The sequence below is a fragment of the Pseudomonas sp. S2_A10 genome (assembly GCF_054668465.1).
In genome coordinates, this window is record NZ_CP162773.1 from 1,836,665 (window position 1) to 1,894,335 (window position 57,671).

Here is a 57,671-nt window from a genome sequence, read left to right on the forward strand (position 1 = left end):
CCGGTAGACAGTTGGGACCTGATCTTCAAGGAAGAGAACATCAGCAAGCTCAAGCAGTGCGGCGTCGCCCTGCTCGACTCACCGTCGGAGATTCTGCCGCTGGCTCTGCAACACCTGGGCCTGGACCCCAACAGCAAGAAGCCGGCGGATTACGCCAAGGCCGAAGCGCTGCTGATGAAGATTCGTCCTTACGTGACCTACTTCCATTCGTCCAAGTACATGGCCGACATCGCCAACGGCGACATCTGCGTGGCCGTCGGTTATTCCGGCAGCTTCTCGCAAGCGGCCAACCGCGCCAAGGAAGCGAAAAACGGCGTGGTGGTGGAAATGCGCTTGCCCAAAGAAGGCGCGCCGATCTGGTTCGACATGCTCGCCATTCCCAAGGGCGCGAAGAACACCGAGGACGCCTACACCTTCATCAACTATCTGCTGCAACCGGCGGTGATTGCCCCGGTCAGCGATTTTGTCGGCTATCCGAACCCGAACAAGGACGCCACCGGCCTGGTCGATCCAGCCATTCGCAACAACCCGAACCTGTACCCGACCGACGCGGCAATGAGCACGCTCTACACCTTGCAGCCGCTGCCTCGGGATGCCGAACGCGCACGCACGCGAGCGTGGACGAAAATCAAGTCCGGGACCTGAAACCGGCTCGTTTGCTCAAGACCCGCCTCGGCGGGTCTTTTTTTTGCCTGGCAGCTTTATCTACCGCACGGGTCGCTGTTGCGCCTTTTAACTTGCCCTGCTCCGCCGCCCTTGCGGCGTCCCGACAGAGCAGGAAACCACCATGACCGCCATTCCCAAAGCCAGCGCCGTCGATATCGTGACTCAGCTGGTTACTGGCCCCTCACTGCAGGAAGTCGCTTCAAAAACGCTGCGCGATGCCCTCAAGACGCTGTATCCGAATCTCGACATAGACCCGCGTCTGGCGATGGTCGTGCAACCCACCTGGGCTATTGTGGATGGTCGAGTCGTACCCGACGGGTATCAGGCTGGATCGCTGACCAACGCCCTGGTGCGGCTCGGCCTGTCCGGCACCACGGTGACGTACCTTGATGGCGAGCATTATCTGACCCTGCAACCCGGCATGCCCGCACCCGCGCATCTGCCGGTAAAGATCGATGCCATCGGCCTGTTGCTCAACGAACTGGCGCCACTGCTGTTCATCGCCTACAAGGAGCAGCACGTCGAATACTGGGACGAGTTCACCTACCCCGGGCAACCGCGCTGGCAGCAATTGTCCGAGGCACTGCGCAACCTGTGGAACGTCGATGCCAGCGTCGGCTGGGACGCTGACGAGATCGCCATGGCCCGGGCGATTTTCAAACAGCCCGACCCGCAACAACGCCTGGCCCCCGCCCCGTACTCGGCAAAGGCATATCTGATTGACCTCGATCGCGGTAGCTCCGACAAGTCATCGCACTTGACCCTGGTCGATGCCGCAGTAGTGATCGGCACAATCGCAGACCGCAAGTTGATTCTCACCCACGCGGTCACCCAGGGCTTTCAGCGTTTCGATTCACTGGAGGAGCTCGGCGAGGCTCTGCTGCGGATATATGGCGCAAGCGCCTCGGGCGAAGATCTCAAGTGGCGGCTGGTCGAACCCCAGGGCAATTTCTTCGACCAGCAGGCGTGCACGCTGATTTCCATGGAAGCGGATGCCTTGGGCGAAATCAGTTTTTTTCAGGATTCCCCTGGTAAACGCGTCTATCCGCATACCGGCACGGCCGGCAAACCGGCTCAACCGACACCGCGCCTCGAAGCGCACTTCGAGCGTTTGCAGCCGATGCTTCCGGACTGGCTGAACGACGCACTGCCCATGGATCAGACGCGTTACAGCCGGCACCTGCTGGATCTGACAACGCTGCAGCACGAAAACAACGGCAAATCCTTTCAAAGCGAAATCACCAGCCTGCAGGCGTTCACTCGTGCAGCGCTGATCAAACAGATTCTCAAGGAGCAGCCCGGCGCCAAAGACGTGAACATCGACAACATCGAAATCACCATCACCAGTCTCGTGGTCTGGGGCACGTTTGTATTGCCGGGAAATACTCAGGCTCAGACATGGACGCTGACCGAGCTTGCCCTGCAAAACCTCGCAGGCCTGCCCTTGGGCAACAAGACTGTACGGTACAAGGATGGCAGCCCGGTACCCGAGTGGATGAGCGCGACTTTTCTGGAAAAACTGGTCAGCACGGTCGACATCGGCAAGACCTACCCGGCGCATCTCAAGGCCATGCTGCTAGACGACCCCGTGCAAGCGCCGCTGTTGCAAGGGCTCTACACCAGTCAGCTGCGCATTGAGCTGCCATTGCTGGCGTTACAGCACAAGATCCGGGGTAAAGCGGGCCTCGATGAATCGGGTTATCGATACGTGGTCGCCGCATTCGCAACGACTGGCGCGGAACGCTACGTCGATGGCGAGGAAATCGTCATTCGCCCTTTGGCCTTCGTCGCTCATCGCAGCCGCTCCACCGCAGACACTGTCGACAACATGTATGTCATAGGCCCGCGCGATGCCGACAAAGGGCCGTGCGTGCTGTATCGACCGCTGTTCGACAAGACTCTGCTGCAATATCCGGGGCCCGCGAATCTGCTTTTTGCGATCCAGCATTCGCGACATTTGCGTGACTCGGTACTGGCCTGGTTGCCGGACGATGTGCGCTTCAATTACAGCCAGTTCGTCTTTACCGCCAGGCTGCCGTCGGTGTGGACGATCCCGCAACTGATGATCAATCCGACCACTGCGCTGGACATGTCAGGCGCGGTCGCGCTGGGCACTCAGGTGATCGCCAGCGATGTCCTCGCAACCCTGCACGAACGCAACGTCAAGGCGCTTGTCACTCAAGCCGACCGGCAGTCGGTCTCCGATGCAGAAGCACGCTGGGCCTCGCTGAAACAGGGCGGCTGGGTGATGCTCAATGCCGCGCTGCCGTTCCTGGGCCGCAGCGTAGGCACAGCGGCGTGGATCTGGCAGATCATGGATGATCTGCAGGAAATCACCGACGGCGCCAACGAGCAATCGGGGAAGATCGCCTGGACGGCCATCGCCGATATTCTCCTGGCGCTGGGCATGGTGCTCGCCCACCGTGCGGCGGTGGGCGATGCGCCATCGACACCCGTGGCCACGGAGCTCGAAGAGGACCCAGCGACGACCAGACCTGCCGCCAGAATCGTCAAAGCGCTGCGCCAGCCCGATATCACCGGCCCGCAGTTAACCCAATTCCATGGCACATCGATCGACAGCATCACGGCGCTGAAACGATCCCCGACGGCACTCGCCACGCTATTGGACGGGTTCGAGGTCGGCAAGCCCAAAGCCCTTGGCGCAGCCACCCGGGAAGGCGCGTACCGAGACCTCTACGCCCAGGCAGACAAATGGTACGCCCGGGTCGGTGAGCGCTGGTTCGAAGTCGCGCGCAACGTGCATGGCGATGTGCACATCGTCGATACGCGTCAGCCCACCCGACCAGCCGGGCCCAGGCTTGCCTATACCGCCAATGGCCAATGGGTGATAGATCTGCGTTTGCGCCTGCGCGGAGGCGGGCTGGAGGACGGTCGCAAGGTGGCGCAAGGCAAAAAAAACCAAGAGGTGGCCGTATTGTCCGAGCAGATCACCGCGTTCGATTTGACGATGGAGAGCAAAGGCAGCCTTCTCGATACCGAACGCAACAGCCTGCGCGATGCCCCTGCGCAGGCACGCGAACAAGCGCTTGCGCAGTACCTCGCCACGCTCGATTCACAGCACAACGAATATGCCGCGAACATTCAGCTGATCAAGACACTCAACTGCAAGCAATCGATTCCTAACTACCGCACGGTCATGCCGGAGCGGTTGGACATGCAGTTGTTTCTGGGGCAGGAGTGGCTCAGTAATAACGCTTCGGATTACCAGCAACGCGTACTGAGGGTGCAGGCGATACTGGACGACGAACTGCGCGGCGAATCGCAGGCGGTCACCTCTGCGTTCGAACAGTTGAACGATGCCACTCAAACCATTATCGAGAAAATGGAGTCGGCTGAAGCCTGCCTGGATGAACTGACCAGGCTGGGACCTGATGGCCTGGAGATAAAGCAGAAATACAACATCAGCCTGGCGCCCTACCCGCTGGATGATCTGAAGACTCTGCAGATCAGTCTCGGCCAGTACACCTGCATCAAGCCCGGCGATTCCACCGCTCATGTCGAGGCGCAACAAGCGCTGGCCAGTCTGTTCGAAGATGCTGCGCTGAACGTTCAGAGTTCCCGGGACCTGAGCGCCGATGAAAGCCTCAGTGATCTGCGCATACGCATCGACGCCCTGAGTCAGGTGAGCGAACAGTTCGCTTCCGTGGACAAGCGTTTCGATGACCTGGCGAGTGAATATTCCGAACACATACACACGGAACGACTCAGGCAATTGCAGGCGCGCGTGGCCGCATTCAAGGATAGCGCCGACAACCGACTCGCCGACCTGTTGCGCTACCGGCACTTACTGGTGCCGCAAGCCGGTCCGTCGAGACCCGCAACGTCAGCTTCGAATCGGCAGATCATCAAGACACGCAACAAGGGCACCCTGGTCGGCCAGCGGAAAAAAAGCCTCGACGGCAAGAACACCGATCTGGTCGAAGTCGGTACGGCGCTGACCAGAGTGATCGCGACATTCAAGGAGGAATCGCCAGGTATCTGGGTCGAGCAGAGTGCACGGCCTGCACCGTTGCCTAAAGCCAGGCCCAACCTCAACAAGAGCATCAGCGAAGGGCAGGCATTGATCGACGGGCTGGCGGCGTTTCATCGGCGCATCGAGGCGCGTCTCAAACGCGGCTCGCGCATCCCCGTGGAGGTCGAAGAGGAATACCACAACCACGCCACCCTATTGCGCAAAGCCTGTGCGGCGATCGATGAAGCGTTAACGGCGAGTAACCTCACCGCTGCTCTGCATGAACCGTCCGAAGAGCTCAACCACAAGCTCGACGCTGCGGCTACGACACTGGAGCAAAAAGGCACCAGCACGCGAATCCGCCTGGTCAAGCAACAACTGCCAACAGCTGCCGGGGTCGAGTGGCTCAAGGACAAGGGCGAAGTGAGCATCTCGAAAACCCTGACCCGACGGCGTCTGAGGCGCCATCAGAACGATTTTCTCGACGAGTATCAGATTCGTGATGCGCATACCGACAAGGTCCTCTGCTATGCGCATTTCCATTACAGCAGCGTCGACGCACCCGTTGGTGCATTTGTGCGTGGACATATGAAAACGCTCGCTCAGCACCGCATGGGGGGCGTCGCCGAAATAACGGGTGTGGATAATCAGAGGCTGATAGAAATCCATCGCAGCGAAATTTCCACTCGCAGCGCCGAAACGCTGTTCTTCAATCTCTCCAAGCCTGCCGCAGACGCGACAGCGCCGCTTTGATCGCAGGCTCTGGTACGGCGGCAAAACCCAGCACCAGGCCGGCGCGCTGATCCATGGGCGTAGTCGAGTCGGGTAACCAGTAGCTGCTCAGGCCGTTGATTTCGACATCGACATCAGCGGCCTGAGCGATCAATTGCTGCTCGCGCTCGATGCTGTCCACGGCGACAGTCAGGTGCAGCCCGGCCGACACGGCGGGCAACTGACCGACACCGGCGATCATCGGCCAGCCTTCGAGCAGGCAGTTGCGCCGGCTCAGCGCAGCCCGGCGCATGCGACGGATATGTCGCTGGAAATGCCCGGCAGCCATGAATTCGGCCATCACCGCTTGGGTGCTGACCTCCGAATGCCGCACATCGACGGCGCGGCGTTGCGCAAACGCGTCGACCAGCGCTGGCGGCAGCACCAGATAACCAAGGCGCAACGCCGGAAAAGCGACCTTGCCGAAGGTGCCGACGTAGAGCACACGCCCCTGACGATCAAGTGCCGCCAACGGCGCCAGCGGTGCGCCGGTGTAGCGGTACTCGCCGTCGTAATCATCCTCGACGATCCAGCCGCCGACACGCTCGGCCCAGGCGAGCAATTCCAGACGCCGGGCCAGACTCATCACCACTCCGGTCGGGTACTGATGAGACGGCGTGACATAAGCCACCCGACAATCGCTGAGCTGAGCCATGGCGCTGCAATCAATGCCGTCGCTGTCTACCGCCACCCCATGCAATTTCGCCCCCGCCACAGCGAAGGCATGCCCGGCCGCGCGGTAGCCCGGATTCTCGATCGCCACACCGTCCCCCGGCTCGACCAGCAACTGTGCACAAAGGCTGATGCCCTGCTGCGCGCCACTGGTGATCACAATTTGCTCAGCCGTGCACTGCATGCCGCGCGAGCTGCGCAAATACGCAGCAATCATGCCGCGCAGCCGCGCGTCACCGGCAGGGTCGCCGTAACACAGCTGCTGTAAATCCGGTTTACGCCAGAAAGCCGCGTTGAGCTTGGCCCAGACCTCGAACGGAAACAGATCGAATGCAGGCACACCCACCCGAAAAGCACGCGGCGGACCGCTCGGTGGTCGTGGCAAATGATGCTTTTCAATGCGGGAAAATCCGTCGCTGTGGATAACTTTGCTGGATGAATTCACAGGTAAATCCAGCCAATTTGTGGATAAGGCTGTGGGTAAGCCTGTTGACAAGCCTGTGGATGAATTTGTGGATAGTTTTTTCTCAGGCGTGGATGCCTGAGCCAATTGCGCCACGTAAGTACCGTCGCCCACGCGCCCTTCGATAAAGCCCTCGGCATACAACTGATCGTAAGCGCGCACCACGCTGTTACGGGAAATGCCCAGCGCCGAGGCCAGGTCACGGCTGGCCGGCAATCGCGTGCCACTGGCCAGACGTCCATCAAGCACCCGCAGGCGCAAAGACTGATAGAGCTGGCGACTCAGGCCCTGACGGCGATCGAGTTCGATTCCGGCCGGATTGAAAGGCATCGACAAGGGTGGCAGATCAGGCATGGCGAATGGACCTATGAAATGGCTCGGCAATGGCTCTTACAACGGACCAATAGCCTGCCTAGGATGCAGGCATTCGCCAAGGAAAATCTGTCCATGTACACGCCACGCGCCTTTGCCATCGAAGACTTGTCCCAACTGCACGAACTGATCCTCGCCACGCGCCTGGCCATTCTGGTCAGCCACGGCGAAAGCGGCCTGCAAGCCAGCCACGTGCCGGTGCTGCTGCATCGCGAACAGGGCGAATACGGCACGCTCTACGGCCATCTGGCCAAGGCCAATCCGCAGTGGAAGGACCTGCGGGACGGCGCCGAGGCGATGCTGATCTTTGCCGGACCAGACGCCTACGTCAGCCCAGGCTTCTATCCGAGCAAGGCCGAGCACGGCAAGGTCGTGCCGACCTGGAACTACATCGCCGTGCACGCCTACGGTCAGGCCGAGACCTTCAGCGATGGCGGCCGCTTGCTCGACATCGTCAGCACCCTGACTGACCGTCACGAAGCGGGCCGCGCGCAGCCGTGGTCGGTCGACGATGCGCCGGCCGACTACATCGACGGCATGCTCAAGGCCATCGTCGGGTTTGCCATTCCCATCGACCGCCTCGAAGGCAAACGCAAGCTCAGCCAGAACCGCAGCGCTGAAGACATTGCCGGCGTGCGCGAAGGCCTCGCCGCCAGCCCCGACGCCAACGATCAAACCCTCGCCCGCTTGATGCGCTAAGGAAATCACCATGACTGAGATCGACATTCGCCAGGTCAGCGCCGACGACCACGATGCCTGGCTGCCGTTGTGGCAAGCCTATTTGCGCTTCTACAACACCGAACTGCCGGACGCCGTCACCCAGAGCACCTGGCAGCGCTTTCTCGACCCGAATGAACCGACCCACGCCGCCCTCGCGTGGGCCGATGGCAAAGCATTGGGCATGGTGCATTACATCTATCATCGCTCGAACTGGAGCATCGAAAATTCCTGCTATTTGCAGGATCTGCTGGTGGTGCCGGAAGCCCGTGGCACGGGAGTCGGTCGGCTGTTGATCGAGCATGTCTACGCTACCGCCAAGGCCGATGGTTGCTGCAAAGTCCACTGGCTGACCCATGAAACCAACGCCACGGCGATCCAGCTCTACGAGCGCATTGCCGAACGTCCGGGATTCATCCAGTTTCGTAAAGCCCTTTAAGGAGACGCGCACATGACTGCTTCACTCGCTGACTGGAAAGGCGTCCCCGCCCCCTCCGCCACCCTGCTCGAGGGCCGTTTCATTCGTCTGGAAAAACTCGACCCGGCGCGTCATGGCGATGAGCTTTACGCCGCCCTCGAAGGGCCGGGTGCCGATCCGAAGCTTTGGGATTACTTGCCTTACGGTCCGTTTCCCGAGCGCAGCGCGTTCAACGACTGGCTGAACAATCATGCAGCCAACAGCGACCCGTATTTCTTCAGCATCATCGACCGTGCGACTGGTCAGGTCCAAGGCATCCTCAGCCTGATGTCGATCGTCCCGGCGCAGGGCCGCATCGAAATCGGCCACGTCACTTTCGGTGCGCCAATGCAACGCTCGCCGAAAAGCACCGAGGCGGTGTACCTGCTGGCAAAATATTCGTTCGAGCTGGGTTACCGGCGCCTGGAATGGAAGTGTAACAACGGCAACGCCCGCTCCAAATACGCGGCCGAGCGTCTGGGCTTCAGTTTCGAAGGGGTGTTTCGCCAGCACATGGTGGTCAAGGGGCAGAACCGCGACACCGCGTGGTATTCGATTCTGGATGCGGAATGGCCGGCGATTGGTGCAGGGTTCGAGCGCTGGCTGAGCGATGAAAACCAGACGCCTGCTGGCCAACTCAAAGGTCTGGCCGAATGCCGTAGCTGAACTTCACGGATACCCCTGTGGGAGCGAGCCTGCTCGCGAAGGCGGTGTGTCAGTCACCGCAGATGTTGACTGACTGACCGCTTTCGCGAGCAGGCTCGCTCCCACAATGGGCGGGGTCTTTCTTAACAACGCAGTTCTTGCGCCAGCACCGCAATGTGCTCTGGCCCGATCCCGCAGCAGCCACCCAGATGACTGGCGCCGCGCTGTTGCCAGTCCAGCGCCCAGTGCAGATACCCCGGCGGATCAAGATCGTCACGCAACGGGTCGAGCCCGTCGTTGGCCGTGGCTTCTTTCGGTTGCGGAGGAAACGCGTTGGCATACGCGCCGATATTGATCCTGACGCCGAGACGCTCAAAGGTTGCGCGCGCCGCGTCGATTGCTGCGCCAATCACTTCAGGCTGACTGCAGTTGAACAGCAGGGTTTCGACGCCGAGTTCAGCCGCCACCGCAGCCGCTTCGGCCACTGGCTCGCCAGAGCGCAGGCGCGGCACTTCATCGGTGTCTTCATCCTTGAGCGTGAATGACAGCCAGAACGGTTTACCGTCCTTCGGCAGCCCGGCGTGGATAGCGCGGGCCTCGACGATCGAGCTTTGCGTTTCTGCCAGCCACAGGTCCACATGTGGCGCCAGACCGTTAACCAAAGGCGTCAACAGTTCGGTCACGCGACCAGCCTCGAACAGATCCGGACGGTACGAACCAAACAGCGGCGGCAATGAACCGGCAACCCGCACTGCTTTGCCCGACGCCTGCACGGCACGCCGTGCCAACTCACCCGCCAATGCCGCGAGCGCTTGGCCTTCAGCCGCAAAGCGCGCCTCGCCAATGTGAAACGGCACCACCGCGTAACTGTTGCTGGTGATCACGTCGGCGCCGCTGTTGATGTAAGCGGCATGCACCGCCTCGACCGCCTGCGGCGCTTCGCTCAGCGCCAGTGCCGACCACTCGGGCTGGCGAAATGGCGCCCCGGCGCGTTGCAGTTCACGGCCCATGCCGCCATCGAGAATGACCGTACTTGCTGCGCCCATATGCTTTTCACTCATATGCTTATGAAAATAACTCACTATCAGAGTCGTTCTTATAACTATTTAATACGCACCACTCGGTTAATAACAACCTCTTTTTTCAACAGGAAGCGACTGTGAAATTCCAACCGCTATTGGCCCTGGGCCTGACCATTCTGGCCTCCACCCAAGCCTTCGGCGGCGCGACGCTGGACCGTGTCGAACAGAAAAAAGAGCTGGTCGGCGTGCTCATGGAAAGCTATCCGCCCTTCTCGTTTCTCAATGAGCAGAATCAACTCGACGGTTTCGATGTCGACGTTGCCAACGCGGTGGCGGACAAGCTTGGCGTAAAACTGCGTCTGGAAACGCCGTCCTGGGACGTGATCGCCGCCGGCCGCTGGAGCGGGCGCTACGACATCTGCATCTGCTCGATGACCCCGAGCAAGGCCCGCGCAGAAGTGTTCGACTTCCCGGTCGAGTACTACGCCTCGCCAGCGGTAATCGTGGTCAATGCCAAGGACGATCGCATCCACAGCGCCAAGGATCTGAGCGGCAAAAAAGTCGGCCTGACCAGCGCCTCCAGCTACGAAAGTTATCTGAACAAAAATCTGGTGATCGAAGGCGCCGAGGATACGCAGTTGCAGTATCCGTTCGAGGATGTGCAGATCGCTCCTTATGACACCGACAACGTCGCCTTCCAGGATCTGGGCCTGGGCGCCGGCGTGCGCCTGGATGCAATCCTTACCAATCTGGTCACCGCACAGCCGCGTCTGAATCAGGACCAGCGCTTCAAATTGGCCGGCGAACCGCTGTACTCGGAACCGAACTCGGTGGCCATCGAAAAGGGTGACCCGCAGTGGGACGCCAAGGTGCGCGAGGTGTTTGCCCAGCTGAAACAGGACGGCACCCTGAGCAAGCTGTCGCAGAAATGGATCGGCGCCGATATCAGCCAATGACTTCTTTTCCGACCCCGCCACAGCCACCGCAACCGGTGGCTGAAACACGCCTGCAAAAGCTCTTTGGTTTCCGCACGCGCCTGTACCTGACGTGGGCGGCGCTGTTCTGCCTGTTCGCCGGATTCTTCCTCAGCTTCGACCTGAAGTTCGCGATCATCCTCGACAAACTGCCCAACCTCGTTGGCCTGAAGCTGGCGCCAAACGGCTTCCTGCAAGGCGCAGCGCTGACCCTGTTTCTGTGCGCCTGCTCGATCATCGCCTCGTCGCTGCTCGGTTTCATCACCGCGCTGGCGCGCCTGTCGAGCAGCGCCGTGGCGTTTGGCATCGCCAGTTTCTACACCTCGTTCTTTCGCGGCACGCCATTGCTGATCCAGATCCTGCTGATCTACCTCGGCCTGCCGCAACTGGGCATCGTCCCCGGCGCCATCGTCGCCGGCATCATTGCCCTGTCGCTGAACTATGGCGCCTACCTGAGCGAAATCTTCCGCGCCGGCATCCTCGGCGTCGATCACGGCCAACGCGAAGCATCCCTGGCGCTGGGCCTGCGCGAAAGCGTGATCTTCTGGCGCATCACCCTGCCCCAGGCCATGCGCACGATTATCCCGCCGACTACCAACCAGTTCATCTCGATGCTCAAGGACTCGTCGCTGATCTCGGTGATGGGCGTCTGGGAAGTGATGTTTCTCGCTCAGTCCTACGGGCGCTCAAGCTATCGCTACATCGAAATGCTCACCACGGCGGCGATCATCTACTGGCTGATGTCGATCGGGCTGGAGCTGATTCAGGCACGGATGGAGCGGCATTACGGCAAGGCTTATGTGCGCCGTAGTTGAGGTGCATTCAAATGGTGTCCCGGCGAATCCGCACTACGCCCATTTTCATGCCGAAGGGGCGGAACACCGCGTTCAGCGACTTCAGGGTCTGATTGCCTTCGCCATGTTCGATATGCACCAGCGTGCGCACTGAAATCTTGCACATCTTCGCGAACTGGGTCTGATGCAGACCGGTGACTTCGACCCGTAAACGGCGCACGGCGTCACCGATTTCCAGAGTGCCTTCGGCCAGTGATTGCTGAATGCTTTCGATGAGCGCCGTGCGCTCGAGGACGGTCAGACTCATTGCAGGTCCCACTCTTTCAAACGTTGCTCGAGGTTTTTCAGATGAACGCTCGGGTGATTCATGGTTCTGGCGGGCAAACCGCTGGCCGCAAGAATATCCGGCAGTGCGGCCAGACGGCGGGCATCCGCGCGCAGGCCTTCGAACAGCGCCGAGGCATCCAGCCCCGTCAAAGATTCGTGCGGATCTGCGCTATCTGCCAATACGCGGCAGACACCTCGCCAATCGACATCTCCCGCCCGCTCCAACTCTTTTGGCCACTTGGTCGTACGAGTCACGCCTTCGTCATCCATGACCATCGGGGCGAGGTCATAGATCGGCGCGAGTTGGAAAGCATTCTCTTGCCGGATGATCGCCGTGTTACGACCGTGGTTATCGGAGTTTCCGAGGATTTTATTGATCAGGTCGCGACGCAGATAATCGGCAACGAGGCCGGGAATCTGGCTGGCCTGACCCGCTTTGCGCCAGAGCCCGGCGAGCATGCGGATCACTTCCAGATGATTCATGGCGCTGCCTGGCGTCGTCACTTCAGCCAGCGAATAAATCGATTCGACGGCGAAACGCGACACCGCCCCATCTTTCACTTGTCGATCAAAACGCCGCATCCACAAACTCGGTTTGGTCGCCTCTTCCAAGGCCAGGCCTTCTGCCGCGACGGTTGCGATGCCCAATGTCTGCAGCGCTTTGTAGTAATGGAATTCGCTGCGCAGGATGTCCTGGTCGGTCTGCCCGCCCCTGTTTCTGGCGAATTTCACGAACCAGTGCTGTCGCACTTCTTCATCGTCCAATACCGCATCGGGATACAGAAGCCCGGCGCTGTTCTCTGCCAGTAAGAGCTTCGGAGCTTCCCCACCTGCCCCCGTCGCGCCACCGATGGCCGCGCCCAGCTCGTAGGCATATTCAAGAAAGCGGTTGTCGCGGCTAATGACCTCCTCGCGCTTGAATCCGATCGGCTTCCTGTCATCGACTGCTTCCGCCGATTCCTTTATTCGCATGTTGCCAATGGGTGCCGGTGTACTGCGACCCAGCAGAAAGAGATCGGCGCTGATCTCGGCGGGTCTTTCCTGACCCAGGCGGGCGAGTAGAAACCGCTTGGCTGCGCCTGCCGGTGCGATGTCGTGGACAAAGGCCGGCGTCTTCGCGCGCCGACCTTCCCAATCCAGCGGATACAGGGCACTCACGGCTTGGGAAAAAGGCGACCCGATCAACTCGATGTTTTCCACCAGATAGTCCGCTTCATAGCCAAAACTGCAGCGGCTTTCGAAGCCTTTTTCCGGATCATCGAAGTCAAGAATCATCGCGTCGTGCCATTGCCCAGCGGTGAAGATCTGGAGTGTCAGGTTGTACATGTTGATTCCGTGTGCATTTTAATGCGTTTCAAGAAAGAGAAATCTTCGACAATTGCAATATAGTGCATTCTGGCAGCCAAAGACGCCCCAAATCTGCAACTAAATGCACATTAGCGCTCGCTACTGACTTACCAAATGCAAAATAATGCAGACAAGCATTTAACTTCACGCTGATAAAAATGCCGTCTTCAAGCGAAAGCTGTAGGAAAAAGAACAAGTGGCGCCGCGCAAAAGAATTGTTTGCGAAATCCAGTGAGGATTTTCCACAGAACGATCCGATGTCGCCTGCGTGGATGTGGGAAGCGGCCGACATCGGTTTTTTTCAGGCAGCAATAGAGTTGGATTTTCTCGATACGGAAATCGAACCTGATGCCCACTCAACACCTATTCGCACCAAAACACCTGGCTCTGGCTATTTCATTGGCAATGGGTTGCGTAGCGCTGGCGAACGCCGAGCAATCCACTGAAGCAATCGAGCAGCCCCCAAGCATGGAAACGACGGAGCAGCCCGAAGCCAACCCCAAGCAACAGGCTTTGGAACGGCTCCAGGGTTTTCTCAACGACGCGAGCACAGTGCCGATTACCTTTACGACACCGGAAGCCGTGTTCAAAGGGACTGAAGTCAACGACTTGATCACCCTTGCAGACGGGGCAAGCTTCACTGGCCGGCTGGATGGCGGCAAGGGCGATAACGTGTTGTTCCTGAATGCTGCGGATGGCGGCACGTTGAACGACACGCGCAACTTCAATGGGTTATTCGTCGCCCAAGGCGACTGGACATTGAGCTCCAAAGGCGATTTCCATGAAGGTGTTCTGGTCGACAGCGGTGGAGCGTTGACCAACCTCGGCAGCATCAAGGGTGATGTGTATGTCCAGAATGGCGGCAGTTTCGCCGGTAAAGGCACGGTGGGAAATCTTGAGGTGGGTGGGCTGCTCACCGTCAATGCAGCGCTTGGCGCACCACGAGTGAAGGGTAATTTGCACTTGGCGCCTGGCGCCGAATTGGCTTACGAGGTCACTCCCGCTGGTGGTCAGACGATCAAGGTCGATGGCACCGCCCAACTCGAAGGTGCCACCCTGAAGATTGTTTCGGCTCCCGGAGAATATCCGCAGAGCAGCCAATACAAAATCATCGAAGCCCGTGAGGTGAAAGGCGAGTTTGGCCGGATCGAGAACGATCTGGCGTATATGACGGCCACGGCTCAATACAACAAGAAATCGGTTGGACTGACTTACGCTCGCAATGGTGAACCGCTTGAAAGCCTCGCTCCTACAGAAAATGCAGGCGCACTTGCAGGAAGTATTATCGAGCCAGAGCAGCCGACTTCTCCCGCTGTACCGATCGCGACAACGCCCGCTCCAGCTTCAATGACAGCGGGGATCGCAACTCCAGCCCCCGCCCTGACCTCAGTTGCGACCTTGATTGAAGACTCCGCATCGGTGGAATCATCGATGCCCGACGAAATCGTAACTGCACAAACCACCGCACAGCCCGCGTCGGAGCCTGCAAAGCCCATTAACACCGCCGTCGCCGCACTGCTGACCAGCGATAAAACCACCGCGCCTATCGCGCTCGATCAACTCGCCGCCGGCAGCAATGCCAATCTCGCCAAAGCCACGCTGAGCAGTATCACGCCGGTCAGTACGAGCATGCTTTCGGCGATGCGCCAACTGGACAACCGTTCCGGCTCTACTGACGGCTCGCGCAGTTCACCGCGTCAGGCCGCAGGCAGCGAAGACTCCGGGCGGGTGTGGGTTCAGGCGCTGGGGCACGGCGGCAAGGTTGACCGCGACGCTGACGGCATCCTCCTACATGCCACGCAAGGGCTGGTCGTGGGCGCTGACTGGCGACTCGACGAGCACTGGCATGTCGGCCTGCTTGGCGGCAAATCGCAGTCGAAACTCGATGCCCGCCAGTACGACGGCGACCTCGACAGCTGGCACCTCGGTGCCTATGCCGTGCGTCAGGACGGCCCGCTGTCGCTGCGTCTCGGCGCGACCTACGCCAGCCATGACGGCAGCAGCACACGGCGGGTAGCGTTCAAGGGTTTCAGCGATCGTCTCAAGGGCAATTACGACGCCAATACTCAGCAAGCATTTGCCGAGGCCGGGTTCAACCTGGGCCGCAACAACGTGACCCTCGAACCCTTCGCCAGCCTCGGCTATCAGCGCTATCAGCGCGACAGCTACAACGAAAAGGGCGGCGACGCGGCGTTGAAAGTCTACGGCCAGACCCGCGACAACTTCAGCAGCACCTTCGGTCTGCGTGTTGCGCAGGTCAATACGCTGGATAACGGCATGCATTTGACCCCGCGATTGAGCGCAGGCTGGAAACATACCTACGGTGACATCAACAGTGACACCCGCCAGCAACTGCGCAAGGGCGGCAAGCGCTTCGAAGTGAACGGCGCGGCACTGGATCGGAACAGTCTGTCGCTGGATGCGGGGTTCGATCTTGGCCTTTCGGCGGCGCACACACTGGGCGTGGGCTTGACGGGTGAGCTGGGCAGCGACAGCCGAACGTATGGCGTGGCGGGTCAATGGCGCATGGCGTTCTGATGGATTAAGCACGCCTCGTGTGGGAGCGAGCCTGCTCGCGAAAGCGGTGAATCATACAAAGATGCTATTGGCTGACCTGGCGCATTCGCGAGCAGGCTCGCTCCCACATTGGCTCTTCAAGGGAGCTGGGTAACGGCGGAAATCACAGGCAAAAAAAGGGGAGCACATGCCCCCCCGAGGTTTAAAGCGTTGGATCGCGACTGTTATCTCAGCCTTCGATCTCGATGAGGATTTCGCCCGGGTTGACCCGGTCGCCCTTGGCCACATGAATCGCCGTGACCTTGCCGCCGATGGCAGCCTGGACTTCGGTCTCCATCTTCATCGCTTCGGTGATCAGTACCGCCTGGCCTGCCTTGACGGTATCGCCCTCCTTGACCAGCACATCGACGATGTTGCCCGGCATGGTGGTGCTCACGTGGCCTGGTGCCGAGGCCTGTTTGCGTTTGCTGCTGCCACCACCGACAAATTCGTTGAGCGGTTCGAACACCACTTCTTCCGGCATGCCGTCGATGGACAGATAGAAGTGGCGCTTGCCTTCGGCCTTGACGCCGACACCGGTGATGTCGACGCGGTAAGTCTCGCCGTGGACGTCGATGACGAACTCGGTCGGCACGCCTTCGCCGCTCGCCGAGGCAACGGCGCCCGCTTCCGGGATCGGCAAAAGCACTTCCGGCGTAAGAGTGCCGGCGGCGCGTTCTTCAAGGAACTTGCGGCCGATGTCCGGGAACATGGCGAAGGTCAGTACGTCTTCTTCGGATTTGGCCAGTGCTCCGATATCGGCACGCAGCTTGGTCATTTCCGGCTTGAGCAGATCGGCCGGGCGCACGTCGATGACGTCTTCGCTGCCGATCGCCTGACGCCGCAGCTTTTCATTGACCACGCCCGGTGCCTTGCCGTAGCCGCCCTGCAGATACAGCTTCACTTCGTTGGTGATGGTCTTGTAGCGCTCGCCGGCCAGTACGTTGAAAAACGCCTGGGTGCCGACGATTTGCGAGGTTGGGGTCACCAGCGGCGGGAAGCCGAGGTCTTCACGTACGCGCGGGATTTCTGCGAGCACTTCGCCCATGCGATTCAGAGCGCCCTGCTCTTTCAACTGGTTGGCGAGGTTGGAGATCATCCCGCCCGGCACTTGGTTGACCTGCACACGGGTATCGACGGCGGTGAATTCGCTTTCGAACTGGTGGTACTTCTTGCGCACGGCATAGAAGTACAGGCCGATTTCCTGGAGCAGCTCCAGATTCAGGCCGGTGTCGTACTCGGTGCCCTTGAGCGCGGCGACCATTGATTCGGTGCCCGGGTGGCTGGTGCCCGAGGCGAAGCTGGAGATTGCGGTATCGATGTGATCGGCGCCGTTTTCGATCGCCTTGAGCTGGCACATGGCGGCCAGGCCGGCGGTGTCGTGGGAGTGGATGAACACCGGCAACGACTGCTCGGCTTTCAGAGCACGCACCAGTTCACCAGTGGCATACGGGGTCAGCAGACCGGCCATGTCCTTGATCGCTACCGAGTCGCAGCCCATGGATTCCATTTGCTTGGCCTGGGTGACGAAAGCGTCGATGGTGTGCACCGGGCTGGTGGTGTAGGCGATGGTGCCTTGCGCATGTTTGCCGGCAGCTTTCACTGCTTCAATGGCAACGCGCAGGTTACGCACATCGTTCATCGCATCGAAGATGCGGAACACGTCGATGCCGTTCACCGCTGCTTTGGCGACGAAAGCTTTGACCACGTCATCGCTGTAGTGGCGATAGCCGAGCAGATTCTGCCCGCGCAGGAGCATTTGCAGGCGGGTGTTGGGCAGCGCCGCACGCAGTTGGCGCAGGCGCTCCCACGGGTCTTCCTTGAGAAAGCGCACGCAGGCGTCGAACGTCGCGCCGCCCCAGCATTCCAGCGACCAGTAGCCGACCTTGTCGAGCTTGTCGCAGATCGGCAGCATGTCTTCGGTGCGCATGCGGGTGGCGAGCAGCGATTGGTGAGCGTCGCGCAGGATGGTGTCTGTTACGAAGATTTTCTTGCTCATTCTTGTATTCCTCACAGGCCTGCGTGGGCGGCGATGGCGGCGGCGATGGCCAGGGCCAGCTCTTCGGGTTTGCGCTTGATCGAGTAGTTGGTCAGCTCCGGGTGGCTTTCAACGAAGCTGGTGTTGAACTGGCCGCTACGGAATTCCGGGTTGCGCAGGATTTCCTGGTAGTACGCGGCGGTGGTCTTCACGCCCTGCAGACGCATGTCGTCGAGGGCGCGCAGGCCACGGTCCATCGCCTCTTCCCAGGTCAGCGCCCAGACCACCAGTTTCAGGCACATCGAGTCGTAGAACGGCGGAATGGTGTAGCCGGTGTAGATCGCCGTGTCGGTGCGCACGCCCGGGCCGCCGGGGGCGTAGTAACGGGTAATTTTGCCGAAGCTCGGCAGGAAGTTGTTCTTCGGATCCTCGGCGTTGATACGGAACTGCAATGCAAAGCCACGGTGCTGAATGTCTTCCTGCTTCACCGATAGCGGCAGGCCGGAAGCGATGCGAATCTGTTCGCGGACGATGTCGATGCCGGTGATTTCTTCGGTGATGGTGTGTTCCACCTGCACCCGCGTGTTCATTTCCATGAAGTACACCTCGCCCTCGGCGAGCAGAAACTCCACGGTGCCGGCGTTCTCGTAGCCCACAGCCTTGGCTGCACGTACCGACAGGTCGCCGATGTAGGCGCGCTGTTCCGGGGTCAGCTGCGGGCTCGGCGCGATCTCGATCAGCTTCTGGTTGCGGCGCTGGATCGAGCAGTCACGCTCGAACAGGTGCACGACATTGCCGAAGCTGTCGCCAAGGATCTGCGCTTCAATGTGCTTGGGATTGACGATGCATTTTTCCAGGAACACTTCCGCCGAACCGAACGCCTTGGTGGCTTCGGAGATGACCCGGGGGAAGTTCTGTTCGAGTTCTTCGCGGCTGTTGCAGCGACGGATACCGCGCCCGCCACCACCGGAGGTGGCCTTGAGCATTACCGGATAACCGATACGGTCGCCTTCGACCAAGGCTTCTTCGATGCCGGAGACGTTGCCTTCGGTACCGGGCGTTACCGGTACGCCGGCCTTGATCATGCTGCGGCGCGCTTCGGTCTTGTCGCCCATGCGCCGGATGACCTCCGCCGACGGGCCGATGAATTTGATGCCGCGCTCGGCGCAGATTTCCGCCAGCTCGGCGTTTTCCGAAAGGAAGCCGTAGCCGGGGTGCAGCGCATCGCAGCCGGTTTCCACCGCCAGGTTCACCAGCTTGCGCGGGTTCAGATAGCCGGCCAGTGGCTCGGCACCCACGCTGTGGGCCTCGTCCGCACGCTTCACATGCAAGGCATGGCGATCGGCGTCGGAGAAAATCGCAACCGAGCGAATGCCCATTTCGGCGCAGGCTCGTACGATGCGTACGGCAATCTCACCACGGTTGGCGATCAGGATCTTTTTTATCACTTGGAGGTTCCCTTGAGCCGGTGGCACCACGACCTGCTAGACCCAGGTCGACGCGTGACCAAATGTTTCAATTCAGTCGCAGGTCCACACTAGCGCTGCTGAGGGATTAACAAAAATGAATAAAAATTGGGTCAGGCATAAGCAAACACTTATAGTTGAAGCAACTGACCGCTGACCGAGCCTGAAAAAAATGCGTAAGTCATTGATGCGTATGACATTGCGTCAATTGCAGATCTTCAATGAGGTGTGTGATTTACGCTCGTACAGCCGCGCCGCCGAGGAAATGTCCCTCACACAACCGGCCGTGAGCCTACAGATTCGTCAGCTGGAAGAGCTGATTGGCCAGCCGCTGTTCGACTATGTCGGCAAAAAACTCTACATGACCGAGGCGGCGGAAGCGCTTCAGCGCGCCAGCCGCGACATTTTCGGGCGCCTGGAAAACCTCGACATGCAACTGTCGGACATGCAGGGTTCACTGCAGGGTCAGCTGAAACTGGCGGTGGAATCGAGCGCCAAATATTTCGTGCCGCATCTGTTTGCTGCATTCAAGCGCCAGCATCCGGAAGTCAATTTGCAGCTGACCGTGGTCAACCGTGGCCAGGTCATCCGCCGCCTCTCGGACAACCGTGATGATCTGGTGATCATGTCGATGGTGCCGCAGGACATGGGCCTGGAATTCCTGCCGTTTCTCAATAATCCGATTGTCGCCGTGGCGCGCCCGGATCATCCGCTGGCACACATGGGCCCGTTGCGCTTGCAGGATCTGGAGCCTTACACGCTGCTGATACGCGAGCCGGGCTCGGGCACGCGTCTGGCCTGCGAGGAATACTTCAAGGAAAAACGCGTGCACTTCACTCAGACCCAGGAAGTGGCGTCCGCCGAAGCTCAGCGCGAATGCGTGTTGGCGGGTCTGGGCCTGGCGCTGCTGACGCGCCACGCCCTGAACCTGGAGCTGGCGACCGGCGGCCTGGTCGAGCTGCCGGTCGAAGAGTTGCCGCTGATGCGCAGCTGGTGCCTGGTGCAAGCCAAAGCCAAACGGCTGTCACCGGTGGCGCACGCCTTCCTGGCGTTCATCCGCAGCGAGCGGGCGCAGATTATTGCGCTGGTTGAGCGTTTCGACGGGAAGCGGCGGGCGCTGCCTGCCAGTGCGTGATCTCGGGAAAATCGCCGATCTCGGCCTGAAGCTGGCGAAGTTCGAAGCGATCCTCGATTGCGCGGCGAAATTCCATGCGGCGCTGATCTTCCTGCTGACGACGGGTTTTCGCGGCGCTGTTGCGTTCTTCGTAGGGCTGAGCCATTTCGAGTCTCCCAGGGCGAGTACGGGAGTTTCACGATAGGCGTGGGGGATGACGGTTTGGCTGCGCGGGGATGACAATGTGATGAAATGTGCGCAGGGATGTGCTGTTGTTGAGGACGCTTTCGCGAGCAGGCTCGCTCCCACATTTGATCCCGTTATGACCCAGAATTTATGTTCTCAGAAGCCCCCCTGTGGGAGCGAGCCTGCTCGCGAACAAGGTCGGAACGACCTTGCTCAATCGTCCAGCGCTTTCACGGCCTTGGGCGACAAACGCAGACTGCGCAGACTGCGCTTCACGCTCTTGAGGTGATTGACCAGGCTCGGCCCGCGCGCCATGGCCACGCCCATCGCCAGCACGTCGATCACCACCAGATGGGCGATTCGCGAGGTAAGCGGCGTGTAGATTTCGGTGTCTTCGTGCACATCGATCGCCAGATTGACGGTCGACAGTTCGGCCAACGGCGTCTGGCTCGGACACAGGGTGATCAACGACGCCCCGCTCTCGCGAACGAGGTTAGCGGTGATCAGCAAATCCTTGGAGCGCCCTGACTGGGAAATACAGATCGCCACATCGGTAGGCTTCAGCGTCACAGCCGACATCGCCTGCATGTGCGGATCGGAATACGCCGCCGCGGTCAGCAGCAAACGGAAAAACTTGTGCTGTGCATCCGCGGCCACCGCTCCGGAAGCACCGAAGCCATAGAACTCGACACGCTGCGCTTGGGACATCAGCGTCACCGCGCGCTGCAACTCCACCGGGTCGAGCTTCTCGCGCACTTCCATCAGGGTGTGCAGCGTGGTGTCGAAAATCTTCAGGCTGTAGTCGGCGACGGAGTCATCTTCATGGATCGCGAACTGACCGAAGCTGGCGCCGGCGGCCAGGCTCTGAGCCAGTTTAAGTTTGAGATCCTGAAAGCCGGAACAACCGATGGCGCGGCAGAAGCGCACGATGGTCGGCTCGCTGATGCCGACGCTGTGAGCCAGGTCGGCCATGGAGCTGTGCATCACTGCCGCAGGGTCAAGCAGCACGTGGTCGGCGACCTTGAGCTCCGACTTGCGTAACAGGTGACGTGACTGGGCGATGTGTTGCAGCAGATTCAAGGGGCTGGACTCTTCTTGTGGGCAAGGATGTAGCAAGCTTGTAGTTATACTACATGAATGGGCATTTTGCCTGCTCAATGCGTAACTCGATGTCCCGGCATCAGGCGCGCTGAGGTGCATGTAGCCCTTACTGCGGATTGGCCTGATCACGCAAAAGCCCGGCCAGACGGGCAGCGTCCACCGGCCGGCTGATCAGATAACCTTGCACTTCGTCGCAGCGTTCGGCGCGCAGAAATGCCAGCTGATCCTCACGCTCGACACCCTCGGCGACGACTTTGAGGGCCAGTCCGTGGGCCATGGCGATGATCGCGCGAGTGATCGCCGCGTCCGCACTGCCCTCGCTCAAGCCGCGAATGAACGCCTGATCGATCTTCACGTAATCCACCGGAATGCGCTTGAGGTAACTCAACGACGAATACCCGGTACCGAAATCATCGATCGCCAGTTTCACCCCCAGATCGCGCAGTTGCTGGAATGTGGCAATGATGTGTTCGACGCTGTCGAGCAAATGACTTTCGGTCAGCTCCAGCTCGAGGTAGTGCGGCGCCAGCCCGGTTTCTTCCAGCACTTGCCGGACCAGACTGACCAGTTTGCCCTGACGCAGCTGATGCACCGACAGGTTCACCGACACGCGGATCGGCGCCAGGCCCTGGCGCTGCCATTCGCAGGCTTGCCAGCACGCCTGACGCAAAACGAATTCGCCGATCGGCCCGATCAGACCGGTCTCTTCGGCCAGGCCAATGAAATCTGCCGGCGGCACCTGGCCCATGCTCGGATGATCCCAGCGCACCAGCGCTTCAGCGGCATTCATCCGACCGGTTTGCAGGCACAGTTTGGGTTGGTAGAACACTGTCAGTTGCTGTTCTTCAATGGCTCGGCGCAAGTGGTTTTCCAGCTGCAAGCGTTCGAGTGTGCTGGCTTGCAGGCTGTCGGTGAAGAACTGGAAATTGTTGCCGCCCAGATGTTTGGCATGCTGCATGGCCATGTTCGACTGGCTGACCAGCGCGGAAATCTCCCGCGCATTGTCCGGCAACAGGCTGATGCCCATTGAAGCGCTCACCACCAGTTCATGCCCGTCGACGCTCAGCGGCAAACGCAGCTTGGCCGACAACCGTGTCGCTACCCGTGCCAGGCTCGACAGATTGCCGTAGGCATCGAACAGCACGGCAAATTCGTCACCGGACAAGCGCGCAATGGTGTCGGCCTCAGGCAAGGCATTGACCAGCCGCCGCGCCATTTTTTGCAGCAGCTGATCGGCGACTTCATGGCCGAGGCTGTCATTGAGCAATTTGAAGCGATCCAGATTGATGTGCAGCAATGCGAGACTGCGGCGCCCGCCCTGCCGCACCCGCTGATGGGCTTCGTGCAGGCGTTCGCGGAACAGTGAACGGTTGGCCAGGCCGGTGAGCTCATCGTAATGGGTCAGATAACGCAGGCGTTCTTCCGACGCACGCCGTGCCGAGAGATCGGCGAAGAAGCCGACAATATGGCTGACATTGCCCCGGCTGTCGCGCACCGCGTTGAGCTGCAGCCACTGCGGATACAACTCGCCGTTCTTGCGGGTTTCCACGAGTTCACCCTGCCAACTGCCGTGCTGCTCCAGTGCATGCCGGATCGCCACATAGTGGCGATGGGCATCGCGGCTGCAGGGCAACTCGACGACGTTGCGCCCGAGCATGTCGTCGATCTCGTAACCGGTGACCCGGCTAAAAGCCTGATTGATCGCAATCAGCGCGTAGTTCGGGTCAAGAATCACGATGCCTTCGCTGGCCGCTTCGAACACCGTGGCCGCCAGCCGTTGCTGCTCTTCGAGGCTTTTGCTGGCGCTGATATCGCGGCGAGTGCCGACCATGCGGATCACCCGGCCGCTGGCGCTGCGCTCCACGGCACGGCCACGGTCCTCGATCCACACCCAGTGGCCGTCGCCATGGCGCAGGCGATATTCGACCTGATAATCCTCGGTGCGCCCCTTCAAATGCTCGACCAGGGCGAACTTGAGTGACGGCACATCTTCAGGGTGCAGTCGTGGCTTGAGGTCGCGCAGCAGCGCCGTGACGTATTCCGGGGCGAGGCCGAACAGTTCCTGAATCTGCGTGTGATGGACCTCGTCGGTCTGCAGATTCCAGTCCCACAATCCGAGCTCACTGGCCTTGAGCGCCAGCGCCAGGCGCGCTTCGCTTTTGCTCAGGGCCTGATTGGCGGCATCCAGTTCGCGGCTGCGCTGGGCCACGCGATTTTCGAGATCGACCTGCGCTTCACGCAATTGCGCCTCGGCACAGCGGCGCTGTTCGATCTCTTTGCCCAGCTCCTGATTGAGTTGTTCGCTGCGCGTTTGCGCTTGCTGTAAATGCTCGATCAGATGCTGATTCTGGAAGCGCCGAAGCAATCCACGGTCGATCAGCCGATTGACCTGCCACGCCACCACGCTCAACGAACCGAGCAGGATCAGACCCAGCCAGCCCCAGCCCCGCGCCTGATCGTCGCCGCCCCAGAACAGGTAGCCGATCGCTGGCAGCAGGCACGGTAAGGTAAACGAGAGGAACGCCGGCAGGCTCACCGCGTAGGCGACGCTGGCCGACAGCGTTGCCGCGCCGATCAGGCCGAATACCCAGGCTTGCTGCATGAAGTTGTCAGCGGGCACCAGAGCGATGCCGGCTCCGGCCAGCGTCAGGCCGGTCATGGTCGAACCGAGCAGGAACATGCGGAACCAGATTGGCCGGGCCTGACGATCGGGAATCGCCGAATCGAACGCGGCCACCTGAATCACCCGCAGCGCGACCAGCGACAGCAGCCACACCAGCCAGACGCTGACCACGAAGTAGCGCTGCGGGCTCCAGAGCAAAGCGGCGCAGACCAGACCATTGATCAACATGAACAGCGTGGGCAACAACGAGCCCTGATACAGCAGACGCGTGCGCTCCACCGCCATTTCGACGGCATAGTGCTTGCGGATCACCCGGGGGTCCACGGAGGGCCCCGACAGTTCGGCGCTGAGGATCATGGGCAACGTTCTTGTTCTTATAGGAGGGCGTGCGCCCGAAACGTGGACGGAGCATACACAAGCCGATCCCGATGCCAAACTGCTGCCGATCACAATTGCGGGGAAATTTTCCGCCGCTTGCGCACCGCTGCAACCCCTCAGGCGAGACGGGCCGAAGCCTGCAGCCAGTGACCGACCGGTCGTCATCGGCAGCACTTTCATCGGCTAATGCAACGCACGGTTTGCCCGGGCCTGCGGCGCACCCTAGAATGCCCCGATGCGCGATGATCTCTCCCTTCTGCTGAACTCCCTCAACGATGCCCAACGCCAGGCCGTAGCAGCCCCCGTTGGCCGTCAGTTGGTCCTGGCCGGCGCCGGTTCCGGTAAAACCCGAGTGCTGGTGCACCGTATCGCCTGGTTGATCCAGGTCGAAAACGCCTCACCTCACTCCATCCTGTCGGTGACTTTCACCAACAAGGCCGCTGCCGAGATGCGCCATCGCATCGAGCAGTTGCTGGGCATCAACCCGGCCGGCATGTGGGTCGGCACCTTCCACGGCCTCGCGCACCGCTTGCTGCGGGCGCACTGGCAGGAAGCGGGCCTGAGCCAGACCTTCCAGATTCTCGACAGCGATGACCAGCAACGACTGGTCAAGCGGGTGATCCGCGAGCTGGGCCTGGACGAGCAACGCTGGCCGGCGCGTCAGGCGCAGTGGTTCATCAACGGCCAGAAAGACGAAGGTCTGCGACCGCAACACATTCAGGCCAGCGGCGACCTGTTCCTCGCCACCATGCGCGGGATCTACGAAGCCTACGAGGCAGCGTGCCTGCGGGCTGGCGTGATCGACTTCTCCGAACTGCTGCTGCGTGCGCTCGATCTATGGCGCGATCACCCGGGCCTGCTGGCGCATTACCAAAAGCGCTTCCGCCATATTCTGGTCGACGAATTCCAGGACACCAACGCCGTGCAGTACGCCTGGTTGCGCCTGCTCGGCAAGGGCGGCGACAGCCTGATGGTGGTCGGCGACGACGACCAGTCGATTTACGGCTGGCGCGGGGCGAAGATCGAGAACATTCATCAGTACTCTTCCGACTTCCCGGACTCCGAGACGATTCGCCTGGAGCAGAATTACCGCTCCACCGCCGGCATCCTCAAAGCCGCCAACGCGCTGATCGCCAACAACACCGGGCGCCTCGGTAAAGAGCTGTGGACCGATGGCGGCGATGGCGAAGCGATCAATCTGTACGCCGCGTTCAACGAACACGACGAAGCGCGTTACGTGGTGGAAACCATCGAAAGCGCGCTGAAAACCGGTCTGGCCCGTAGCGATATCGCCATTCTGTACCGCTCCAACGCCCAATCGCGCGTTCTGGAAGAAGCCCTGCTGCGCGAGCGCATCCCGTACCGCATCTATGGCGGTCAGCGCTTCTTCGAACGCGCGGAAATCAAGAACGCCATGGCCTACCTGCGCTTGCTCGAAGGTCGCGGCAACGACGCGGCGCTGGAGCGGGTGATCAACGTGCCGGCCCGGGGCATCGGCGAGAAAACCGTCGAAGCGATCCGCGAGCATGCGCGGCACAGCGATGTGTCGATGTGGGAAGCGATGCGCCTACTGGTGGCCAACAAAGGCCTGACCGGGCGCGCCGCGAGTGCGCTCGGTGCGTTCATCGAACTGATCGAGAACCTCGCCGCCAAGTGCGCCGAGATGCCGCTGCACCTGATGACGCAAACCGTCATCGAGCAATCCGGCCTGATCGCTTATCACGAAGCGGAAAAAGGCGAAAAAGGCCAGGCCCGGGTGGAAAACCTTGAGGAACTGGTCAGCGCCGCGCGCAACTTCGAGAACACCGAAGAGGACGAAGAACTGACCCCACTGGCGGCCTTCCTCGGCCACGCTTCGCTGGAGGCCGGCGATACACAGGCCGACGAGCACGAAGACAGCGTTCAGTTGATGACCCTGCACAGCGCCAAAGGTCTGGAATTCCCTTACGTGTTCCTCGTGGGCATGGAAGAAGGCCTGTTCCCGCACAAGATGAGCCTGGAAGAACCGGGGCGTCTCGAGGAAGAACGGCGTCTGGCTTACGTCGGTATCACCCGGGCGATGCAGAATCTGGTCATGACCTACGCCGAAACCCGGCGCCTGTACGGCAGCGAAACCTACAACAAGGTGTCGCGTTTCGTCCGCGAAGTGCCGAAAGGCCTGATTCAGGAAGTGCGCCTGTCCAACAGCGTCAGCCGACCGTTCGGCGGCAACCAGTCGATGAGCGGCAGCAGCCTGTTCAGCGGCAGCGAGATTCCGGAAACCGGTTTTGTGCTCGGTCAGGCCGTACGTCACTCGATCTTCGGCGAAGGGGTGATCCTCAACTTCGAAGGTTCCGGCGCCCAGGCCCGGGTGCAGGTGAATTTCAGCGAAGGCAGCAAGTGGCTGATGCTCGGCTATGCCAAGCTGGAAGCGATCTAATCACCGGCACTGAACCCATGTGGGAGCGAGCCTGCTCGCGAAAGCGCTGTGTCATCAAGCAATCATTTGCCTGACACGACACCTTCGCGAGCAGGCTCGCTCCCACAGGTTATGCGACGCAAGTGCATCAATCCCTCTGAACCTATCGCCTTTTCCTACAGACAAAAGTACATCGGCTGATTGCCTCGCCAAGCTGAACGCAACCTGTCAGGCAAAAGCCCGAAACACTCTCTCGCTAGCCAGTAACACTTCAGCTGTGCAACATGGCGCGCGTGTCTCCACAAAACGGGAATACCCTTTATGAAACGTTTTCTTAGCATCGCCATGGCGTTGTGCATCGGCCTGACGATGAGCCTCGACGCCAACGCCAAGCGCTTTGGTGGTGGCAAAAGCGCCGGCGCTGCGCCGACGCACCAGACCAGCCAGATGGCTCCCTCTTCTCCAGGCGTGGGCGGCGCAGCAGCGACCGCTGGCGCTGCCGGTGCTGCTGGCGCCGCGGCCAAGGCCGGCGGTGCTTCGCGCTGGCTCGGCCCATTGGCGGGCATCGCCGCCGGTGGCCTGCTCGCGTCGATGTTCATGGGCGACGGTTTCCAGGGCATGCAGATCTTCGACATCCTGATCATGGCCCTGATCGCGTTCGTGATCTTCCGCTTCATCGCCGCCCGTCGTCGCAAGCAGCAGGAGCAATTCGCTCCGGCCGGCGCGCCGATGCAGCGTGAAGTGTTCGAGCAGAAGCCTGCCGCCATGGGTTCGATCTTCGGTGGTTCGGCTGCTCCGGCTGCCGCCCGTCCAGTGATCAACGCACCGGCTTGGTTCAACGAAGAGCGCTTCCTTGAAGCTGCGCGTAGCCACTTCCAGTCGCTGCAGCAGCACTGGGACGCCAACGAAATGGACAAGATCGCCGAGTTCGTGACCCCGCAAATGCTTGAGTTCCTCAAGCGTGAGCGTGCGGATCTGGGCGATGGCTTCCAGTCGACCTACATCGACAACCTGCAGGTGCAGCTGGACGGCGTCGACGATCGTGCCGACAAGACCATCGCCACCCTGACCTTCACCGGCGTGTCGAAAACCTCGCGTTTCGACCAGGGCGAAGTGTTCAGCGAAAGCTGGAACATGGAACGTCCGCAGGGCGACAACCAGCCTTGGCTGGTCGCCGGTATCCGCCAGAACGGCTGATCCCTGCTGCGCTTCACTTGCGGTAACAGAACCCCGGCCTCGGCCGGGGTTTTTCATTTCACGGTTGCATCTATGGCGAGCTACTGTATAAACCGGCCCATATAAACCGCGCCATTCAGCAAGAGGATCCCGGACGTGGAAGAAATCATCGAACAACTGCGCGAAGCCAACGAACCCGTGCCGGTTCCTTTGGAATTGCCTGACGAAGACCTGCTGGTGGAAATCGAAGAACAACTGTTCATCGACATTCCGTTCGTCTTCAAAGAATTTTTGCTGACCGTCAGCGATGTGGTCTATGGCAGCCTCGAGCCGGTGACCGTCACTGACCCGCAATCGCACACCTATCTGCCGGACGTTGCGGCCAATGCATGGGACGTGGGTGTTGATCGCAGCTTGATCCCGATCTGTCAGGACGGCGATGACTACTACTGTGTCGAAGAAGACGGCACCGTGGTGCTGTGGCAGGCCGAAGAAGAACTGATTGCTGAAGAAACCTGGGAATCGGTGTGGCACTGGGCGCGGGACGTCTGGCTGGAAAGCTGAGCCGCCAAACGCCCCTGTGGGTCAATGCCCCGACGATTCCTTATGGTTGTCGAGGGTTTCCAGCAAGGCCACCTGCATCCGCGTATGCACGCGGATGAACCAGCGCCAGAGCAGTGCCGCAACGGCGGCCGCGACGACGGCGATCAGCACCAGCAGCTTGTTGGTCGGCAGGATACTGGCCGACAAGGCTGCCAACAGCAGGAAAATCACCAGCAGCGAGAGAATCGGGATCACTTCGGCGATCACCCGGCGCACTCGCTGCGTGTGACGCCCGGCCATCTCCGGCTTGACGCCCATCTCCGCCAGCAGCATCGACAGCGCCTTGAGCTTGCGATAAGCCGCAATCAGGAACGGTAGCGAGACCAGCAACGCCCCGCCCCAGATCAGTGCCTTCTGCCAGCTCGGATCGCTGATCCAGTCCTGCAGCCACAACGAGATGCGCTCGGCGAAGTATGCGCCGGCAAAGAAGATCGCAATCACCAGCGCCAGATTGACCCCGACCTGCAACAGGATCCGTCGGATCATCGACGCCAGTAGCGCGCCCTCACCTTGCGGCTGGATGCTGCGCAACCATTCGCCATACATGCCGAGTACACGCCCTAGACGCTTGGGCACGACTGCCGAGAGCTTGATCGACAACGGATCCGCCGCGCGAATCAGGTACGGCGTCAGCAGCGTGGTGATCACCGACACGGCTACAGCAACCGGGTAGAGGAAGTTGCTGGTCACCTGCAAGGTCATGCCCAGCGCGGCGATGATGAAGGAAAATTCGCCGATCTGTGACAGACCCATGCCGACCCGCAGTGAGGTCCGTCCGTCGTTGCCAGCGATAAACGCACCGAGGCCGCAGGACAACATCTTGCCCAGCACCACGGCCACGGTGATCACCGCGATCGGCCAGGCGTATTCGATGAGAATCAGCGGGTCGAGCATCAGCCCGATGGCGACGAAAAAGATCGCACTGAACAGGTCGCGAACCGGCTCGACCAGCCGTTCGATTTTCAGCAATTGCCGGGACTCGGCCATGATCGCGCCGATCAGGAAAGCGCCAAGCACCATGCTGTATTCGAGCTTGACCACCAGCAGGCAGAAGCCGAAACACAGGCCGAGCACGGTGATCAGCAGCATCTCGTTGCTTTCGAATTTCGCCACATAAGCCAGCAGACGCGGCACCAACAGAATGCCGATGACCAGCGCGACGATCATGAACAGCGACAGCTTGCCGACCGTGGAAAACACTTCGCCCGAGCTCACCGTGCCGCTGACGGCGATGCTCGACAGCAGCGCGATGATGCCGATGCCAAGGATGTCCTCGACAATCAGTACACCGAAGATCAACTGCGCAAAGCGCTCGTTCTTCATCTTCAGGTCATTCAGCGCTTTGACGATGATGGTGGTTGAGGAGATCGCCAGAATCGCGCCGAGGAACAACGAATCCATGGTGTTCCAGTCGAACCAGCGGCCGATTTCGTAGCCGATCCAGATCATCAGGATGATTTCGAGAAACGCGGCAATGAACGCCGTGGCGCCGACCTTGAACAACTTGCGCAGGCTGAACTCCAGGCCAAGGCAGAACATGAGGAAGATCACCCCGAGTTCGGCCAGGGTCTTGATGGTTTCTTCATCGTGAATCAGGCCGAACGGCGGCGTATGCGGGCCGATGATGAAGCCGGCGACGATGTAGCCGAGCACCACCGGTTGTTTGAAACGATGAAACAGTACGGTTACTACGCCCGCGACCAGCATGATCACTGCCAGATCCTGAATGAAACTGATGGCATGCATGGCGTGGGCTCCTTGATGACGAGGCGCGCGGACAGACGTCAGACGTTCTGCGCGAGCAGGGTAAAAATCCGCTTTTAATGTAGGAATTGCCCTTGGGCAGGGCTTTTGCAGGTTAACACCGCGACTTCGCTCTGGAAGCCGGTGCAATATATGGAAACAGATCGCTACCGGCGTGACGGCGGCCCGCCGCGCGGCGTCCCGATAACGGTGCTTCTTGAAAAGCCACCAGGTGCCCGCAGAGGCGCTTCCTGCAATCAGCCTTGATCCGTGAGAACGTTATGGAACCCGGAAACGCCCAGCTGTCGATGACGGTACTGATGACCCCCGACATGGCCAACTTCTCTGGCAATGTCCACGGCGGCACCCTGCTCAAATACCTCGACGAAGTGGCCTACGCCTGCGCCAGCCGTTATGCCGGGCGCTACGTGGTGACCCTGTCGGTGGATCAGGTGATTTTCCGCGAGCCGATTCATGTCGGCGAACTGGTGACGTTCCTCGCCTCGGTCAACTACACCGGCAACACGTCGATGGAAGTTGGCATCAAAGTGGTCACCGAAAACATCCGCGAACGCTCGGTGCGCCACACCAACAGCTGCTTCTTCACCATGGTCGCGGTGGATGATCAGCGCAAACCGGCCGCCGTGCCGCCGTTGCAACCGCAGAACAGCGAAGACAAACGCCGCTTCATGCAGGCGCAGCAGCGCCGGCAGATTCGTCAGGAGCTGGAGAAGCGTTATCAGGAGATCAAGGGCGACGCCTGAGACCAAAAAGCAAAAGATCGCAGCCTTCGGCAGCTCCTACATTTTGGAATGCAAACCCATGTAGGAGCTGCAGAAGGCTGCGATCTTTTTTGAACAACGACGAGATTACAGACTGATCGCGGTAGCCTCGAATTTCACCCGCGGATGCGCAATGCGATCCTGCGCCCGCACAAGTTGCAGCTCGTAACTGGCGCACGCCTGGGTTTCCAGCAACACCTCATGCACTGCCGCTGCGGTGAATTCGAATGCTGCCAGCAGGCTGTCGCCCAGCAGCACCCGCGCCAGGAACAGGCCGGATGTCAGATCGCCCACCCCCACCGGCTGACGCGGAAACGCCAGCAAGGGACGGCGCAAATGCCAACTGCCCTCAGCCGTCACCAACAACATTTCGAAGCCATCCGCCGGTTTGCCCGGATAATCCAGATGCTTGACCAGTACCGCTTTCGGCCCGCGCGCCAGCAGCGCTCGCGCCATCGCCAGGCAATCGAACAGCGACTGCGGCTTGCGCCCGGAAAAACTGTCCAGCTCCAACTGGTTCGGGCACATGATGTCCGCCACGGCAGCCGCTTCACCGAGAAGGAAATCGCTGACCTCGGTGGGCACGCTGCAACCCTTCTCTGGATGGCCCATCACCGGATCACACAGATACAGCATCTTCGGATTGACCGCTTTGATCCGCGCCACACCGCTGAGAATCGCCCGGCCCTGCGCGGCGCTACCGAGATAGCCGGACAGCACCGCGTCGCAATTGCCCAGCTCGCCAATCGCAGCGATGCCTTCGATCAGCTCGGGGATCTGCTGCGGCGCCAGCACTTCACCGGCCCACTGACCATACTGGGTGTGGTTGGAAAACTGCACGGTGTTGAGCGGCCAGACGTTGACCCCGACCCGCTGCATCGGAAAAACCGCAGCACTGTTGCCGGCGTGGCCAAACACCACGTGGGACTGGATGGCGAGCAGATGAGGCGTACGTTTCATTCGGGTCATTCCGTAAAACGATTGAAATTCAAGCCGCGCAGTATGCGACGAAACACAGCCTGTACGACAGACCGGCGAGACAGTTAAGCTGACGCCATCTTTTGGAGTTCGATGTCGATGCTGACCCTGGAAAACATCTTCGTGCTGATGCTGTTCGCCGCCGCTGGTGCCTGGCTATGGCACAACCACGGCTTGCGCGAGCGCGCGCTGGAGCGGGTCAAACAGCATTGCACCAATGTCGGCGTCGAGCTGCTGGACGGTAACGTCGCGCTGAAAAAGATCGGGCTGATCAGGGATGCCAACGGTCGCCGACGACTGGCGCGGGTCTACAACTTCGAGTTCACCGTGACTGGCGAAAGCCGCCACAACGGCACCGTCACCCAGTTCGGCGCGCACAGTGCGCAGATTGAACTGGCACCCTACCCGGCGCCGTTCGACGACACGCCGCCGGTGGTCGAAGTGCACAAGCCTCGCGCAGAAGTCATTGAGCTGAGCCAGTGGCGCCAGGAACATACCAAGTGGAAGCCTTGAGCTGACTCATTGAATCCGGCATTCAGCCAAACCGGCTTGCAGCTGTTCGATGTTCTGCGGTTCAGCGAAGATCAGCTCAATTCTTGAGTCTTTTCGCCATTCGCTGGCTTGCCAACTCAGCTCGGCATGCTCCAGCGCATTGCCCGAAACCCAGCCATCCGTGCTGTGGATAACCAGTTTCGCCCGGTTCCAGTCGAGCGCGCTCAGCCAATCGGCGATGCGTGCTTGATCAAATACCTGCCCCGGATGCCAGCGCCAACCGATGCTCCAGCCCCCCTCTTGAGCCTGACTCAGGCAGATCGGTTCGGCCGGATCGCTCCAGACCGCTGGCAGCTGTGCCAATCCAGTGGGCAGCGGCAGATGCCCTGCGCCTTCGTTCGCTTTTACTTTCACCCCCGGCAACTCGTTCAGAGGCAGTTGCGCTTGCTGCGTCCAGATCAGACTGACGGGCGGCAACTGGCTGGCGATTTTCTCACGAGCCGGTTCATCAAGATCCTGCGCCTTGTTCAACAGCAGCAAACCCGCGCTGGCCAACGCTTGCTGCTGGGCGTCCGGCAAGGCTCTACCTGCGTGCAATGCCTGAGCGTCCAAAACCAGAACACAGGGCTGAACCGCCAGCACGCCCAGCCACGGCGCCTCGTTAAGTTGCTTGAGCAACTGCCCCGGATGGCCCAGCCCGGATGGCTCGATAAACAGTCGATCCGGCCTGGCCTTGCGCAGCAGGCGGCCAAGGCCGATCTGAAATGGTGCGCCATTGACGCAACACAGGCAGCCCCCGGCCACCTCACCCAGTGCGATACCATCGTCGTCGCGAGTCAGCAGCGCGGCGTCCAGACCAATCTGGCCGAACTCGTTGATCAGTACCGCCCAGCGTTCGTCCGCCGGCCGTTGCGCCAGCAACTGGCGAATCAGGCTGGTCTTGCCGGCGCCCAACGGGCCGGCGATGACGTGGGTCGGAATGTTCTGCAACATGGCGGGTACTTTCTGCGGACAGTTATTGAGGAGATCGAAGATGCGCTGGTCGGGATGGTCGTTGCTGTTGGCGCTGCTGTCGAGTGAAGCGTGGGCTCAGGCCTGCGTGGTGCACACACAGGGCGAACGGCTCGACGTCAAAGTCTGTCAGCAGAACCGGACGATTCCGCAGAAATTGTTCAATGACGGCTTCTGCCAACCGACGCTGGCCGGGCAGAAGGTCGAGGTGCAATACGTCGACCAGTGCCCCAGCGGCGCTTTCGGCGTGTGCAGCAACGCGCAAGTCGCCAATATGCCCTATCGCCAGGATATCCATTATTACGGCGTGGCCACTGACGCTGCGTATCTCAAGCCGTATTGCGAAGGCCAGAGCCAGGGCGCCTGGCGCAAGCCCTGAATTTCAGCCGAGCCAGTCGAGGGTCAGCAACAGACGGCGCTCACCGGGTGCCGGTTGCGGCGAACGATGGATCAGGCCGAAGCCTTCATTGCCGTGCCACTTTTCGCCTTTGAGCAGCGCGACGTCGCCGCTGTTGAGCTGGCGAATCGACGCTGGATCTTGCGGTTCGGCATCGGCCTGGCCAAGTTGCGCGCGGTCCATCGCACCCTCCTCAAGCCATTGGCTGCCGATGCCAGCGTAAGTAGTGATCAGGCGCACCGGCACGTGATCGACGTGGAAACGCGGACACATGGCCTTGTCCAGCACGCGCAAACGCACGCCAATACGCCGCGCGCCCAGCAGGCAGGTGAAGGCACTGATCAGCCATTTGAGGTCGCTGATGAAACCTTCGAAACCGTGCAGATCACGCAGCCCTGCAGCCAGACCGGCGAGATCCGGTTCGGCATCTTCGTCGGGCAATTCCAGACACAGCGACTCGGCCAAGGGCTCGTTGAGCGACAGCACCAATTGCGCAAAATCGGCGATGTGCACGGGTAGCTGGCGTTGCCAGACGGCGAGATTGGTCTGGTCGTCCAGGATTCGCGTCAACGTTTGCGGTGTCACACCCTGGTGCTGCTGACGGGTAAGAAGCGGCTGATCCTTGAGTGCGAGCATCAGGCGGCCTCTTCTTGCCAAGGGCCGAATGGATCAGGCAGCGAACGCCAGCCTTCTACACCCATGGCCATTTCTTCGTCGGTCAAAAGACAGGCATCGAGTTCGGCGGAGAGCTGTAGGAAATCGATGTTCTGACCAATGAAAACCAGCTCCTGGCGGCAATCTCCTACGCTTGGAGTCCAGTTTTCCATGATCGCCTGCACGCTTTCCTGATCTTCGGGCCATTGATTCTTTGCTACGAAACGCCACCAGCGCCCGGCGAATCCATGCCGCATCAAACCGCCGGCTTGAGACCAGCTACCGGCATCGGTGGGTTTGCTGGCGAGCCAGAAGAAGCCTTTGGAGCGCAGCAGCTTGCCGTTCAGCCATGGGCGGTCAATGAAGCTGAAAAAGCGTTGCGGGTGGAATGGCCGGCGCGCGCGGTAGGCCGTCGAGGCGATGCCGTATTCCTGTGTTTCCGGGACGTGCTCACCGCGCAATTCCTGCAGCCACCCAGGCGCTTGTGCGGCCTTCTCGAAATCGAAACGACCGGTGTTGAGGATTTTCTCCAGGGGGATTTCGCCCATCACCATTGGAATGATTTCAGCCTGGGCATTGAGGCGCTTGAGGATCGCGGTAAGTTCTTCGCGCTCGTGCTGGTTGATCAGGTCGATTTTGCTGATCAGCAGGACGTCGGCGAACTCGATCTGCTCGATCAACAGATCGGTGATGGAGCGCTCGTCTTCTTCACCGAGAATCTCGCCGCGAGAGGCAAGGCTTTCGGCCGCCTGGTAATCGAGCAGGAAATTCACGCCGTCGACGACCGTGACCATGGTGTCCAGGCGCGCGATGTCGGCGAGGCTTTGCCCTTGTTCATCGCGGAAGGTGAAGGTTTCAGCGACCGGAAGCGGTTCGGAAATGCCGGTTGATTCGATCAGCAGGTAATCGAAACGATCCTCGCGAGCGAGTTTGCTGACTTCTTCAAGGAGGTCTTCACGTAACGTACAGCAGATACAGCCATTGCTCATTTCGATGAGTTTTTCCTCAGCGCGGTTCAGGCTGACATCACGCTGGACTTCACTGCCATCGATGTTGATTTCGCTCATATCGTTGACGATCACCGCTACACGCAAGCCGTCTCGGTTACGTAGTACGTAATTCAAAAGTGTACTTTTTCCCGCGCCGAGAAATCCGGAAAGTACGGTGACGGGCAATTTGGCTGACATTGGATAATCCTCATAAATGGCAGCCGATTTGCGCTTTCAGGTGTGCGCTTGGCGTGTTGCGCTCCATTACTCGGGGCAATGAAGGCAAACGATTGTGATCGGCAGCTCAGGCTGGTGGCGATTTATGTTATAGTATAACAACCTGAGCTTGCCAGTCCGACGCAGGAGATTTCGCAAATTGCCGCACCACCGATCGTGGAAACTCGCAATTAACAATGGGTTGAAATACCTGCTTTTGAGCTGCGCTACGTCGCTGGCCGGCCAAGCCCAAGCGCAAATGCCGGCGCTCGCGCACTGCACGCGCAGCGCTAATTTGCTGGCATGTGTAGACGCCGACGGCAATGCCTATAGCGTCAATACGGTCGGCACCACGCTTTATTTGCGAGGGTTCGAAAAGAACGGCCATCGCTATTGGGCGCAAACCAACAGCCGCTTCGGCCAATTGACCTTTTTTACCGGCATCGCCTCCGATGGCGAGGCTTGGGTTGGCTACACCCGTCGTGTCGGCTGGACGACCATCAACCGTTTTTCCAGCTCGGGAGGGAGCAGCGCCAGATTCACTTGCAGCCGGATGACGGGCTGCTAGTGAAAACCTTTTCATGAAACAAGCATCGCTGAATGGATTGTTATAATGTAACGTAAATAGAGATCAATACGACGGTCTCAACCATGAATGCTCTTACTCTCCCGGATATTGCCGCCCAATCTGCGCGCCAGGCACTGCCACTCGATTGGGTAGGCATGCGTGGGATTGCCCTACCCGTTGTGCTCGAAAGCCAACGCCTCAGCGCCAGAGTCGACGCTGGCGTGAGTCTCGATGATGGTGAAGCGCGTGGTATTCACATGTCGCGCTTGTATCTGGCACTCGAAGCCCTCGAACAGCGAAGCCTTTCTCCCGCTCTGCTGCATCAGGTACTCAAGGGTTTTCTGATAAGTCACCAAGGTCTATCCGCCTGCGCATATCTGAACATTCACACCGACTTATTGCTGAAACGGCCGGCGTTAGTCAGCCCCCTAGCCGGCTGGAAATCCTATCCGACAACCATTTCAGCAAGCCTGAAACAGCAAATGTTCCACGTGGAACTAAAACTCGAGGTGCCCTATTCCTCGACATGCCCCTGCTCGGCAGCCTTGGCAAGGCAATTGATCCAGCAGCAATTCGTCGACGATTTCGCCAACAAGGCTCTGCAACACGCAGATGTTTTGGCATGGCTTGGCTCAACCAAAGGGATCGTAGCGACGCCGCACAGCCAACGTAGCTATGCGCAACTGCACCTGCATCTCGACAATTTCATCGACGAGCTACCGCTGACAGCGATCATCGATGACGCTGAAGCAGCCCTCGGCACAGCCGTGCAGACCGCAGTAAAGCGCCCCGACGAGCAAGCCTTCGCACTCGCCAATGGGCAAAACCTGATGTTCTGCGAAGACGCCGCGCGCCGCCTCAATCTGGCACTGCAGCGCACGCCCGGCATCAAACAATTGCATATCCGCGTGATCCACGCCGAAAGCCTGCATGCTCATGACGCCGTCGCCGAAAGCAGCTGGCAGCGGGAGCAAATATGATCCGCTGCCAATCGCTGGCCTGGGGCGCTCCCGGCCAACCGCTGACGACGCCTCTGAATCTTGAGTTCGAGAGCGCCAGTCTGACCGCCATCATCGGCGCCAACGGCTGCGGCAAAAGCAGCCTGCTAAAGGTCATCGCCGGATTGCAGAAGCCTCTCGCTGGCAAAGTGGAAATGGCTGTTCCACGCCAAAGCGGAATTTCCTTTCTGCCGCAGCAACAGCACTTGGATCGGCAATTTCCAATAAACCTGGAAGAACTCATCGCCGCAGGTTTCTGGGGCCGCCGGCTGTCGACGCAACTGCGCACGCAGCGACTGAAAAACGCATTGGAAGACTGGCACTTGAGTGGCCTCGAACAGCGTCCGTTGATGGCCCTGTCCGGCGGTGAGCTACAACGTGCCCTGCTCGCACGACTGAGCCTCGCTGACGCCCCGGTGCTGTTGCTCGATGAACCGCACGCCGCACTCGACGATCTCGGCCAGCAATTGCTCTGGCAACACATTCACCACTGGCACGCCGAGGGCCGGACACTGGTCGTGGTCTGCCATGACCTGGCGGCGGTACGAGAACATGTCCCACATACGCTGCTGATCAAAAACGGCCACTGCGTGTACGGAACCAGCCGAGAACTGATCCAGCCGACACCGCACATGCAGGTCGCCTGATGCTCGCCACCGTCAGCCATTTCTGGCAGCCGTTCAGCGAATTCGTGTTCATGCGCCGCGCCCTGCTCGGTGGCCTGATGCTGGCGTGCAGCACGGCGCCCTTGGGCGTGTTTCTGATTCTCAGACGGATGAGCCTGATCGGCGACGCTGTCGCCCACGGCATTCTCCCTGGTGCAGCGCTGGGATTCTGGTTTGCCGGTTTGAGTCTTCCCGCACTCACCCTCGGTGGCTTGGGAGCCGGTCTGAGCATGGCCGGACTTGCGGCCTGGATCACCCGGCGAACGGGGTTGCGAGAAGATGCCAGCCTCGCCGCGATCTATCCGATCTCACTGGCCAGCGGCGTTTTGATCCTTGGCATCGCCGGCAAGCGCCTCGACCTTCTGCACTTGCTGTTCGGTTCGGCGCTAGCCGTGGATGGACCGACGCTGACCGGCATGCTTTGGGTCTCGGCCATCAGCCTCATGGCTATGGCCGCGATCTACAGACCCCTGCTGTTGGACACACTCGACCCGCTGTTCTTGCGCACGGTCAGTCGTCTCGGGCCACTGGCTCATGGCGTGTTCCTGACCCTGGTCGTGCTGAATCTGGTGATCGGCTTTCAGGCCATCGGCGCACTGATGGTAGTCGGGCTGATGATGCTTCCGGCTGCCGCGTCGAGATTCTGGAGTCGCCGTCTGCCAATACTGATTGGCGTCGCCGCCGTCATGGGCTGCGTGTCGGTGTGGCTCGGTTTGCTGCTGTCGTTCTATTACTCGCTGCCCAGCGGCCCGGCCATCGTCCTGGTTGCCGGGGCCGGCTATCTGCTGTCGGTGGTGTTTGGACCGGTTCACGGTTTGCTGCGCCGCCCGCCTTTGCTCACATCCCAATGAGGTGTTTCCCGATGCGCGCTCTACTCGTGCTGTTCAGCCTGATACTGTCGATGTCACTGTCGGCTGCCGAAAAACTGCCGGTGGTTACCAGCTTCAGCATCCTTGCCGACATGGTTCATCAGGTCGGCGGCGAACACGTTGAGATCACCAACATGGTCGGCGCAGATGCCGATGCGCACACCTACGAGCCAACACCGGACGATGCCAAGGCATTGCTCAAAGCCAAAGTGATCATCAAGAACGGCCTCGGTTTCGAGCCTTGGCTGGATCGCCTGGTGACCAGCACCGACAGCAAGGCGACGGTGATCAGCGCCAGTCGCGGGGTGATTCCACGTTCGCTCGATGAAGACGGCGAGACTGTTGCGGATCCACACGCCTGGCACAATCTGGCGAACGCTGAGTTGTACGTCGCCAACATCACCAAGGCGCTGATCGCCGCCGACCCGGCCAACAAGCCTGACTACGAGCGCAACAGCCAGACCTACCTCAAGCAGATCTATGCCCTGCTCGCCGAAGCCAAAAACAAACTCGGCGCGCTGCCGCCGGGTAATCGCAAGATCGTCACCAGCCACGATGCCTTTGGCTATCTGGGACAGGCCTATGGCATCGACTTTATCGCGCCACAGGGTTTGTCCACCGAACGCGAACCCTCCGCAGCCGAAGTCGCTGCGCTGATCACGCAGATTCGCCAGGCCAAGGTCAAAGCGGTGTTCATGGAAAACATCAAGGACGCGCGTCTGCTCAAGCAGATCGCGGACGAAAGCGGCGCACACATCGGTGGCACGCTGTACTCGGATGCACTGGCGGCGAGTGGACCGGCGAGCACCTTTACCGGGCTGTTCGAATACAACCTCAATACGCTGTACAAGGCGTTGAGTCAGCCATGACTTGAGGTGTACTTCCGATCTATTCGCGAGCAGGCTCGCTCCCACAGTTGGAATGGGTTCCAGCTGTGGGAGCGCTGCGAGGGGTTTAAGCGCGGGGTTTTACCGTGCCGCAATCCTGGCCCAGCCAGACTGCCCGGGTTTCCAGGCTGCCCTTCTGGTTGATGCCGATGGCGTTGAAGGTGCCATTGGCAACGGTGGTGAATTCGCGGTCACTGAGGAATGTCGCCACGCCGGTACCTTGGGCTTTCGGGCAGCTGAAGCGGAATTTCCACTGGTTGCCGGTGCGCTCGGTGATCTGCTGTTTGCAGCCCGATTGCGGATCGGCCAGCGGGATATCGTTGGTTGCCACCTGCTGCGGCGTCAGGCAGGCACGGATCCCCTTGCCGCCAATATTGATGCCGTTTTTCTCGAGCGCAGCGCGCTGCTGCGGGGTGATCTGGCCTTGAATCTGGCCAAGGATCGATTGCACGTCCATGGCCTGATCATCGACCTTCAGATTGCTCGAAGACATTTCCCACAACCCCGGCTGCAGCATTTGTGCCTGCGCAACCACCGGTAATGCCAAACCCAGGCCCAGCGCCAAACCCAGCAGACGAACGTTCATCGAGTAACTCCTGATCAGTTGTGGCCGTTAGACGCCGGCCGATTGTGTCGGTTCATGCGCCGATTAAATAGAGACATTCGCCGCAGAACATGGTCTGTTAAGCATTGCATCTCGCGGAGCAAGGCTGCCCCATGGATTTTTTCGGACCGCACATTTTCGGTTACCTGATCGCCCTGTTGCACACACTCGGTTCGATCGCTGCAATCCATGCGGTGCTCACCGTGCGCACAGCGCAAGGCTCGATCGCCTGGGCATTGTCGTTGATCTTCATTCCCTACTTCACGCTTATTCCATATCTGGTATTTGGTCGCAGCACCTTCGATGGCTACATCAAGGCCCGGCGCCAGGCCAACGAGCAGATGCGCCTGGCCATTTCCGAACTGAACTGGCGTCCGTGGGTGGAGGAAGCCCTGGCCGCTCGCGCTTCGAGTGCCTACGCCTCACTGCGCGCGATGCCGAAACTGGGGCGCATGCCGTGCCTGGCGAACAACGAGGTGCAACTGCTGGTGAACGGCACCGCGACCTTCGATGCAATATTTCAGGCGATCGAACAAGCCAGGGAGGCAGTGCTGGTCCAGTTCTTCATCATTCACGACGATCGGCTCGGCCAGCGCTTGCGTGATTTGCTGTTGAAGAAAGCTGCCGAAGGCGTGTCGATTCATTTGCTCTACGACCGCATTGGCAGCCATGCCCTGCCCCATCACTACGTGCAAGCGTTGCGTGATGCCGGCGTCGAGGTCAAAGCCTTTGCCACGCGCAGTGGCTGGCTCAACCGCTTTCAGGTCAATTTCCGCAACCACCGCAAAATCGTCGTGGTCGATGGCGTAGTCGGTTTTGTCGGCGGACATAACGTCGGCGATGAATACATGGGTGAGAAACCACCGCTGGCGCCATGGCGTGACACCCACGTCAAAGTTCGCGGGCCGGTGGTAGCCTGCATGCAGGAATCCTTCGCCGAAGACTGGTTCTGGGCTGCTCGTACCCTGCCGCCGTTGATCCTGCCGGATACGTACCCGGAGGATGGCGTGCTTTGCCAATTGCTCGCCAGCGGCCCGGCGGACGCCTACGAAACCTGCTCGCTGTTTTTCGTCGAAGCCATCCACGCAGCAACGCAACGGGTGTGGATCACCAGCCCGTACTTCGTCCCGGACGAAGCGGTATTCGCAGCACTCAGGCTGGCGGTTTTGCGTGGTGTCGATGTGCGCCTGCTGTTGCCGTCGCGGCCTGATCATCGCATCGTCTATGCCGCCTCAAGCCTGTATGCCTTTGAAGCGGTGCGTGCCGGCGTGCGGGTGTTCCGCTATCGACCGGGTTTCCTGCATCAGAAAGTGGTGTTGATCGACAGCGAAATCAGCGCCATCGGCAGCGCCAATCTGGATAATCGCTCGTTCCGCCTGAATTTCGAAGTGATGTTGCTGACCGTCGACAGCGAGTTCGCCGCCGCCGTGGAACAAATGCTCAATGACGATTTCGCCCTGGCCGATGAAGTGGCCAAAGAAGAAAGCCGGGAGATCCACCGCCTGCAACAGGTCGGCATGCGGATCGCCCGGCTGATTTCGCCGATTCTCTGAGCGCCCCGTTTCAGGGGTGGTAGATATCGTCGCGGGTCCAAGGCAGTTCGTGGCTGCCATCCGGATGCGCTTTCACAGCGAGGATCTGATGCAGGTTGATCCAGCCCCGCGCGAAGGCATAAGCGCAACCGGCCAGATACAGACGCCAGATACGCAGTGCTTGCTCAGGCACCAGTTTCGCCGCAGCTTCGAGGTTGTCCTCCAGTCGCTCGCTCCAGTGATCGAGCGTGCGCGCGTAATGCAGGCGCAGGCTTTCGACATCGACGATTTCCAGCCCGGCTTCACTGATCTCGGCAGAGATCATCGCCAGGTGCGGTAACTCGCCGTTGGGAAACACGTATTTTTCGATGAAGTTGCCTGCGCCGCGTCCAACCGGGCGGCCATCGGTGTGCTTGGCGGTAATGCCGTGGTTCATTACCAGGCCGCCCTCCTTCACCGCACCAAACAGCGTTGCGCAATACTCGGCGAGATTGGCATGACCAACATGTTCGAACATGCCGACGCTGACAACCTTGTCGAAGCGGCCGTCCTGCGGCAGATCGCGATAGTCGAGCAATTGCAGTTCGACCTGATCTTCCAGACCCTCGGCCTTGACCCGCTCCTGCGCCAGCGCCAACTGTTCCTTGCTCAAAGTAATACCGAACACCTTTACGCCGAACTCTCGCGCCGCATACCGTGCCAAACCGCCCCAACCGCAGCCGACATCCAGCAAATACTCGCCCGGCTGCAAGCGCAGCTTGCGGCACAGATGGCGGAATTTGGCTTGCTGCGCCTGTTCGAGGGTTTCGCTACCGGTTTCGAAATAGGCACAGGAATACGCCATGTCGCTATCCAGCCAGAGCTGGTAGAACGCATTCGACAGGTCGTAGTGGTAGGAAATGGCCTTGGCGTCAGTGTCCTTGTCGTGATGCGCACGCACCGGCTGACTGTCTTCGTCCTGGTCGAGCAGCGCATTGCTCAACTCATCGCAAACCCGGATGACCTCGCTGATCGAGCCCTCCAGTTCCAGCTTGCCTTCGACGAACGCCGCACCCAGCGCATCCAGGCTTGGGTGGGTGAATTGAGTAACCACCTGCGGGTCCTTGACGACGATGGTTACGCTGGGCGTCGGGCCCAGATTGAACTCGTGGCCGTCCCAGAGTCGCAGGCGAAGCGGTAACTGCAGATTCTGTAAGGCCGGTGGAAGTTGCGCAAGCATGGAAAATCCCCCCTTGTTTCAGACGTCTGATCTGAGGGTAGACCAACCTTGAAAATTAGCAGGCTATCGATTCGATCGGCCTTGTCTATCGTGATCGGCACATCGGCTGAACGCCACAGGCGACGTGCCTTACGATAGATGACTGCCTGCGTACTCGGCGGTTCGATGAATTTTCTTTCATTTAGCCTGAGGGTCGAGCCTGAGCAATGGCTCCTGAAAGCGCAGCAAACGTCCGGCGTTGCCCAATACCAACAAGGTACTCAGGTTATGCAGCAGAGCCGCGATCATCGCCCCGGCCGCGCCAAGCCAACCGAAAGCCGCGAAGACCACGATCGCCAGGGTCCAGCCGAGACCGATGATCACATTGACCTGCAAAGTACGCCGGCACTGACGACTCAAGCGCACGCAGGTACCGAGGCGGCGCAAATCGCTGCCGATCAACACAATGTCCGCTGAAGCCAGCGCAATATCGGCCCCGCCAGCGCCCATCGCCACGCCGACCACGCCGGCCTTGAGCGCGAGTGAATCGTTGATGCCGTCGCCTACCACCATCGGGCGGAAGCCGTGATCGATTTCCTTGAGCACGCGATTGAGTTTGTCCTCCGGGAGCGCTTGCGCCTGGATTTCATTCAGCCCGACTTCCTGCGCCAAGGTTCGCGCGACGCTCTGACGATCCCCCGTCAGCAGGAGTTGGCGTCCCAGCCCCAGTTCGCGCAATTCGCTCAAGGCAAAGCGCGCTTCGGGTTTGATGCTGTCTGCTAGCAGCAGCCAGGCGAGGAATTCACCGTTCAAAGCCAGGCCGGCAATCGGGCCATCGTGTTCAGGAACGAGGGGCGTTGTGATGCCCAGTTGCGCGAACAACTCTGGACGACCGAGCGCAGCTTCGCCCTTCTCTGTCGTCGCCACTACGCCCAAGCCTTGGCGCTCATGGATGTTGGTCAGAGGCCAATAGGCTTCCTGATCGGCCATCCCGGCGAGTGCCCGGCTCACCGGATGACTGCTCGCCGCGCCAAGACTGGCGGCCAGCGCCTGCACTTCTTTAGTGTCCACACTGAGGCTGTCGATCGACTGCAAACGCAACGTGCCGTAAGTCAGCGTGCCGGTCTTGTCGACCACCAGCGAGGTCAGATCGGCAAGTTCTTCGAGGAACGCCGAGCTGCGAATCAGAATCCCGTGACGCGCGGCGACGGCGACACCGGCAATCGCCGTGGCCGGCGCCGACAGCACCAACGCACACGGACACGCCGCCACCACCACCGCGAGCATCGCCTGTGCATCATGGGTGACGAACCAGGTCACCGCCGCCAGCAACAAGACCAGCACCATGTAGCTGCCGGCATAGCGTTCGAGCAATCGCGTGATCGGCGGTTTCGAGCGCTCGGCGTTTTGCATCAGGGCGATGACTTTGCCCAAGGTGGATTCGTCGCCGATGCGGGTGACTTCGACGCGCAGCAATCCATCGAGGTTGATCGCGCCGCCGAACACCATCATGCCGACGCCCGCTTCCACCGGTACCGATTCACCGGTAATCGACGCCGTATCGAGACTCGCCTGGCCGGACAATACCCGACCGTCGGCCGGCACCCGATCACCGGCCCGCACCTCGACAATATCGCCAGCACTGAGCGTGCGGTTGTCCACTTCGATGATCGAACCGTCCGCTTGCAGCTTGCGCGCATGGCTGCGGGTCAACTGGCCAAGCGCATTAATTGCTTCTTGGGAACCGATGACGCTGCGCTCCTCGAGCACATGGCCGAAGATCATGATGATTGGCAACAACGCCGCGGTGAGCAGATCACCGGTCGCCCAGGCACCGAGCATGGCCAGCGCAATCAATTGATCGGTGATGCCGTGCAGGCTTGGATAACGCAGGCTGTACCAGGCCGATCGCATCACCGGAACCGCTACGAGCAGAGAAGCGAAACCGAGCAGCAGTTGGCTGACACCGATTTGCTCCGGGAGTGTCCAGCGCCAGACCAGCCCCAGACCCAGCAGCCCGAGCGCAAGCATCGCCAGGGTCAATTGGCGCGCGGCGCGACGTTGTTCGATCGAGGACAACAAACCTGGAGCAGCGGTGGTCGCGGTCATTGAGTGGCTCCTTGAATGATCAACCGGGAATCGTCTTTCGGATTGACGGTGGTGACCGAGCCGGCCTGACCGAGGATCTTCGGTATGCGCTCGCGATACAGACGCAGGAGCATTTGCGGGTCGGTAGACGTGGCCAGACTCGTGACGGTTGCGGTATCGGTTGAGGCTTTTGCAAGACGCTCGCCTGCCTGCGCGTGAGCCACCTGGAGCGTGCGGTCTGCCTGTTCGTTGGCGGACTGGGCAAGTTTCTCGGCATCGGTGCGCGCGTTAGCCACTGCTTTGTCAGCCTGCTGACTGGCCGTCAGAACCGCATTGAAAGCAGTGATCGCTGGCTCCGGCAGACTCGATTGCACATCGACCCGCGACACCTCGATACCGATGCCCTGCCCGCTCGCCTTCAGTGCAGCGAGACGCGCGTTGATGCCTTGCACCAGATCACCGCGCAATCGCTCACGGCGCTCGGCTGCCTGATTGTCGGCGCCGATCAATTCCGGGCGAGCGACCAGAATGGTGTCGAGATCTCGCGCGGCGGTCAGGGCTACGGCGCTGCGCGTCACCAACCGATCGAGCGCTGGTAGCACATGTTCACCCTGTAACACGAACGCATAGGGATCGGAGACTTGGTAAAACACTCGCACGTCCAGTTGCACTACGCCGGCGTCACCGGTCAATAAATAACCAGACCCGGCGAGTGCATCGCTCAATGGCGTAGCGAAGGACGCCACCCGGTCAGCCTTCAGCGCCTCGTCACTGCGCAACAGATTTTCCACTCGACGCTCGATCACCCGATCAGCCGCCGGCAACAGAATCACCTGCTCAAAGGGTTGCGGCCACGCCCATAACAGCCCGGCATTCTGAACGCGATTAAGCGCGCCAAAGTGCAGTACTACTGCGCGGTTTTGCGGATCAATCTGCCGGACATTCGAGACCGCCCATGCTAATGCGGCCAAAACAGTGATCGCATACAAGGCGATGAAGGTCAGACGGCCGGCCTGAATCCACGGACTGTTCAACGCATGTGTTCCACGTGGAACTTCTTCGCTCATGGCTGCGATCCGACTTTTTTGTCGAGAGTCGGTGGGCCGTCGACCAACACACGGAACGGCGCAGCATCGGTACGCAGAATCAGTTTGGTTTCCGGTGTGACAATGGTGCCGAGGGTATCGAGCGAGCGCAGCAGGTTGTAAAGCTGCGGCGAGCTGGCGTAGGCGCGCCCATAAATCTGCGCAGCCTCGACCCGGGATTGCACTTCGATATCGGCGGCTTTCACCGTTGCATCAGCCTGGACGATTCGCGCATCGCGCTCGGCGGCGGAGCGAATTTGCGCCGCTTCGCGTTTGCCGATCGCTGTACGTTCCGTAGCAATGGTTTCACGCTCGGCGCGCATGCGATCGACCGTTGCGCTGAGCGTGACCGAGGGCAAAGTCAGCCGCTCGATACCGACCTGCACCACGCGCACGCCATAAGTGGCGAGCAACTGTTGGTCGATCTGCTGACGCAACTGCGCTTCAAAATCGCCGATGCGCACTTGTTTGGCATCAGTGTTGACCAGATTGGCCAGATCGAAACTGCTGGCCGTGGTCTCCAGTGCCGAACCGACAAAGGTGCGAATCTGCCGCGCCGCTTCGTCCGGCTGATTCTGCACGGCACGCATGAAACGCTGCACATGTTCAGGATCACCCTGCACCTGCCACGCCACGTAGGCCTGAACGATGATACGCAAACCGTCCTTGGTGCCGACGTCCTGCAAACCACTTGAGGTGGTACGTAGACGCAAGTCCACTGGAATCGCCGCTTCGAACGGCGCAGGCCAACGCCAGCTCAAACCGGGATCAAGCAATACCCGCGACGGATTTCCGAAACGAGTGATGACCGTGGCTTCGCCGGAGCGCACTTGCACCAGACTCGCGGCGGCAATGGCAAACGCCACCAGCAACGCAGCCCAGGCCATACGCCGCCATGGAAATGGTCCGGCTTCTGGCACCTCGCCGTGATGATGATGGTGATGCCCGCCGTGGCCGTGGTCGTGGCCGCTGTGGTCGTGAACGTCATGAACAGGCGACTGGCTCAATGGGTGGCTCCTGGTTGAGCGGTGGTACGGGCGGGCGACGGATCAGTCGGCAGTGCGAAAGTACGCAGATCGATGGTTGGCGCATTTGCGCTCCCGCCAAGTCGATGGTCGAGCACCAGCAACCTGGCTTTACTCAAGCCCTGACTGAGCTGGCTGAGGTATTGCTCCAGCACAAACGCCTGGCCAGCACTGGCGAAGGCTTTCTGCTCGGCGCTGAACTTCAGGTCGGCGGTTTGCGCAGCGGCGTTGATCTCCCGCGCGTTTGCCATTGCCTGATCCCGCGCCGCGCTCGCCTGCAACTGCGCCTCGTTAGTGGCCTGCGCAGCCGCCCCGCGTTCGCGAGCGATCAACGCCTGCGCGCCGATCTGCGCCGCTTGCACACTGTGATAGGCATTCGCCGCGCCGGCCGGTGGATGAATCGCTTCGACGACTGTGGCAAGGATCTCCACACCACTGTTCAATCTGTTCAGATCGCTTTGCACCGAGCGACCGATTTCCTCGGCCAGCCCTGCCCTGTCGTCGCCGAGCAGACCGTCGAGGGTGCGCGAGGCAAAATCGTGAACCAGGATGCGGCTGGCGGTGCTGCGAATCAGCGTCGGTACATCGGCGCTGTTATAAGTCGCGGCGAGCGCCGCCTCGTCGTTCAAACCGATGCGATAAACGAAGCGCACGTCCATGTTGACGATTTGCAGGCCCTGTTGCGCGCCGCGGCTGCTGGCGATGACCTGGGATTTGTCGTTGACGTGGCTGGCGTCCCACAAACGGTTGGCGGTCAGCGGCGCCGGGCCTTCAGCGGAATCGGACTGCACGGCGATTGGCTTGTCGCCGACACTGGTTGCCAGTTCATGGACCACGCCGTTTTCAACGGAGATCACACGCCCCAATGGCCAAGGCAACCCGCTATGCAAACCCGGGCCGAAAACCTGTACCGGTTTACCGAAGCGCTCATAGATGCCGCGACCTTGCAGGGGAATTTCATGTACGCCGGTCAGCAGCCAACCGCTAAGGGCGACCACCGCCAACACTGGCAACAAGGCCCGGCGCATGTAACTGAAGGCCCAGATCTGGCGCAAATCGATGCCGAAACGGTTGTGCATTTCATGCTGTAACGCCAGCCACGGCTGCGGCGGCCAACGCAGCATATCGGCGATAAAACTGCGCGCCAGCAGGGTCGGTTCGAGTTGTTCGCGGCGCGGGCTGAAAACAGACAGCACCGCGCGCAATAACAGTTCGATGGCAACCAACATCGGCAGGATTGCGCTGAATACCGCAACACGCGCCGGCCAGACTGCGTCTTCGCTGGCAAACAACAGACACAGCGCACCGATCAACAGAGTGATGATCACCACCCGGATCAGTTGTGCCAGCGCAGCCGCTTCCGGCCACTGCGCCGGCGGTACCTGCGCCAGTTGCCGCTCCAGCACCAGCAGGGCAAACGCCAGCAACAACGCCAATGCCGCACCGATGCTCGCCGACAGCCCCAAGGCCGCCGCAGGCAACGTGAGATTCCACACCTGCTCAATACCAAGCAGAACCAGCAACGCCCAACCGCCGAGCCACAACGTCGGCGCGCCGATTTGTCCAAGCACATGGCGGCTCTGCTGACTCAAGCGCTCCAGAAGCCTTTCGTACCAGCCCTCGGCTGCGCCGCCCTCTTCCACGACGGTCGATTGCGAGGCGGGCGGATGCATCACCCGCGCGCGCCATTGCGTCACCCACCACGCCGATTGCAACCCGGCGACCAGTACCAGCAACGCCGCGCTCTGATTGACCAATAACGATAACCACAGGGACTGCGGCGCAAACAGGCCGACGAAAAACGCCAGCACCCAGCCCAAACCGGCCAATGCGCCGAGTCCATAAGCCAGCCGACGTAATTTGCGTGACTGCGCATCTGCTTGCTGAAAGCGCGGCAGCCCGGTGACTGGCGTGGCGTCCAACTCAAGATCGACTTGCATAACACCCCGAAAATGTAGGCTCAGCGTTCATAGCGTTACGATATAACGGACACTGTGAAATATTCGTACACAATTGCTTCCATTCAAAGATGCCGCAGCTGTCGCTTGCCTGAAGCCTTGACCGAAATGTTCGACGAAGCTCATATTACGCACATAATTTTTATCGCGACTAACCTTGGCTATCCCCATCGAGCAATCTGGAGCAAGCGCATGAGCAACTATGACGTGGTAATTCTGGGCGGCGGCCCCGGCGGTTATAACGCGGCGATCCGCGCCGGCCAGCTCGGGCTCAAGGCCGCTTGCGTCGAAGGACGTGCAACCCTCGGCGGCACCTGTCTGAACGTCGGTTGCATGCCGTCCAAAGCCTTGCTGCACGCGTCGGAGCTGTACGCCGCTGCGGTGGGGACAGAGTTCGCCAATCTCGGCATCGAGGTCAAACCGACGCTGAACCTCGCGCAGATGATGAAGCAGAAGGACGAAAGCGTCGCCGGCCTGACCAAGGGCATCGAATTTCTGTTTCGCAAGAACAAGGTCGACTGGATCAAGGGCTGGGGCCATATCGATGGCCCGGGCAAAGTGACGGTGACCGACGCCCAAGGCAACAAGAGCGAACTCAGCGCCAAGGACATCATTATTGCCACTGGTTCCGAGCCCACTCCCCTGCCCGGCGTCGAGATCGACAACCAGCGCATCCTCGATTCCACCGGCGCGCTGTCATTGAGTGAAGTACCCAAACATCTGGTGGTCATTGGTGCCGGGGTGATCGGCTTGGAGCTGGGTTCGGTATGGCGCCGACTTGGCGCGCAGGTCACCGTGGTCGAATACCTTGATCGCATCTGCCCCGGCGTCGATGGCGAGGCCGGCAAGACCTTGCAGCGCGCGCTGAGCAAGCAAGGCATTGCCTTCAAACTGAGCTCGAAGGTCACCAGCGCCACCAGCTCGGCTACAGGCGTGCAGCTGAGCGTCGAGCCTGCCGCTGGTGGTACGGCTGAGCTGATCGAAGCCGACTATGTGCTGGTGGCCATCGGGCGCCGGCCGTACACCCAGGGCCTGGGGCTGGAGAACGTCGGCCTCAGTACCGACAAACGCGGCATGCTCGCCAACAAGCAACATCGCACCGAAGCCGCCGGGGTCTGGGTGATCGGCGACGTCACGTCCGGGCCGATGCTCGCGCACAAGGCTGAAGACGAGGCCATGGCCTGCGTCGAGCAGATCCACGGCAAGGCCGGTGAGGTCAATTACGCGCTGATCCCCAATGTCATCTACACCCAACCGGAACTGGCCAGCGTCGGTCAGACCGAAGAACAGCTCAAGGCCGAGGGCCGCGCCTACAAGGTCGGCAAGTTTCCCTTCACTGCCAACAGCCGGGCGAAGATCAACCACGAAACCGAGGGCTTTGCCAAAGTCCTTGCCGACGAGCGCACGGACGAAGTCCTTGGCGTGCACCTGGTCGGGCCGAGCGTGAGCGAGATGATCGGCGAGTTCTGTGTGGCGATGGAGTTCAGCGCCTCGGCCGAGGACATCGCCCTGACCTGCCATCCGCACCCGACGCGTTCGGAAGCGTTGCGGCAGGCAGCGATGAATGTCGAGGGGATGGCGACGCAGATGTAGGTTCCAAACCTTGCCGCCGTCTTCGCGAGCAGGCTCGCTCCCACTTTGGAAGCGTTCCCCCTGTGGAAGCGAGCCTGCTCGCGAAAGGTGCCACCCGGTCTACACCGGCAGATGCCCCAACGGCAACGCCCCCGGCGCTTTCACCGTGTGGATGGCGAAGTTGCTGCGAATATCGCTCACACCCGGAAGCTTGAGCAGATGGCCGCTGACAAAGCGGTCATAAGCGCGCAAGTCAGGCACCAATACCTGCAACAAAAAGTCCGATTCGCCGGACACCAGAAATGCTGAGACCACTTCAGGCAACGCAGTGACGGCCGCATAAAAAGCCTCGGCGCGTTCTTCGTTGTGCCGCTCGACCTTGACCCCGACAAACACCGTCAGCCCAAGCCCGACTTCATCGCGATCCAGATTGGCCTGGTAGCCTCGAATCACCCCCGCCTCTTCCAGCATGCGCACCCGCCGCAGACACGGTGAGGCCGACAGGCCGATTTCTTCTGCCAGCTCGACATTACTCAAGCGCCCGTTGCGCTGCAGCGCGGCGAGAATCTTGCGGTCATAGGCGTCGAGTTTCATCTTTGGCAGATCCCGATAGTCTGACGGTTGAAAACCAGCAGGTTATGCCAAAGCTGTGAACAATTGAAGCAGACTACGCAAGCACCTGCCCTACCGTCTCGCTCTAGACTGGCGCGAGAAAATCGACATCGAAAACGGGGTGTGATGTGGCAAGTCTTTGGCTGTTTATTCTGACGCTGGCTGTGGTTCTGCTACTGCCGGGACCGGACATGATCCTGCTATTGCAAACCGGTGCTCGGCAAGGTCGCGGTGCGGCGCTGGCCACCGCACTGGGCCTGGCCATCGCCCGCGCCTGTCACGTTGCCTTGGCGGCACTGGGGCTGGCGGCGCTGTTCAAAACGGCGCCGTGGACGTTTGACGTGGTGCGCATCGCTGGCGCGGCCTATCTGTTGTGGATCGGTATCCAGTGTTTGCGCACCTCGCTGGTACCGCGTCTGCAAAACCAAGAGCAGGCACCTGCTCCCGGCCAGTGGCGCGATGCGATCCGTCGCGGCTTGCTGACCAACCTGCTCAATCCCAAGGCGTTGCTGTTCTGCTCGGTGCTGCTGCCGCAATTCATCGTCAGTCACGGCGCGCCGGTGCTGAGCCAGTTTGCCGTGCTTGGCATGGTGCTGGTCGCCGTCGGTCTGCTGTTCGACAGCGTGGTTGCCCTGACTGGCGCGGCACTGGGCCGTTGGCTGCAACACAGTCCAACCGCCCAGCGCGTTCAGCAATGGTTGTTCGGCAGCCTGTTGATTGGCTTCGCCGTACGCCTGGGCTTTATTCAACAGGCCTAGCCTTTGCGCACCTTGCGCTGACGACGGGTAATCAGCATTAACGCAGCAACAGCGACAAGCAGCACCGCGCCGATCTGTACCGGCCACTTGTACGGTCGCAGCGTCCCACGCACGGCATCGGTCACCTGGGTGACGTAGCGCTTGTCGGCATTTTCGAAGTCCGGGTACGGGCATTGATTGCCAAAGTCTTGCGCCCACGGCACATAAGGGCCTTCCTTGACGTAGCGTTGATACAGCGCGCTCTGGTCCTCAAGGCTGCTGTTCCAGCCGGCCGCGTTGCACAACACGGCGGCAAACGCCTGACTGGTGTGCGGCAGGTTATCGGCGGCGCGACTGGCCAGTGCCGTGGCGACGAAACGATAGTGATAACGCTGATCCGGTTGCGCGGCGCTGGCCTGCTGGCGCTGCACTTCCGCCGTGGAAATCAGCGGGCCGACATCCAGCTTCGTGCTCTCCAGCGTGTAATTGCCGCCGAAGGTGGCGTAATCAGGCGCCATCTCATAACCGAGGATGTCCATGCCCCACTCCCGGGCTGTCCACGCGGCGTTGTACAACGCACTGGCGCGTTTGCTCGGCCACCACGCCGACTCGGCCTTGAGCCGTTGCTCGCCATAGAGCCGGGCCTTGTGCTGCAGATCGTCACTGGCGAAATAACCGACCGCCTCCTCGTATCGCCCTTCTCGCAGCAAGCGCCGACCGAGCAGATTGCGCAGATTGGCGGCCACCGACAGCGGCACATAGTTATCGCGCTCTTGCTGCGTCAATGGCGGCGGCGCCGGCACGTTCTCATCGACGTAACGCTTGAGCTCATCGACCGTCAGCACCCGCTCGGCAACGGTGGCGGCATCGAACCAGTAAAGGCTGTTGCTGCGATACAGCTGCACGAATGCTTGCAGGTATTCGCCGCGTTGCAGCGCCAGGATCGCGCTTTCGCCCTCGACCCGGCATTTTGGCTGTACCGTTTCAAACGCCCAGTCCGGCGTGCGGCGATAGCCCCAGTCTTCATTCTGCGGAAAGGCCTGGGCGGCTTTGGCGTAGGCGGCGGCAGCGGCAGTCGTGTCGCCCTCACGCACTGCGAGTTTTGCCCGCAGCCACCAGGCCAGCCCGCCGTCCCCGGCGTTTACCAGAAAGGCCTTGGCAGACGCGTAGTCACCCTGTTGATAACTCATCGCCGCCAGTCGATCGGCATTGTCGAGGCTGCCACGGGTGCTGTTCTGCAACAGCGTTACCAATTTCTTTTCGTTGGCCGGCTGCTCGCCAAATGACCAGCCCTGGCGGCTGACCAGCGACGCCGTGACCAGTTGCTGCACCGCTGGCTGCTGCAGCAGTTTGGCCAGTTGAGATTCCGGCAACTCGGCCAGTTCGTTCATCAGTTGCTTGAGCGAGGTGTAACCGACGGCCGAACCGTGCAGGTTCTGTGCTTCGTACAGTTCGATGGCGCCGCTCCAGTCGCCCGCGCTGCGCAACGCCCGCGCCTCTTCACCGAGGCTGGCAACGCCCAGTTCCAGCGGATCGCTGAAGCCGTCGATGCTCAGTTGCCGGGCTTGGCGAAAGGCATCGCGCGCCTGCTCCAGCGCTTCGATGCGATCGTGCGCCTCGTTGCTCATGGCGAAGGCGATGCGCCCGAGGGAATACGCCGCCCACGTGCTGCGCAACGGACGCTGGTCCGCCGGCAGGGCCAGCACCTTGTTGAAATACTCACTGGCCAATTGATGATCACCGGTGGCAAAAGCCACCGCGCCGGCAACGTACAAACGGATTTCCACCGGCAGACTGGCGCCCTGCTCCTCGGCCTGACGTGCATCGCTGAGCCCGCGCAGTCGCTTGACCACGGCGTATTGCTCAGCGCTCAGGCCCACCTGCTCAGCCTGTTCGCGCGCCAGCTCTGACGCGTTGTCTTCGGCATAGTCGTTGGGGTTATGGGTCGCCGCGGTGACGTTTTTCAGCCCGGCAATGGTTTTACCCAGGCGACTGATTTCGAAGCTGAAGCTGCCCTCGGGCAAATCGGCCAAGGTCTGCGCGCGGTTGTCGAGCAGGCGCATCGGGAAGTCCGGGCCGCAGGCCAGCGCCGAACCCAGCGGCAGGCTGAGGCTCAGGCAGAGCAGATGGCGGGGCCAGTTACGGGTCAACATGCGAACCTCCTTGATCAATATGTGCACAACGCGCCCAACCGACAGCGCGCTGTCCGCCCGCCGGCAAGCGGCCGTCACGCAGGCGGGTGAAGGTAAGCAGATTGGCACTTTGTTGCAACGAGTAACCGGCGAGCGCATCGGCGCCTGCACAATCCTGCGCCTTCAGCGTGATTTGCGCGGGCCACGGACTGTCGAGATTGCCGCGGTTATCGAGCTGGATGTCATAGAGTCCGCCCTGCCCTTTGAATGACAGATGCAGATGACTCTTCAGCACATCGCCCCGCGCCACGGCGCGCAAAGTAGTCAGGCTCCAGGCGCGACGATCGTTGGTCAGCGGCAAGCGAAACCAGATCAGCCCGGCGAGATGCTCGGGCGGATCCTCGCGCAAGGTTTTGGCCAATTGGCTGAGTTGCTGCGGATCGGCGAGCAATTCCCGGCGCTGCCCGCCGCGCTCCAATTGAACTTCGCTTTCCACTATCGGCGCGCCACCGTCATCGCTCAATAGCGCAACGCCGTAGGCCGGCAGCGCCAGATAGAACGGTTTGTCGCTGACATGTGCCCAGGCCTTGGCCCACTTCAACGCCTGCCTGGCGTCGAAAAGACCCAGTCGCGGATCGCTCACGGCGTGGACTTGCAGCACGCTGCTGTCGACGCTCTGCAACAGCGCCGGCAAGTGCGCGCTGTCGAGCCAGGCCGGCAGCGCGGTGATGCTCAAAAGCAACGATGGCGGCAAGGTCGCGCGCAGATCTTTGAGCAATCGGGCATACGCAGGCAGCCGTGCTGTACCGGCGTCGTGATCGATCTCGACGCCGCTCAACGTGAGGCCTTGCGCCTGCCAATCGGCGATGACTTGCAGAATCTGCGCGGTGACCTGCTGCTGGTCCAGCGACTGCAGCTGGCCATCGAGGCGAATCACTGCAATCAAAGGGCGGCTATCGGCTTTCAACAATGCCGGATCAACCCGCGCTCTGCTCCACCGTTCGCCGGGAAAGGCCTGCAATGCCAGCACGCGCAGCGTCGAGAAATCATCGCGACTGTCACGCAAGGCCGGTTCATGCGCAGGCGTCCATTGGCGCTGCCAGACGTAGAGTTGCTGGTCGAGGGCCGGCGCGACGTGTTGCTCGCAACCCGCAAGCAAGACGCCAAGGAACAGACACACAATCAACCGCATACCTTGAAAATCCCTGAAACCACAGGGCTGCAAGGTTACACAAAAACCGTGTAGGAGCTGACGAGTGAAACGAGGCTGCGATCTTTTGATCTTGCTTCAAGACTCCAGATCAAAAGATCGCAGCGTGCCGTAGCGCCTACAGGGATGCCGCAGGCTTGCGCGCGATAATCACCTGACTCTTGGCCACCACCGCATCCAGCGCCTGCTTGATCTGCGCGCCGCGCGGGGAATCCAGCACCGCTTGCCAGGTATTGGCCCAGTGCTCGAGCATCGGGTGATCGGGGTTGCTGAGATCGACCTTGGCTTCCCAGAACAACATCATCCACATCGACCAGTAGAAGCCATATTTACTGTGGCTGATGATCTCCAGCCCGGCGTCGCTGACCATGGCCTTGAACTGGTCTTCGCTGATAATGCGTATGTGATTGGGTTTCTGGAAATACTCCGGCGCGGCGATGTCCTTTTGCAGGTCCTCGGAGCTGGGATGCGGCACGCTCAGCAGATACAAAGCGCCCGGCTTGCCGACACGCACCAGTTCGGCGAGAAACTGCGCGGGATCATCAACATGCTCGATCACCTCGGTGGAGACCACACGCGTCGCCGTTGCGTCGGCGATCGGTAGCGGGTTGCAGTCGGTAATGTGGCATTCGATGTCCCGGGCCGGGGTGTCGCTCAGGCGCTGGCGGGTGGCTTCGACCTTGGCCGCATCGATATCGGCAAGAATGATCTTCGCCCCACGCATACCGCAGAAGTGCACGTTGCCGCCATCACCGCAGCCGACATCAAGCAACGTATCGTCGGCACTCACAGGGAATCCCGTGTACAGCTCGTGGGTCGCCTGGTTGTACCAGCCGCTGAGTTTCGCGTCGTAAAGGCCGAGCGAGTACGGATCAACCTTGTCGGCAACCGCAGCGACCGGTTCTGCTGCAGGCTGTGCAGGCGCTGTCGCCGAGAGTTTCTTCAAAAAGCTCAGCATGAGGTGGCTCCGGGTGAGGTAACTGCAGTTCGGGAGGTGCCGAGGCGCTTGACCAGTGCAGCACCGCGATTGCGCATCGGCATTTCGACCACGCGGTAGTTGAGTTCGCTGAGGAGCGCGATCAGGCCAAAGGCAATCAGCATCGTAATGATGGGATGTCCGGCGGGGCTCGGCAGGCCACTGCTCTGCAAGCGAAAGATCAGTTCACGCACCAATAGATACGCCGGAATGTGAATGAGGTAGATACCGTAGGAGCGGCTGCCGATCCATGCCAGCAACCGCTGCAAGCGTCCGGCAGGCATCAGGTAGTCACAGTTGTACGAGGCGATCCAGACCAGCAGCGCACTGAGCACGGCGATCGAACCGATCCGATAATTGGCCAGGGTAAAACGGTCGGTGGCCATGAAGCTCAACAGCGCTCCAATGACCATCAACGCTGAAATGCCAAGCCATGGTCGGCGCAAGAACGAGGGCTGCCAGCGCTGAAAACCCGGCTGCGCACTCCACATCGCCAACAGCACGCCAAGGGCCAGCGCATCGGTGCGTACTACCATCAGCAAAGGCGTGCGCACAGTCAGAATCTGCACCGCCACCAGCGCCAGCAATGCCCAGACCAGGTGTCGGCGAAACAACAGGATCAGCAACGGAAAGAGCAGGTAGAACTGCTCCTCCAGCGCCAGGCTCCAGTAGACGAAACTGCTGCCGTATTCGTATTGGAAAAAGCTGTCGGCGAAGCGGAAATTGGCGTATTGCAGCACCCCGGCCAAGGTCGCCTGAAGATTGGCGGATAGCGTGCCGAACGCACCGGACCGGTTGAAAAACACACAGGCCAGCAGGATCACCGCCAGCCATAACCAGGCCGAAGGCAACAGGCGAAAAGCCCGGCGCAGCCAGAAATGGCGCACCTGTTGCCAGCGCTCCTGACCCGTCGT

Annotated in this window: 49 protein-coding genes (2 of these 49 running past the window's edge); 24 read left to right on the forward strand and 25 right to left on the reverse strand. The window is 60.5% G+C overall.

What is annotated here, in order from left to right:
• Both AB4N41_RS08500 and AB4N41_RS08505 read left to right on the forward strand, forming a co-directional pair.
• Nucleotides 1-645, forward strand: the 3' portion of a protein-coding gene (locus AB4N41_RS08500) for a polyamine ABC transporter substrate-binding protein (RefSeq protein ID WP_150637189.1). It extends 450 nt beyond the left edge of the window; the window shows 645 of its 1,095 coding nt (coding positions 451-1,095); its start codon lies off the left edge, out of view; it ends in the stop codon at nt 643-645.
• Nucleotides 646-787: 142 nt separating this feature from the next.
• Complete coding sequence (locus AB4N41_RS08505) at nt 788-5,392, forward strand: dermonecrotic toxin domain-containing protein (protein ID WP_252877134.1); 4,605 nt, start codon at nt 788-790, stop codon at nt 5,390-5,392.
• Here the strand turns inward: AB4N41_RS08505 and pdxR are convergent.
• Nucleotides 5,349-6,899: a MocR-like pyridoxine biosynthesis transcription factor PdxR gene (gene pdxR / locus AB4N41_RS08510; protein WP_252877135.1), complete on the reverse strand. Its 1,551-nt coding sequence runs from the start codon at nt 6,897-6,899 to the stop codon at nt 5,349-5,351. The genes AB4N41_RS08505 and pdxR overlap by 44 nt on opposite strands.
• Nucleotides 6,900-6,992: 93 nt before the next feature.
• Here pdxR and AB4N41_RS08515 point away from each other — a divergent pair, with 93 nt between their 5' ends.
• Genes AB4N41_RS08515 through AB4N41_RS08525 form a run of 3 tightly spaced genes read left to right on the forward strand, consistent with a single transcriptional unit; the run spans nt 6,993 to nt 8,757 of the window.
• Complete coding sequence (locus AB4N41_RS08515) at nt 6,993-7,616, forward strand: FMN-binding negative transcriptional regulator (RefSeq protein WP_252877136.1); 624 nt, start codon at nt 6,993-6,995, stop codon at nt 7,614-7,616.
• A gap of 10 nt (nt 7,617-7,626) precedes the next feature.
• Entirely contained in the window at nt 7,627-8,073 is a 447-nt protein-coding gene (locus AB4N41_RS08520; protein ID WP_236167797.1) for a GNAT family N-acetyltransferase, read from the forward strand.
• A gap of 12 nt (nt 8,074-8,085) precedes the next feature.
• Nucleotides 8,086-8,757 (forward strand): GNAT family N-acetyltransferase, encoded by a 672-nt coding sequence (locus AB4N41_RS08525; RefSeq protein ID WP_056790955.1) that lies wholly within the window; start codon nt 8,086-8,088, stop codon nt 8,755-8,757.
• 122 nt (nt 8,758-8,879) lie between these two features.
• On the opposite strand, the gene AB4N41_RS08530 is transcribed toward AB4N41_RS08525, so the two are convergent.
• Nucleotides 8,880-9,782, reverse strand: coding sequence for a homocysteine S-methyltransferase family protein (locus AB4N41_RS08530; RefSeq protein WP_252877137.1), 903 nt, complete (start codon nt 9,780-9,782; stop codon nt 8,880-8,882).
• Nucleotides 9,783-9,895: 113 nt separating this feature from the next.
• Here AB4N41_RS08530 and AB4N41_RS08535 point away from each other — a divergent pair, with 113 nt between their 5' ends.
• Nucleotides 9,896-10,714 (forward strand): ABC transporter substrate-binding protein, encoded by an 819-nt coding sequence (locus AB4N41_RS08535; protein WP_252877138.1) that lies wholly within the window; start codon nt 9,896-9,898, stop codon nt 10,712-10,714.
• Complete coding sequence (locus AB4N41_RS08540) at nt 10,711-11,547, forward strand: amino acid ABC transporter permease (RefSeq protein WP_122698746.1); 837 nt, start codon at nt 10,711-10,713, stop codon at nt 11,545-11,547. The genes AB4N41_RS08535 and AB4N41_RS08540 overlap by 4 nt, the downstream gene beginning before the upstream one ends.
• A 7-nt stretch (nt 11,548-11,554) precedes the next feature.
• On the opposite strand, the gene AB4N41_RS08545 is transcribed toward AB4N41_RS08540, so the two are convergent.
• Nucleotides 11,555-11,833, reverse strand: a complete 279-nt coding sequence (locus AB4N41_RS08545; protein WP_041476582.1) for a helix-turn-helix domain-containing protein — start codon at nt 11,831-11,833, stop codon at nt 11,555-11,557.
• A complete protein-coding gene (locus AB4N41_RS08550) occupies nt 11,830-13,179 on the reverse strand; it encodes a HipA domain-containing protein (RefSeq protein WP_252877139.1) in 1,350 nt (449 codons plus the stop codon). The genes AB4N41_RS08545 and AB4N41_RS08550 overlap by 4 nt, the downstream gene beginning before the upstream one ends.
• Before the next feature lie 179 nt (nt 13,180-13,358).
• Here AB4N41_RS08550 and AB4N41_RS08555 point away from each other — a divergent pair, with 179 nt between their 5' ends.
• Together AB4N41_RS08555 and AB4N41_RS08560 are read left to right on the forward strand one after the other, a co-directional pair.
• On the forward strand, nt 13,359-13,646 hold the full coding sequence (locus AB4N41_RS08555) for a hypothetical protein (RefSeq protein WP_252878200.1): 288 nt from the start codon (nt 13,359-13,361) through the stop codon (nt 13,644-13,646).
• Entirely contained in the window at nt 13,549-15,738 is a 2,190-nt protein-coding gene (locus AB4N41_RS08560) for an autotransporter family protein (RefSeq protein ID WP_252877140.1), read from the forward strand. The genes AB4N41_RS08555 and AB4N41_RS08560 overlap by 98 nt, the downstream gene beginning before the upstream one ends.
• Nucleotides 15,739-15,946: 208 nt before the next feature.
• Here the strand turns inward: AB4N41_RS08560 and oadA are convergent, their stop codons facing one another.
• Together oadA and AB4N41_RS08570 are read right to left on the reverse strand one after the other, a co-directional pair.
• Complete coding sequence (oadA, locus tag AB4N41_RS08565; protein ID WP_252877141.1) at nt 15,947-17,755, reverse strand: sodium-extruding oxaloacetate decarboxylase subunit alpha; 1,809 nt, start codon at nt 17,753-17,755, stop codon at nt 15,947-15,949.
• 11 nt (nt 17,756-17,766) lie between these two features.
• Nucleotides 17,767-19,182: an acetyl-CoA carboxylase biotin carboxylase subunit gene (locus tag AB4N41_RS08570; protein ID WP_024014853.1), complete on the reverse strand. Its 1,416-nt coding sequence runs from the start codon at nt 19,180-19,182 to the stop codon at nt 17,767-17,769.
• A 190-nt stretch (nt 19,183-19,372) separates the two neighbouring features.
• Here AB4N41_RS08570 and AB4N41_RS08575 point away from each other — a divergent pair, with 190 nt between their 5' ends.
• Entirely contained in the window at nt 19,373-20,335 is a 963-nt protein-coding gene (locus AB4N41_RS08575; RefSeq protein WP_095181203.1) for a LysR family transcriptional regulator, read from the forward strand.
• On the opposite strand, the gene AB4N41_RS08580 is transcribed toward AB4N41_RS08575, so the two are convergent.
• The 3 genes from AB4N41_RS08580 to AB4N41_RS08590 all read right to left on the reverse strand — a co-directional run bounded on the left by AB4N41_RS08580 (nt 20,277) and on the right by AB4N41_RS08590 (nt 24,581).
• Complete coding sequence (locus tag AB4N41_RS08580; protein ID WP_080902479.1) at nt 20,277-20,480, reverse strand: PA3496 family putative envelope integrity protein; 204 nt, start codon at nt 20,478-20,480, stop codon at nt 20,277-20,279. The genes AB4N41_RS08575 and AB4N41_RS08580 overlap by 59 nt on opposite strands.
• A 233-nt stretch (nt 20,481-20,713) precedes the next feature.
• Nucleotides 20,714-21,580: a transcriptional regulator HexR gene (gene hexR, locus AB4N41_RS08585; RefSeq protein WP_007962240.1), complete on the reverse strand. Its 867-nt coding sequence runs from the start codon at nt 21,578-21,580 to the stop codon at nt 20,714-20,716.
• 127 nt (nt 21,581-21,707) lie between these two features.
• Nucleotides 21,708-24,581, reverse strand: coding sequence for an EAL domain-containing protein (locus AB4N41_RS08590; RefSeq protein WP_252877142.1), 2,874 nt, complete (start codon nt 24,579-24,581; stop codon nt 21,708-21,710).
• Between the two features lie 256 nt (nt 24,582-24,837).
• Between AB4N41_RS08590 and uvrD the strand changes: the two genes are divergently transcribed.
• From uvrD to AB4N41_RS08605, 3 genes are all read left to right on the forward strand, one after another.
• Nucleotides 24,838-27,021: a DNA helicase II gene (uvrD, locus tag AB4N41_RS08595; protein WP_016772450.1), complete on the forward strand. Its 2,184-nt coding sequence runs from the start codon at nt 24,838-24,840 to the stop codon at nt 27,019-27,021.
• A gap of 300 nt (nt 27,022-27,321) precedes the next feature.
• On the forward strand, nt 27,322-28,197 hold the full coding sequence (locus AB4N41_RS08600) for a Tim44 domain-containing protein (protein ID WP_016772449.1): 876 nt from the start codon (nt 27,322-27,324) through the stop codon (nt 28,195-28,197).
• 135 nt (nt 28,198-28,332) lie between these two features.
• On the forward strand, nt 28,333-28,740 hold the full coding sequence (locus AB4N41_RS08605; protein ID WP_038359443.1) for an SMI1/KNR4 family protein: 408 nt from the start codon (nt 28,333-28,335) through the stop codon (nt 28,738-28,740).
• A 21-nt stretch (nt 28,741-28,761) separates the two neighbouring features.
• Here the strand turns inward: AB4N41_RS08605 and AB4N41_RS08610 are convergent, their stop codons facing one another.
• A complete protein-coding gene (locus AB4N41_RS08610) occupies nt 28,762-30,525 on the reverse strand; it encodes a cation:proton antiporter (protein ID WP_041476574.1) in 1,764 nt (587 codons plus the stop codon).
• 278 nt (nt 30,526-30,803) lie between these two features.
• Here AB4N41_RS08610 and AB4N41_RS08615 point away from each other — a divergent pair, with 278 nt between their 5' ends.
• A complete protein-coding gene (locus AB4N41_RS08615) occupies nt 30,804-31,286 on the forward strand; it encodes an acyl-CoA thioesterase (RefSeq protein WP_016772447.1) in 483 nt (160 codons plus the stop codon).
• 105 nt (nt 31,287-31,391) lie between these two features.
• Here AB4N41_RS08615 and pdxY read toward each other — a convergent pair whose 3' ends face one another.
• Nucleotides 31,392-32,264, reverse strand: coding sequence for a pyridoxal kinase PdxY (pdxY, locus tag AB4N41_RS08620; RefSeq protein ID WP_056790986.1), 873 nt, complete (start codon nt 32,262-32,264; stop codon nt 31,392-31,394).
• Nucleotides 32,265-32,381: 117 nt separating this feature from the next.
• Between pdxY and AB4N41_RS08625 the strand changes: the two genes are divergently transcribed.
• Nucleotides 32,382-32,795 carry a DUF3301 domain-containing protein gene (locus tag AB4N41_RS08625; RefSeq protein WP_038861179.1) on the forward strand — a complete coding sequence of 138 codons (414 nt, stop codon included), beginning with the start codon at nt 32,382-32,384 and terminating at the stop codon, nt 32,793-32,795.
• A gap of 6 nt (nt 32,796-32,801) precedes the next feature.
• Here the strand turns inward: AB4N41_RS08625 and AB4N41_RS08630 are convergent, their stop codons facing one another.
• A complete protein-coding gene (locus tag AB4N41_RS08630) occupies nt 32,802-33,767 on the reverse strand; it encodes a CobW family GTP-binding protein (protein ID WP_252877143.1) in 966 nt (321 codons plus the stop codon).
• 40 nt (nt 33,768-33,807) lie between these two features.
• Between AB4N41_RS08630 and AB4N41_RS08635 the strand changes: the two genes are divergently transcribed.
• Entirely contained in the window at nt 33,808-34,164 is a 357-nt protein-coding gene (locus AB4N41_RS08635; RefSeq protein WP_016772443.1) for a hypothetical protein, read from the forward strand.
• 3 nt (nt 34,165-34,167) lie between these two features.
• Here AB4N41_RS08635 and AB4N41_RS08640 read toward each other — a convergent pair whose 3' ends face one another.
• Together AB4N41_RS08640 and zigA are read right to left on the reverse strand one after the other, a co-directional pair.
• A complete protein-coding gene (locus AB4N41_RS08640; protein ID WP_252877144.1) occupies nt 34,168-34,818 on the reverse strand; it encodes a DUF1826 domain-containing protein in 651 nt (216 codons plus the stop codon).
• Nucleotides 34,818-36,023, reverse strand: coding sequence for a zinc metallochaperone GTPase ZigA (zigA, locus tag AB4N41_RS08645; RefSeq protein ID WP_056790996.1), 1,206 nt, complete (start codon nt 36,021-36,023; stop codon nt 34,818-34,820). Before zigA ends, AB4N41_RS08640 begins: the two co-directional genes overlap by 1 nt.
• Nucleotides 36,024-36,300: 277 nt before the next feature.
• Between zigA and AB4N41_RS08650 the strand changes: the two genes are divergently transcribed.
• From AB4N41_RS08650 to AB4N41_RS08670, 5 genes are all read left to right on the forward strand, one after another.
• Nucleotides 36,301-36,609 (forward strand): glutamine synthetase, encoded by a 309-nt coding sequence (locus AB4N41_RS08650; RefSeq protein ID WP_435405982.1) that lies wholly within the window; start codon nt 36,301-36,303, stop codon nt 36,607-36,609.
• Nucleotides 36,610-36,692: 83 nt separating this feature from the next.
• Complete coding sequence (gene folE2 / locus AB4N41_RS08655) at nt 36,693-37,589, forward strand: GTP cyclohydrolase FolE2 (RefSeq protein WP_252877145.1); 897 nt, start codon at nt 36,693-36,695, stop codon at nt 37,587-37,589.
• Nucleotides 37,586-38,254 (forward strand): metal ABC transporter ATP-binding protein, encoded by a 669-nt coding sequence (locus tag AB4N41_RS08660; RefSeq protein ID WP_460138379.1) that lies wholly within the window; start codon nt 37,586-37,588, stop codon nt 38,252-38,254. Before folE2 ends, AB4N41_RS08660 begins: the two co-directional genes overlap by 4 nt.
• Entirely contained in the window at nt 38,254-39,123 is an 870-nt protein-coding gene (locus AB4N41_RS08665) for a metal ABC transporter permease (protein ID WP_150743158.1), read from the forward strand. Before AB4N41_RS08660 ends, AB4N41_RS08665 begins: the two co-directional genes overlap by 1 nt.
• Before the next feature lie 11 nt (nt 39,124-39,134).
• Entirely contained in the window at nt 39,135-40,010 is an 876-nt protein-coding gene (locus AB4N41_RS08670; RefSeq protein WP_252877146.1) for a metal ABC transporter substrate-binding protein, read from the forward strand.
• Nucleotides 40,011-40,095: 85 nt separating this feature from the next.
• On the opposite strand, the gene AB4N41_RS08675 is transcribed toward AB4N41_RS08670, so the two are convergent.
• A complete protein-coding gene (locus tag AB4N41_RS08675) occupies nt 40,096-40,614 on the reverse strand; it encodes a DUF3617 domain-containing protein (RefSeq protein WP_016772436.1) in 519 nt (172 codons plus the stop codon).
• Between the two features lie 131 nt (nt 40,615-40,745).
• On the opposite strand from AB4N41_RS08675, the gene cls reads away from it, so the two are divergent.
• Complete coding sequence (cls, locus tag AB4N41_RS08680; RefSeq protein WP_252877147.1) at nt 40,746-42,185, forward strand: cardiolipin synthase; 1,440 nt, start codon at nt 40,746-40,748, stop codon at nt 42,183-42,185.
• Between the two features lie 10 nt (nt 42,186-42,195).
• On the opposite strand, the gene cfaB is transcribed toward cls, so the two are convergent.
• The 5 genes from cfaB to hflK (AB4N41_RS08705) form a co-directional block, all read right to left on the reverse strand.
• Nucleotides 42,196-43,383, reverse strand: coding sequence for a C17 cyclopropane fatty acid synthase CfaB (gene cfaB, locus AB4N41_RS08685; protein ID WP_252877148.1), 1,188 nt, complete (start codon nt 43,381-43,383; stop codon nt 42,196-42,198).
• Between the two features lie 177 nt (nt 43,384-43,560).
• Nucleotides 43,561-45,471 (reverse strand): heavy metal translocating P-type ATPase, encoded by a 1,911-nt coding sequence (locus tag AB4N41_RS08690; RefSeq protein WP_252877149.1) that lies wholly within the window; start codon nt 45,469-45,471, stop codon nt 43,561-43,563.
• The gene (hflK, locus tag AB4N41_RS08695; RefSeq protein WP_252877150.1) at nt 45,468-46,517 is read right to left on the reverse strand and encodes a protease modulator HflK; all 1,050 of its coding nucleotides are present in this window, start codon (nt 46,515-46,517) and stop codon (nt 45,468-45,470) included. The genes AB4N41_RS08690 and hflK (AB4N41_RS08695) overlap by 4 nt, the downstream gene beginning before the upstream one ends.
• Nucleotides 46,514-47,542, reverse strand: a complete 1,029-nt coding sequence (gene hflC, locus AB4N41_RS08700; protein WP_252877151.1) for a protease modulator HflC — start codon at nt 47,540-47,542, stop codon at nt 46,514-46,516. The genes hflK (AB4N41_RS08695) and hflC overlap by 4 nt, the downstream gene beginning before the upstream one ends.
• Nucleotides 47,539-49,500: a protease modulator HflK gene (gene hflK / locus AB4N41_RS08705; protein ID WP_252877152.1), complete on the reverse strand. Its 1,962-nt coding sequence runs from the start codon at nt 49,498-49,500 to the stop codon at nt 47,539-47,541. Before hflK (AB4N41_RS08705) ends, hflC begins: the two co-directional genes overlap by 4 nt.
• Before the next feature lie 210 nt (nt 49,501-49,710).
• Here hflK (AB4N41_RS08705) and lpdA point away from each other — a divergent pair, with 210 nt between their 5' ends.
• Nucleotides 49,711-51,111: a dihydrolipoyl dehydrogenase gene (gene lpdA / locus AB4N41_RS08710; RefSeq protein WP_016772429.1), complete on the forward strand. Its 1,401-nt coding sequence runs from the start codon at nt 49,711-49,713 to the stop codon at nt 51,109-51,111.
• A 99-nt stretch (nt 51,112-51,210) separates the two neighbouring features.
• Here the strand turns inward: lpdA and AB4N41_RS08715 are convergent, their stop codons facing one another.
• Entirely contained in the window at nt 51,211-51,684 is a 474-nt protein-coding gene (locus tag AB4N41_RS08715) for an Lrp/AsnC family transcriptional regulator (RefSeq protein ID WP_252877153.1), read from the reverse strand.
• Between the two features lie 146 nt (nt 51,685-51,830).
• Here AB4N41_RS08715 and AB4N41_RS08720 point away from each other — a divergent pair, with 146 nt between their 5' ends.
• The gene (locus AB4N41_RS08720; RefSeq protein WP_252877154.1) at nt 51,831-52,460 is read left to right on the forward strand and encodes a LysE family translocator; all 630 of its coding nucleotides are present in this window, start codon (nt 51,831-51,833) and stop codon (nt 52,458-52,460) included.
• Here AB4N41_RS08720 and AB4N41_RS08725 read toward each other — a convergent pair.
• The 4 genes from AB4N41_RS08725 to AB4N41_RS08740 all read right to left on the reverse strand — a co-directional run.
• On the reverse strand, nt 52,457-54,592 hold the full coding sequence (locus AB4N41_RS08725; RefSeq protein ID WP_252877155.1) for a hypothetical protein: 2,136 nt from the start codon (nt 54,590-54,592) through the stop codon (nt 52,457-52,459). The genes AB4N41_RS08720 and AB4N41_RS08725 overlap by 4 nt on opposite strands.
• Nucleotides 54,579-55,763, reverse strand: a complete 1,185-nt coding sequence (locus AB4N41_RS08730; protein ID WP_252877156.1) for a DUF3142 domain-containing protein — start codon at nt 55,761-55,763, stop codon at nt 54,579-54,581. Before AB4N41_RS08730 ends, AB4N41_RS08725 begins: the two co-directional genes overlap by 14 nt.
• Nucleotides 55,764-55,899: 136 nt before the next feature.
• Nucleotides 55,900-56,739 carry a class I SAM-dependent methyltransferase gene (locus tag AB4N41_RS08735; protein ID WP_056791048.1) on the reverse strand — a complete coding sequence of 280 codons (840 nt, stop codon included), beginning with the start codon at nt 56,737-56,739 and terminating at the stop codon, nt 55,900-55,902.
• On the reverse strand, nt 56,733-57,671 hold the 3' portion of the coding sequence (locus AB4N41_RS08740; protein WP_252877157.1) for an acyltransferase family protein. Its footprint extends 216 nt past the window's final position; only the last 939 of its 1,155 coding nucleotides appear in the window; its start codon lies beyond the right edge, outside the window; the stop codon is at nt 56,733-56,735. The genes AB4N41_RS08735 and AB4N41_RS08740 overlap by 7 nt, the downstream gene beginning before the upstream one ends.

What these genes read in the sequence shown, in the direction of transcription:
- AB4N41_RS08525 (WP_056790955.1), top strand. Translation starts at nt 8,086, where the DNA reads ATGACTGCTTCACTCGCTGACTGGAAAGGCGTCCCCGCCCCCTCCGCC.
- AB4N41_RS08580 (WP_080902479.1), bottom strand. Translation starts at nt 20,480, where the DNA reads ATGGCTCAGCCCTACGAAGAACGCAACAGCGCCGCGAAAACCCGTCGT.
- pdxY (WP_056790986.1), bottom strand. Translation starts at nt 32,264, where the DNA reads ATGAAACGTACGCCTCATCTGCTCGCCATCCAGTCCCACGTGGTGTTT.
- lpdA (WP_016772429.1), top strand. Translation starts at nt 49,711, where the DNA reads ATGAGCAACTATGACGTGGTAATTCTGGGCGGCGGCCCCGGCGGTTAT.
- AB4N41_RS08610 (WP_041476574.1), bottom strand. Translation starts at nt 30,525, where the DNA reads ATGCATGCCATCAGTTTCATTCAGGATCTGGCAGTGATCATGCTGGTC.
- AB4N41_RS08635 (WP_016772443.1), top strand. Translation starts at nt 33,808, where the DNA reads ATGCGCTGGTCGGGATGGTCGTTGCTGTTGGCGCTGCTGTCGAGTGAA.
- AB4N41_RS08615 (WP_016772447.1), top strand. Translation starts at nt 30,804, where the DNA reads ATGGAACCCGGAAACGCCCAGCTGTCGATGACGGTACTGATGACCCCC.
- AB4N41_RS08675 (WP_016772436.1), bottom strand. Translation starts at nt 40,614, where the DNA reads ATGAACGTTCGTCTGCTGGGTTTGGCGCTGGGCCTGGGTTTGGCATTA.
- AB4N41_RS08505 (WP_252877134.1), top strand. Translation starts at nt 788, where the DNA reads ATGACCGCCATTCCCAAAGCCAGCGCCGTCGATATCGTGACTCAGCTG.
- AB4N41_RS08735 (WP_056791048.1), bottom strand. Translation starts at nt 56,739, where the DNA reads ATGCTGAGCTTTTTGAAGAAACTCTCGGCGACAGCGCCTGCACAGCCT.
- AB4N41_RS08600 (WP_016772449.1), top strand. Translation starts at nt 27,322, where the DNA reads ATGAAACGTTTTCTTAGCATCGCCATGGCGTTGTGCATCGGCCTGACG.
- folE2 (WP_252877145.1), top strand. Translation starts at nt 36,693, where the DNA reads ATGAATGCTCTTACTCTCCCGGATATTGCCGCCCAATCTGCGCGCCAG.
- oadA (WP_252877141.1), bottom strand. Translation starts at nt 17,755, where the DNA reads ATGAGCAAGAAAATCTTCGTAACAGACACCATCCTGCGCGACGCTCAC.
- AB4N41_RS08575 (WP_095181203.1), top strand. Translation starts at nt 19,373, where the DNA reads ATGCGTAAGTCATTGATGCGTATGACATTGCGTCAATTGCAGATCTTC.
- zigA (WP_056790996.1), bottom strand. Translation starts at nt 36,023, where the DNA reads ATGTCAGCCAAATTGCCCGTCACCGTACTTTCCGGATTTCTCGGCGCG.
- AB4N41_RS08730 (WP_252877156.1), bottom strand. Translation starts at nt 55,763, where the DNA reads ATGCGGTTGATTGTGTGTCTGTTCCTTGGCGTCTTGCTTGCGGGTTGC.
- uvrD (WP_016772450.1), top strand. Translation starts at nt 24,838, where the DNA reads ATGCGCGATGATCTCTCCCTTCTGCTGAACTCCCTCAACGATGCCCAA.
- AB4N41_RS08520 (WP_236167797.1), top strand. Translation starts at nt 7,627, where the DNA reads ATGACTGAGATCGACATTCGCCAGGTCAGCGCCGACGACCACGATGCC.
- AB4N41_RS08625 (WP_038861179.1), top strand. Translation starts at nt 32,382, where the DNA reads ATGCTGACCCTGGAAAACATCTTCGTGCTGATGCTGTTCGCCGCCGCT.
- AB4N41_RS08650 (WP_435405982.1), top strand. Translation starts at nt 36,301, where the DNA reads ATGCCGGCGCTCGCGCACTGCACGCGCAGCGCTAATTTGCTGGCATGT.
- AB4N41_RS08640 (WP_252877144.1), bottom strand. Translation starts at nt 34,818, where the DNA reads ATGCTCGCACTCAAGGATCAGCCGCTTCTTACCCGTCAGCAGCACCAG.
- AB4N41_RS08555 (WP_252878200.1), top strand. Translation starts at nt 13,359, where the DNA reads ATGCCGTCTTCAAGCGAAAGCTGTAGGAAAAAGAACAAGTGGCGCCGC.
- AB4N41_RS08590 (WP_252877142.1), bottom strand. Translation starts at nt 24,581, where the DNA reads ATGATCCTCAGCGCCGAACTGTCGGGGCCCTCCGTGGACCCCCGGGTG.
- AB4N41_RS08540 (WP_122698746.1), top strand. Translation starts at nt 10,711, where the DNA reads ATGACTTCTTTTCCGACCCCGCCACAGCCACCGCAACCGGTGGCTGAA.
- AB4N41_RS08560 (WP_252877140.1), top strand. Translation starts at nt 13,549, where the DNA reads ATGCCCACTCAACACCTATTCGCACCAAAACACCTGGCTCTGGCTATT.
- AB4N41_RS08630 (WP_252877143.1), bottom strand. Translation starts at nt 33,767, where the DNA reads ATGTTGCAGAACATTCCGACCCACGTCATCGCCGGCCCGTTGGGCGCC.
- cls (WP_252877147.1), top strand. Translation starts at nt 40,746, where the DNA reads ATGGATTTTTTCGGACCGCACATTTTCGGTTACCTGATCGCCCTGTTG.
- AB4N41_RS08665 (WP_150743158.1), top strand. Translation starts at nt 38,254, where the DNA reads ATGCTCGCCACCGTCAGCCATTTCTGGCAGCCGTTCAGCGAATTCGTG.
- cfaB (WP_252877148.1), bottom strand. Translation starts at nt 43,383, where the DNA reads ATGCTTGCGCAACTTCCACCGGCCTTACAGAATCTGCAGTTACCGCTT.
- AB4N41_RS08660 (WP_460138379.1), top strand. Translation starts at nt 37,586, where the DNA reads ATGATCCGCTGCCAATCGCTGGCCTGGGGCGCTCCCGGCCAACCGCTG.
- AB4N41_RS08550 (WP_252877139.1), bottom strand. Translation starts at nt 13,179, where the DNA reads ATGTACAACCTGACACTCCAGATCTTCACCGCTGGGCAATGGCACGAC.
- AB4N41_RS08530 (WP_252877137.1), bottom strand. Translation starts at nt 9,782, where the DNA reads ATGGGCGCAGCAAGTACGGTCATTCTCGATGGCGGCATGGGCCGTGAA.
- AB4N41_RS08725 (WP_252877155.1), bottom strand. Translation starts at nt 54,592, where the DNA reads ATGTTGACCCGTAACTGGCCCCGCCATCTGCTCTGCCTGAGCCTCAGC.
- AB4N41_RS08545 (WP_041476582.1), bottom strand. Translation starts at nt 11,833, where the DNA reads ATGAGTCTGACCGTCCTCGAGCGCACGGCGCTCATCGAAAGCATTCAG.
- AB4N41_RS08715 (WP_252877153.1), bottom strand. Translation starts at nt 51,684, where the DNA reads ATGAAACTCGACGCCTATGACCGCAAGATTCTCGCCGCGCTGCAGCGC.
- hflK (WP_252877152.1), bottom strand. Translation starts at nt 49,500, where the DNA reads ATGCAAGTCGATCTTGAGTTGGACGCCACGCCAGTCACCGGGCTGCCG.
- pdxR (WP_252877135.1), bottom strand. Translation starts at nt 6,899, where the DNA reads ATGCCTGATCTGCCACCCTTGTCGATGCCTTTCAATCCGGCCGGAATC.
- AB4N41_RS08670 (WP_252877146.1), top strand. Translation starts at nt 39,135, where the DNA reads ATGCGCGCTCTACTCGTGCTGTTCAGCCTGATACTGTCGATGTCACTG.
- hflK (WP_252877150.1), bottom strand. Translation starts at nt 46,517, where the DNA reads ATGAGCGAAGAAGTTCCACGTGGAACACATGCGTTGAACAGTCCGTGG.
- AB4N41_RS08690 (WP_252877149.1), bottom strand. Translation starts at nt 45,471, where the DNA reads ATGACCGCGACCACCGCTGCTCCAGGTTTGTTGTCCTCGATCGAACAA.
- AB4N41_RS08515 (WP_252877136.1), top strand. Translation starts at nt 6,993, where the DNA reads ATGTACACGCCACGCGCCTTTGCCATCGAAGACTTGTCCCAACTGCAC.